Annotated in this window: 51 protein-coding genes, 2 tRNA genes and 2 rRNA genes (2 of these 55 cut by a window edge); 49 read left to right on the top strand and 6 right to left on the bottom strand. The window is 38.0% G+C overall.

Going from position 1 to position 47,158, the window contains the following annotated elements:
- From IGI80_RS00885 to IGI80_RS00745, 29 genes are all read left to right on the top strand, one after another.
- Nucleotides 1-162, top strand: a 23S ribosomal RNA gene (locus IGI80_RS00885); it begins 2,751 nt to the left of the window's first position.
- 96 nt (nucleotides 163-258) lie between these two features.
- Nucleotides 259-374 (top strand): 5S ribosomal RNA (gene rrf, locus IGI80_RS00880).
- Between the two features lie 6 nt (nucleotides 375-380).
- A tRNA-Asn gene (locus tag IGI80_RS00875) sits at nucleotides 381-454 on the top strand.
- A 192-nt stretch (nucleotides 455-646) separates the two neighbouring features.
- A complete protein-coding gene (bgsA, locus tag IGI80_RS00870) occupies nucleotides 647-1,651 on the top strand; it encodes a cell wall glycolipid biosynthesis glucosyltransferase BgsA (RefSeq protein WP_002359375.1) in 1,005 nt (334 codons plus the stop codon).
- Between the two features lie 46 nt (nucleotides 1,652-1,697).
- Nucleotides 1,698-2,921: a cell wall glycolipid biosynthesis glucosyltransferase BgsB gene (gene bgsB / locus IGI80_RS00865; RefSeq protein ID WP_010707991.1), complete on the top strand. Its 1,224-nt coding sequence runs from the start codon at nucleotides 1,698-1,700 to the stop codon at nucleotides 2,919-2,921.
- 72 nt (nucleotides 2,922-2,993) lie between these two features.
- Nucleotides 2,994-3,884 (top strand): NAD(P)-dependent oxidoreductase, encoded by an 891-nt coding sequence (locus IGI80_RS00860; RefSeq protein WP_002356274.1) that lies wholly within the window; start codon nucleotides 2,994-2,996, stop codon nucleotides 3,882-3,884.
- Between the two features lie 100 nt (nucleotides 3,885-3,984).
- Nucleotides 3,985-4,215, top strand: a complete 231-nt coding sequence (locus tag IGI80_RS00855; RefSeq protein ID WP_002379802.1) for a YkuJ family protein — start codon at nucleotides 3,985-3,987, stop codon at nucleotides 4,213-4,215.
- 389 nt (nucleotides 4,216-4,604) lie between these two features.
- A complete protein-coding gene (gene fabT, locus IGI80_RS00850) occupies nucleotides 4,605-5,045 on the top strand; it encodes a fatty acid biosynthesis transcriptional regulator FabT (protein ID WP_002362455.1) in 441 nt (146 codons plus the stop codon).
- A 15-nt stretch (nucleotides 5,046-5,060) separates the two neighbouring features.
- Entirely contained in the window at nucleotides 5,061-6,026 is a 966-nt protein-coding gene (locus IGI80_RS00845; protein ID WP_002359378.1) for a beta-ketoacyl-ACP synthase III, read from the top strand.
- Nucleotides 6,027-6,078: 52 nt separating this feature from the next.
- Entirely contained in the window at nucleotides 6,079-6,306 is a 228-nt protein-coding gene (locus tag IGI80_RS00840; RefSeq protein WP_002356278.1) for an acyl carrier protein, read from the top strand.
- Nucleotides 6,307-6,442: 136 nt separating this feature from the next.
- Nucleotides 6,443-7,399 carry an enoyl-[acyl-carrier-protein] reductase FabK gene (fabK, locus tag IGI80_RS00835; RefSeq protein ID WP_002356279.1) on the top strand — a complete coding sequence of 319 codons (957 nt, stop codon included), beginning with the start codon at nucleotides 6,443-6,445 and terminating at the stop codon, nucleotides 7,397-7,399.
- Nucleotides 7,400-7,431: 32 nt separating this feature from the next.
- Nucleotides 7,432-8,361 carry an ACP S-malonyltransferase gene (fabD, locus tag IGI80_RS00830; RefSeq protein ID WP_002359380.1) on the top strand — a complete coding sequence of 310 codons (930 nt, stop codon included), beginning with the start codon at nucleotides 7,432-7,434 and terminating at the stop codon, nucleotides 8,359-8,361.
- A gap of 3 nt (nucleotides 8,362-8,364) precedes the next feature.
- Complete coding sequence (gene fabG / locus IGI80_RS00825; protein ID WP_002356283.1) at nucleotides 8,365-9,102, top strand: 3-oxoacyl-[acyl-carrier-protein] reductase; 738 nt, start codon at nucleotides 8,365-8,367, stop codon at nucleotides 9,100-9,102.
- Between the two features lie 18 nt (nucleotides 9,103-9,120).
- The gene (gene fabF / locus IGI80_RS00820; RefSeq protein ID WP_325824041.1) at nucleotides 9,121-10,356 is read left to right on the top strand and encodes a beta-ketoacyl-ACP synthase II; all 1,236 of its coding nucleotides are present in this window, start codon (nucleotides 9,121-9,123) and stop codon (nucleotides 10,354-10,356) included.
- 1 nt (nucleotide 10,357) lies between these two features.
- The gene (accB, locus tag IGI80_RS00815) at nucleotides 10,358-10,846 is read left to right on the top strand and encodes an acetyl-CoA carboxylase biotin carboxyl carrier protein (RefSeq protein ID WP_010777912.1); all 489 of its coding nucleotides are present in this window, start codon (nucleotides 10,358-10,360) and stop codon (nucleotides 10,844-10,846) included.
- Nucleotides 10,847-10,849: 3 nt separating this feature from the next.
- The gene (gene fabZ / locus IGI80_RS00810; protein WP_002356286.1) at nucleotides 10,850-11,275 is read left to right on the top strand and encodes a 3-hydroxyacyl-ACP dehydratase FabZ; all 426 of its coding nucleotides are present in this window, start codon (nucleotides 10,850-10,852) and stop codon (nucleotides 11,273-11,275) included.
- Between the two features lie 7 nt (nucleotides 11,276-11,282).
- Nucleotides 11,283-12,653 carry an acetyl-CoA carboxylase biotin carboxylase subunit gene (locus tag IGI80_RS00805; RefSeq protein WP_002359385.1) on the top strand — a complete coding sequence of 457 codons (1,371 nt, stop codon included), beginning with the start codon at nucleotides 11,283-11,285 and terminating at the stop codon, nucleotides 12,651-12,653.
- Nucleotides 12,654-12,747: 94 nt separating this feature from the next.
- The gene (accD, locus tag IGI80_RS00800) at nucleotides 12,748-13,614 is read left to right on the top strand and encodes an acetyl-CoA carboxylase, carboxyltransferase subunit beta (RefSeq protein WP_002356293.1); all 867 of its coding nucleotides are present in this window, start codon (nucleotides 12,748-12,750) and stop codon (nucleotides 13,612-13,614) included.
- Nucleotide 13,615: 1 nt separating this feature from the next.
- Nucleotides 13,616-14,404 (top strand): acetyl-CoA carboxylase carboxyl transferase subunit alpha, encoded by a 789-nt coding sequence (locus tag IGI80_RS00795; protein WP_438722379.1) that lies wholly within the window; start codon nucleotides 13,616-13,618, stop codon nucleotides 14,402-14,404.
- Between the two features lie 221 nt (nucleotides 14,405-14,625).
- Nucleotides 14,626-15,153, top strand: coding sequence for a YqeG family HAD IIIA-type phosphatase (locus tag IGI80_RS00790; RefSeq protein WP_002356296.1), 528 nt, complete (start codon nucleotides 14,626-14,628; stop codon nucleotides 15,151-15,153).
- Entirely contained in the window at nucleotides 15,150-16,259 is a 1,110-nt protein-coding gene (gene yqeH, locus IGI80_RS00785; protein ID WP_002381381.1) for a ribosome biogenesis GTPase YqeH, read from the top strand. The genes IGI80_RS00790 and yqeH overlap by 4 nt, the downstream gene beginning before the upstream one ends.
- A gap of 23 nt (nucleotides 16,260-16,282) precedes the next feature.
- Entirely contained in the window at nucleotides 16,283-16,594 is a 312-nt protein-coding gene (gene yhbY / locus IGI80_RS00780) for a ribosome assembly RNA-binding protein YhbY (RefSeq protein WP_002356298.1), read from the top strand.
- 17 nt (nucleotides 16,595-16,611) lie between these two features.
- Nucleotides 16,612-17,271: a nicotinate-nucleotide adenylyltransferase gene (locus IGI80_RS00775; protein WP_002365150.1), complete on the top strand. Its 660-nt coding sequence runs from the start codon at nucleotides 16,612-16,614 to the stop codon at nucleotides 17,269-17,271.
- Nucleotides 17,249-17,839, top strand: a complete 591-nt coding sequence (gene yqeK, locus IGI80_RS00770; RefSeq protein ID WP_002356300.1) for a bis(5'-nucleosyl)-tetraphosphatase (symmetrical) YqeK — start codon at nucleotides 17,249-17,251, stop codon at nucleotides 17,837-17,839. Before IGI80_RS00775 ends, yqeK begins: the two co-directional genes overlap by 23 nt.
- A 46-nt stretch (nucleotides 17,840-17,885) precedes the next feature.
- Complete coding sequence (gene rsfS / locus IGI80_RS00765; protein WP_033072556.1) at nucleotides 17,886-18,224, top strand: ribosome silencing factor; 339 nt, start codon at nucleotides 17,886-17,888, stop codon at nucleotides 18,222-18,224.
- Between the two features lies 1 nt (nucleotide 18,225).
- Nucleotides 18,226-18,966: a class I SAM-dependent DNA methyltransferase gene (locus IGI80_RS00760; RefSeq protein ID WP_002356302.1), complete on the top strand. Its 741-nt coding sequence runs from the start codon at nucleotides 18,226-18,228 to the stop codon at nucleotides 18,964-18,966.
- 80 nt (nucleotides 18,967-19,046) lie between these two features.
- Nucleotides 19,047-20,234, top strand: a complete 1,188-nt coding sequence (locus IGI80_RS00755; protein WP_002356304.1) for a nucleotidyltransferase — start codon at nucleotides 19,047-19,049, stop codon at nucleotides 20,232-20,234.
- Between the two features lie 86 nt (nucleotides 20,235-20,320).
- Nucleotides 20,321-21,040, top strand: coding sequence for a YebC/PmpR family DNA-binding transcriptional regulator (locus IGI80_RS00750; protein ID WP_438722377.1), 720 nt, complete (start codon nucleotides 20,321-20,323; stop codon nucleotides 21,038-21,040).
- A 234-nt stretch (nucleotides 21,041-21,274) separates the two neighbouring features.
- Nucleotides 21,275-22,105 (top strand): DUF6287 domain-containing protein, encoded by an 831-nt coding sequence (locus tag IGI80_RS00745; protein ID WP_002362359.1) that lies wholly within the window; start codon nucleotides 21,275-21,277, stop codon nucleotides 22,103-22,105.
- 279 nt (nucleotides 22,106-22,384) lie between these two features.
- Here the strand turns inward: IGI80_RS00745 and IGI80_RS00740 are convergent, their stop codons facing one another.
- Together IGI80_RS00740 and IGI80_RS00735 are read right to left on the bottom strand one after the other, a co-directional pair.
- On the bottom strand, nucleotides 22,385-23,329 hold the full coding sequence (locus IGI80_RS00740; protein WP_438722376.1) for an endo-beta-N-acetylglucosaminidase: 945 nt from the start codon (nucleotides 23,327-23,329) through the stop codon (nucleotides 22,385-22,387).
- 157 nt (nucleotides 23,330-23,486) lie between these two features.
- A complete protein-coding gene (locus IGI80_RS00735; protein ID WP_002359392.1) occupies nucleotides 23,487-24,068 on the bottom strand; it encodes a YdcF family protein in 582 nt (193 codons plus the stop codon).
- Nucleotides 24,069-24,189: 121 nt separating this feature from the next.
- Here IGI80_RS00735 and IGI80_RS00730 point away from each other — a divergent pair, with 121 nt between their 5' ends.
- From IGI80_RS00730 to IGI80_RS00690, 9 genes are all read left to right on the top strand, one after another.
- Entirely contained in the window at nucleotides 24,190-25,053 is an 864-nt protein-coding gene (locus IGI80_RS00730) for an aminoglycoside 6-adenylyltransferase (RefSeq protein ID WP_002381386.1), read from the top strand.
- 146 nt (nucleotides 25,054-25,199) lie between these two features.
- Nucleotides 25,200-26,645, top strand: a complete 1,446-nt coding sequence (locus IGI80_RS00725) for a L,D-transpeptidase family protein (RefSeq protein ID WP_002370561.1) — start codon at nucleotides 25,200-25,202, stop codon at nucleotides 26,643-26,645.
- Between the two features lie 165 nt (nucleotides 26,646-26,810).
- Nucleotides 26,811-26,990, top strand: coding sequence for a 2-hydroxymuconate tautomerase (locus tag IGI80_RS00720; RefSeq protein WP_438722374.1), 180 nt, complete (start codon nucleotides 26,811-26,813; stop codon nucleotides 26,988-26,990).
- Nucleotides 26,991-27,386: 396 nt separating this feature from the next.
- Nucleotides 27,387-29,324 carry a threonine--tRNA ligase gene (gene thrS, locus IGI80_RS00715; RefSeq protein ID WP_002362353.1) on the top strand — a complete coding sequence of 646 codons (1,938 nt, stop codon included), beginning with the start codon at nucleotides 27,387-27,389 and terminating at the stop codon, nucleotides 29,322-29,324.
- A 164-nt stretch (nucleotides 29,325-29,488) separates the two neighbouring features.
- On the top strand, nucleotides 29,489-31,624 hold the full coding sequence (locus IGI80_RS00710) for a peptidoglycan D,D-transpeptidase FtsI family protein (RefSeq protein WP_438722372.1): 2,136 nt from the start codon (nucleotides 29,489-29,491) through the stop codon (nucleotides 31,622-31,624).
- 125 nt (nucleotides 31,625-31,749) lie between these two features.
- Nucleotides 31,750-31,899, top strand: coding sequence for a 50S ribosomal protein L33 (gene rpmG, locus IGI80_RS00705; protein ID WP_002356321.1), 150 nt, complete (start codon nucleotides 31,750-31,752; stop codon nucleotides 31,897-31,899).
- Between the two features lie 95 nt (nucleotides 31,900-31,994).
- Nucleotides 31,995-32,084: transfer RNA gene (locus IGI80_RS00700), tRNA-Ser, on the top strand.
- An 89-nt stretch (nucleotides 32,085-32,173) separates the two neighbouring features.
- Nucleotides 32,174-32,425, top strand: coding sequence for a hypothetical protein (locus IGI80_RS00695; RefSeq protein WP_002389274.1), 252 nt, complete (start codon nucleotides 32,174-32,176; stop codon nucleotides 32,423-32,425).
- A 255-nt stretch (nucleotides 32,426-32,680) separates the two neighbouring features.
- Nucleotides 32,681-33,745 (top strand): FUSC family protein, encoded by a 1,065-nt coding sequence (locus tag IGI80_RS00690; RefSeq protein WP_002387217.1) that lies wholly within the window; start codon nucleotides 32,681-32,683, stop codon nucleotides 33,743-33,745.
- Between the two features lie 259 nt (nucleotides 33,746-34,004).
- On the opposite strand, the gene IGI80_RS00685 is transcribed toward IGI80_RS00690, so the two are convergent.
- From IGI80_RS00685 to IGI80_RS00675, 3 genes are all read right to left on the bottom strand, one after another.
- Nucleotides 34,005-34,736 (bottom strand): DUF4950 domain-containing protein, encoded by a 732-nt coding sequence (locus tag IGI80_RS00685; protein WP_438723391.1) that lies wholly within the window; start codon nucleotides 34,734-34,736, stop codon nucleotides 34,005-34,007.
- Between the two features lie 353 nt (nucleotides 34,737-35,089).
- A complete protein-coding gene (locus tag IGI80_RS00680) occupies nucleotides 35,090-36,655 on the bottom strand; it encodes a membrane protein (RefSeq protein WP_016632964.1) in 1,566 nt (521 codons plus the stop codon).
- A 90-nt stretch (nucleotides 36,656-36,745) separates the two neighbouring features.
- Complete coding sequence (locus IGI80_RS00675) at nucleotides 36,746-37,321, bottom strand: DUF805 domain-containing protein (protein ID WP_002356327.1); 576 nt, start codon at nucleotides 37,319-37,321, stop codon at nucleotides 36,746-36,748.
- Nucleotides 37,322-37,486: 165 nt separating this feature from the next.
- Between IGI80_RS00675 and IGI80_RS00670 the strand changes: the two genes are divergently transcribed.
- The 8 genes from IGI80_RS00670 (at nucleotide 37,487) to IGI80_RS00635 (ending at nucleotide 43,554) form a co-directional block, all read left to right on the top strand.
- Nucleotides 37,487-38,257: an alpha/beta fold hydrolase gene (locus IGI80_RS00670; protein WP_002356329.1), complete on the top strand. Its 771-nt coding sequence runs from the start codon at nucleotides 37,487-37,489 to the stop codon at nucleotides 38,255-38,257.
- An 87-nt stretch (nucleotides 38,258-38,344) separates the two neighbouring features.
- Entirely contained in the window at nucleotides 38,345-38,887 is a 543-nt protein-coding gene (locus IGI80_RS00665) for a 5-formyltetrahydrofolate cyclo-ligase (RefSeq protein ID WP_010821080.1), read from the top strand.
- Between the two features lie 10 nt (nucleotides 38,888-38,897).
- On the top strand, nucleotides 38,898-39,608 hold the full coding sequence (locus IGI80_RS00660) for a rhomboid family intramembrane serine protease (protein WP_002362481.1): 711 nt from the start codon (nucleotides 38,898-38,900) through the stop codon (nucleotides 39,606-39,608).
- Between the two features lie 17 nt (nucleotides 39,609-39,625).
- Nucleotides 39,626-39,844, top strand: a complete 219-nt coding sequence (locus IGI80_RS00655) for a YqgQ family protein (protein ID WP_002356332.1) — start codon at nucleotides 39,626-39,628, stop codon at nucleotides 39,842-39,844.
- The gene (locus tag IGI80_RS00650) at nucleotides 39,845-40,816 is read left to right on the top strand and encodes an ROK family glucokinase (RefSeq protein ID WP_002356333.1); all 972 of its coding nucleotides are present in this window, start codon (nucleotides 39,845-39,847) and stop codon (nucleotides 40,814-40,816) included. It begins immediately after the preceding gene.
- 15 nt (nucleotides 40,817-40,831) lie between these two features.
- A complete protein-coding gene (locus tag IGI80_RS00645) occupies nucleotides 40,832-41,230 on the top strand; it encodes a rhodanese-like domain-containing protein (RefSeq protein WP_002356334.1) in 399 nt (132 codons plus the stop codon).
- 121 nt (nucleotides 41,231-41,351) lie between these two features.
- Nucleotides 41,352-41,702, top strand: a complete 351-nt coding sequence (locus IGI80_RS00640) for a DUF488 domain-containing protein (RefSeq protein WP_002359411.1) — start codon at nucleotides 41,352-41,354, stop codon at nucleotides 41,700-41,702.
- A 13-nt stretch (nucleotides 41,703-41,715) separates the two neighbouring features.
- Entirely contained in the window at nucleotides 41,716-43,554 is a 1,839-nt protein-coding gene (locus IGI80_RS00635; RefSeq protein WP_016634724.1) for an FAD/NAD(P)-binding protein, read from the top strand.
- Nucleotides 43,555-43,716: 162 nt separating this feature from the next.
- Here IGI80_RS00635 and IGI80_RS00630 read toward each other — a convergent pair whose 3' ends face one another.
- Nucleotides 43,717-43,884 (bottom strand): DUF3042 family protein, encoded by a 168-nt coding sequence (locus IGI80_RS00630; RefSeq protein WP_002356337.1) that lies wholly within the window; start codon nucleotides 43,882-43,884, stop codon nucleotides 43,717-43,719.
- Nucleotides 43,885-44,151: 267 nt separating this feature from the next.
- On the opposite strand from IGI80_RS00630, the gene galE reads away from it, so the two are divergent.
- The 3 genes from galE to dnaX form a co-directional block, all read left to right on the top strand.
- Nucleotides 44,152-45,144 (top strand): UDP-glucose 4-epimerase GalE, encoded by a 993-nt coding sequence (galE, locus tag IGI80_RS00625; RefSeq protein ID WP_010708905.1) that lies wholly within the window; start codon nucleotides 44,152-44,154, stop codon nucleotides 45,142-45,144.
- Nucleotides 45,125-46,375, top strand: coding sequence for a UDP-glucose--hexose-1-phosphate uridylyltransferase (locus IGI80_RS00620; RefSeq protein WP_025186365.1), 1,251 nt, complete (start codon nucleotides 45,125-45,127; stop codon nucleotides 46,373-46,375). Before galE ends, IGI80_RS00620 begins: the two co-directional genes overlap by 20 nt.
- Nucleotides 46,376-46,446: 71 nt before the next feature.
- On the top strand, nucleotides 46,447-47,158 hold the 5' portion of the coding sequence (gene dnaX, locus IGI80_RS00615; RefSeq protein ID WP_002384047.1) for a DNA polymerase III subunit gamma/tau. 1,049 nt of this gene lie beyond the right edge of the window; 712 of the gene's 1,761 nt are visible here — the first part of the coding sequence; the start codon lies at nucleotides 46,447-46,449; its stop codon lies beyond the right edge, outside the window.

Here is a 47,158-nt window from a genome sequence, read left to right as displayed (position 1 = left end):
TAAACGCTGAAAGCATCTAAGTGTGAAGCCCACCTCAAGATGAGATTTCCCATTTCTTTAAGAAAGTAAGACCCCTGAGAGATGATCAGGTAGATAGGTTGGAAGTGGAAGGCTAGTGATAGTTGGAGCGGACCAATACTAATCGGTCGAGGACTTAACCAAAGAATGGATAAGTAAAAGCAACTTGGTTATTTTGATTCAAACTTCAATCCAGTTTTGAGTGAATGAAGATTCAACTCAATAAGAAACAACACCCAGTGTGGTGGCGATAGCGAGAAGGATACACCTGTTCCCATGCCGAACACAGAAGTTAAGCTTCTTAGCGCCGATTGTAGTGAAGGGTTTCCCTTTGTGAGAGTAGGACGTCGCCACGCGATTATTCCGGCATAGCTCAGTTGGTAGTAGCGCATGACTGTTAATCATGATGTCGTAGGTTCGAGTCCTACTGCCGGAGTTGAGCAAAAGCAAAAACCAACTTGGTTTTTGCTTTTTTTGTTTTATTCACTATTTTTTGATAAGCTTGAAGAAGGGACTTTAAAAACATTTATAAGATTAAAAGGATCCTACCGAAGAATGAATACATCAAATTTTAGCTATGGTATAATGTGTTTATTATAGTTAGTAAAGCAGAAAAGGAGGAGCGGGTTTGAAAATATTGTTATATTTTGAAGGTGAGAAAATCTTAGCTAAATCAGGCATTGGTCGAGCATTAGATCACCAGAAACGAGCGCTCTCTGAAGTTGGAATAGAATATACATTAGATGCTGATTGCAGTGACTATGATATATTGCATATTAATACATATGGCGTAAATAGCCATCGTATGGTCAGAAAAGCACGCAAACTAGGAAAAAAAGTTATTTATCATGCCCATTCGACAGAAGAAGATTTTCGTAATTCCTTTATTGGGTCTAATCAACTGGCACCATTAGTAAAAAAATATCTTATCAGTTTGTATTCCAAAGCGGATCATTTAATTACACCAACACCGTATTCTAAAACATTGCTAGAAGGATATGGCATTAAAGTGCCTATTTCGGCGATCTCAAATGGTATTGATTTATCACGCTTTTATCCTTCAGAAGAAAAGGAACAAAAATTCCGAGAATATTTTAAAATAGATGAAGAGAAAAAAGTAATTATTTGTGTGGGATTATTTTTTGAACGCAAAGGAATCACTGATTTTATTGAAGTTGCGCGACAGTTACCAGAGTATCAATTTATTTGGTTTGGTGATACACCAATGTATTCTATCCCAAAAAATATCCGACAATTAGTTAAAGAAGATCATCCAGAAAATGTTATTTTCCCAGGTTATATTAAAGGAGATGTCATCGAAGGGGCCTATGCGGCAGCGAATCTCTTCTTTTTCCCTTCTCGTGAAGAAACGGAAGGAATTGTTGTTTTAGAAGCATTAGCTAGTCAGCAACAAGTTTTAGTGCGTGATATTCCAGTTTATCAAGGCTGGCTAGTAGCTAATGAAAATTGTTATATGGGTCATTCTATTGAAGAATTTAAAAAATATATTGAAGGCTTATTAGAAGGGAAAATACCTAGCACTAGAGAAGCAGGCTATCAAGTAGCAGAGCAAAGAAGTATCAAGCAAATTGGTTACGAGTTAAAAGAAGTCTACGAAACAGTCTTATCTTAACAAATATTGAAGGCAGTTATTGTTAGATGAAATGGAGGTAATGAGAGTGAAAATTGGTTTTTTTACTGATACGTATTTCCCGCAAGTGAGTGGGGTAGCGACTTCTATTAAGACCTTAAAAGATGAATTAGAAAAGCACGGCCATGAAGTGTATATTTTTACGACAACCGATCCTAACGCGACTGATTTTGAAGAAGATGTCATACGAATGCCTAGTGTGCCATTCGTATCTTTTAAAGATCGCCGAGTAGTGGTTCGCGGCATGTGGTACGCCTATTTAATTGCCAAAGAATTGGAATTAGATTTAATTCATACACATACTGAATTTGGTGCGGGTATTTTAGGGAAAATGGTTGGGAAAAAAATGAAAATCCCTGTCATCCATACGTATCATACAATGTATGAAGATTACTTACATTATATTGCTAAAGGAAAAGTTGTCCGTCCATCACATGTTAAATTCTTTTCAAGAGTGTTTACAAATCATACGACAGGTGTTGTTTGTCCCAGTGAACGTGTAATTGAAAAATTACGGGATTATGGAGTGACCGCACCAATGAGAATTATTCCAACAGGGATCGAAATTGATAAGTTTTTACGTCCCGATATTACTGAAGAAATGATCGCTGGAATGCGTCAACAACTAGGTATTGAAGAGCAACAGATTATGTTGTTATCGTTAAGTCGAATTTCTTATGAAAAAAATATTCAAGCAATTATTCAAGGGTTACCACAAATTATTGAAAAATTACCACAAACTCGTTTAGTAATAGTTGGAAATGGTCCCTATCTAGAGGATTTAAAAGAATTAGCAGAAGAACTAGAAGTTAGTGAATACGTTCAATTTACGGGTGAAGTGCCAAATGAAGAAGTCGCCATTTATTATAAAGCTGCTGACTATTTTGTCAGCGCCTCAACGTCAGAAACACAAGGCTTAACTTATACAGAAGCGATGGCTGCTGGCGTTCAATGTGTTGCAGAAGGGAACGCCTATTTAAATAATTTATTTGATCATGAAAGCTTAGGCAAAACTTTTAAGACAGACAGTGATTTTGCCTCAACATTGATTGACTATATACAAGCAAATATTAAAATGGACCAAACTATTTTAGATGAAAAATTATTTGAAATTTCTTCTACAAACTTTGGCAACAAAATGATTGAATTTTATCAAGACACATTGATTTACTTTGATCAACTTCAAATGGAAAAAGAAAATGCGGACTCAATTAAAAAAATTAAAGTAAAATTTACATCTTTAAGAAAATAAACTGCAAAACTTTCCTCCTTCGTTTATACTGAAGGAGGAAAGTTTTTTATTTTAAGAACGGAGGAAGCTACTATGTCTAAAATCGGCTTTATTGGAACGGGTGTCATGGGGAAATCAATTATTCGTAACATGATGAAAAACAATTTATCTGTCAATGTTTACAATCGAACAAAAAGTAAAACAGATGATTTAGTTGCTGAAGGAGCAGTTTGGTATGATACGCCAAAAGCAATTGCGGAAGCGAGTGATATCATTTTTACAATGGTTGGCTTTCCTTCAGATGTTGAAGGCGTGTATTTTAATGAAACAGGGATTTTTCAAGCAGATCTTACAGGTAAAATAGTAGTAGATTTAACCACAAGTACGCCGACCTTGGCTGAAAAGATTGCCAAAAAAGCAGCAGAAGTGGGTGCTCATGCGTTGGATGCGCCAGTTTCTGGTGGTGACTTAGGTGCTAAAAATGGTACTTTAACAATTATGGTTGGTGGCGATCAAGAAAGTTATGACACCGTCTTACCAATTTTCAAAACATTTGGTAAAACGTTTATGCTACACGGCTCAGCTGGAAAAGGGCAACACACTAAGATGGCGAATCAGTTAATGATTGCAGGCACAATGACCGGTTTGACTGAAATGCTCGTTTACGCAAATGCGACAGGATTAACTTTAGAAAAAGTTCTGGAAACAGTCGGTGGTGGCAGTGCTGCAAACTGGTCGTTAAGTAATTATGGACCACGTATTTTAAAAGAAGATTATACGCCAGGCTTTTTTGTTAAACATTTTATCAAAGATTTAAAGATTGCGTTAGATGAAGCAAAAAAACTTGACCTTCCATTGCCAGCGACGCAAAAAGCGACAGAATTATATGAAAGCCTTGCAGATAAAGGGTTTGAAAATGATGGCACACAGGCCTTAATTAAGCTTTGGTGGACAGATGGCAAGCAACCAACGAATAAAAATTAAAGAACAACAAAAAAATCAAAAAAAATGACGAAAAATCATGCAAGTTAGGCAATGTTTTGTTACAATGGTACAGAACTAGTTTGCAAAAGGAGGCCCACTGATGAAACATTCACAACTTGTGGCGATTATTAAGAGACTGGAAGCAATGATCGAAGCAGCAGATAATGAAGTACAAGTACGCCGCTTTGAACGTGAAGGCGTAGAGAAATGTATTGTAAGTTTTGATAAATCAACAGAAACATTTGAATTAACAGAATCTGATACGCACCAAAGCTATCAATTCGATAACATCGATATTGTAGCAATGGAAATTTACGACTTAATTCAATAATTAATCGTCCTACATTTTAATAAGGGAGTGGAGTAGAAGCACCAAAGCTTCTGGTTCACTCTCTTCTCGTATTATCCAGTCAAGTTGTAGCAATAGCTTAGTGGGAGTTTAAGAATTATATAACAAAAATCACTGGCACTTCTCAATCAGGGGAGTGCCAGTGATGCTTTTTAGTTGCACTTCTTTCCTTTTTCTGTGAAAATAGTTTGGGTATCAAAGTAATTGATCCTTTTTTTAAAAGCCTCGTCCCTTGAAAATGCGCCTTTTTTGAAATATTTGAAGAATATTTCATTAAAAATATAGAAAATTCTCTTGCATTCTTTGCTTATTTACGATATAGTTTGAACATCAAATGTTTTGATAATCAAAGTATATGGATGGTGCACAGAATGGAACCTAATTTAGAAACAGTCAACGATTATTTAGTCAGTGTCTTTAATGACATCTTAACGATTGAAGAATCTGAATTGAAAAAATCACAATTTAATGATTTATCCATTACGGAGATGCACACAATCGAAGCAATTGGTATGTACAAGAAAAAAACGTCTTCAGAAGTAGCCAAGGAACTGTCAATTACCGTCGGAACACTTACTGTAGCGATTAACAACTTAGTTAAAAAAGGCTATGTTGAACGTTTGCGTAGTGAAGATGATCGACGTGTAGTAAAGCTTGGCTTAACTAAAAAAGGAAAATTACTTTTTAGAGTCCATCAGCATTTTCATCGTGAAATGGTTAAAAACATTTTGAAAGGCATGGAGCAAGAAGAAGAACAAGCGCTGTTAAGAGCACTAAAAAATCTTCATGATTTCTTGCAAGAATACAAATAAAAAGTGAGGATCCCCATGAAGAATTATGCACGAATTAGTTGTACAAGCCGTTATGTTCCAGAGAATTGTGTCACGAATCACCAACTGAGTGAAATGATGGATACCTCTGATGAATGGATACATTCGCGAACAGGCATTAGTGAACGTCGCATCGTTACGCAAGAAAATACGTCTGATTTATGTCATCAAGTCGCAAAACAGTTATTGGAAAAATCTGGAAAGCAAGCAAGTGAGATTGACTTTATTTTAGTTGCAACAGTGACACCAGATTTCAATATGCCTTCTGTTGCTTGCCAAGTGCAAGGCGCAATTGGCGCTACTGAGGCTTTTGCTTTTGACATCAGTGCAGCGTGTTCTGGTTTTGTCTATGCCTTAAGCATGGCAGAAAAACTAGTCTTAAGTGGTCGTTATCAAACAGGTCTAGTAATTGGTGGCGAAACATTTTCCAAAATGTTGGATTGGACCGATCGCTCCACAGCGGTGCTTTTCGGTGATGGGGCTGCCGGCGTCTTGATTGAAGCGGCTGAGACACCGCATTTTCTAAATGAAAAATTACAAGCAGATGGACAACGGTGGGCGGCTTTAACGTCAGGCTACACGATCAACGAAAGTCCTTTTTATCAGGGGCATGAGCAGGCGAGTAAGACGCTACAGATGGAAGGACGTAGTATTTTTGATTTTGCGATTAAAGATGTTTCACAAAATATTTTATCACTCGTGACGGACGAAACCGTGGATTATCTTCTACTACATCAAGCAAATGTGCGCATTATCGATAAAATTGCACGTAAGACGAAGATTTCCCGCGAGAAGTTTTTAACGAATATGGATAAATATGGCAATACCTCAGCTGCTAGCATTCCTATTTTGTTGGATGAAGCAGTTGAAAATGGGACCTTAATTTTAGGTTCCCAACAACGCGTGGTGCTAACAGGATTTGGCGGCGGCTTAACATGGGGCTCACTGCTCCTAACGCTGTAAAAAACTGTTCACATATAAATGAAGAAAATGACTATTTTGGAGGAATATACACATGGTATTTGAAAAAATTCAAGCAATTATCGTAGAAGAATTAGGAAAAGATGCTGAAGAGGTACAATTAACTACAAACATTCAAGAAGAATTAGATGCGGATAGCTTAGATTTATTCCAAATCATTAACGAAATCGAAGATGAATTTGATGTGAAAATCGAAACAGAAGATGGCATCCAAACCGTTCAAGATTTAGTAACATATGTAGAAAAACAACAAGCAAACTAATACATGAAAATAGGGGGCTGGGACATTTAATTGCTAAATGACCCAGTCCCTAAAAAAACAAGTAAATAAGCCGGAAAAATCCTTTTTTACTTGAATGAAGTGTACTTATCTTAGAACTAAAGGACGTATAAAATCAATGAATCAACAGTTATGTGAGTTGCTTGGGATCAATTATCCCATTTTTCAAGGCGGTATGGCTTGGGTAGCCGATGCTTCATTAGCAAGTGCCGTGTCAAACGCTGGTGGATTAGGGATTATTGCTGGCGGTAATGCCCCAAAAGAAGTCGTAAAAAAAGAAATTAAAAAAGTTAAAGAATTAACGGAGCAACCCTTTGGTGTCAATATTATGTTACTTTCACCTTTTGCCGATGAAATTGTCGATTTGGTTTGTGAAGAACAGGTTCCTGTCGTAACGACAGGTGCAGGCAATCCAGCCAAATACATGGCTCGTTTTAAAGAACATAACATTAAAGTAATCCCAGTAGTTCCTTCAGTTGCTTTAGCAAAAAGAATGGAAAAAATTGGTGCCGATGCTGTCATTTTTGAAGGAATGGAAGCTGGTGGACATATTGGCAAGTTGACCACTATGAGTGGCTTACCGCAAATCGTTGACGCTGTGTCAATTCCTGTGATTGCAGCAGGTGGGATTGGTGATGGTCGTGGTATGGCTGCGGCCTTTATGTTAGGTGCTGAAGCAGTCCAGTTAGGCACACGTTTTTTAATTGCCAAAGAATGCAACGTTCATCCAGATTATAAACAGAAAGTTTTAAAGGCACGTGATTTAGATGCAGTAATTACCTGTCAACATTTTGGCCATCCAGTGCGTACTTTAAAAAATAAATTAACTGCTCAATATAATCAATTAGAAAAGCAAGAACTTCAAAAAGAAGTACCTGATTTAGAAATGTTTGAAAAGATTGGTCAAGGCGCTTTGCGCAAAGCTGTCGTTGACGGGGATATGGATTACGGTTCCGTCATGGCGGGACAAATTGCCGGGTTAATAAAAAAAGAAGAAACAGCCCAAGAAATCATTGATTCACTCATGTCTGAATGCAAAGCGATTGTACATAAGATGAATCAGCGTTGGGGCTAAGTGAATAATTTTAACAAAAAATGAGGTGTCGTATGAAAACAGCGATTTTATTTAGTGGACAAGGAGCCCAGTATCAAGGGATGGGTGAAGAATTATATCACCAAGAAGCGATTGTTCGGGAAACTTTCGATGAAGCAAGTCATATCTTAGGTTATGAGATGGCAGAACTTTGTTTTACTGAAAATGAACGTTTAAATGAAACAGAATATACGCAACCTGCTATTTTAACAGTCAGTGTCGCATTTTACCGTCTTTTGCAACAAAAAGGACTAACGCCTGATGTCGTAGCGGGTTTAAGCTTAGGGGAATATAGCGCTTTGGTTGCCAGTGGGGCTTTGCGCTTTTCAGAAGCAGTGGCCTTGGTCCAAAAGCGCGGTCAGTACATGACAGAAGCAGCACCACAAGGAACTGGCAAAATGGTTGCTGTCATGAATGCTGAGCGTGAAGTAATTGAAAAAGCCTGTCAAGAAGCCAGTGCTTTCGGAATTGTGGCTCCAGCAAATTATAATACACCACAACAAATCGTGATTGGTGGTGAGGTTGCTGCTGTTGATCAAGCGATGACACTTCTCAAAGAAGCTGGTGTGAAGCGAATAATTCCGTTAAATGTGAGTGGCCCTTTCCATACGGCACTGTTACAACCAGCATCAAAAAAATTGGCTCAGGATTTAGCAAAATTGAACTTTCAAACGATGCAAATTCCTGTCATTAGTAATACGACTGCCGAAATTATGCCCCAAGAGGCAATTCAAGCGTTATTGGAAAAGCAAGTCATGTCTGCGGTACGTTTTGAAGACAGTATCGAAACGATGAAGGCTATGAACGTGGGAACGATGATTGAAGTTGGTCCAGGGAAAACATTAACTGGTTTTGTTAAAAAAATTGACAAAACAATTGAAATGCACCGTGTGGAAGATGTTGCAACATTAACAGAAACGTTAACAGCACTTACTGGGAGGTAAAAAATGGAATTAACAGGGAAAAACGTATTTATTACTGGAAGCACTCGTGGGATTGGCAAAGCAGTTGCGTTGGCTTTTGCGAAAGAGGGCGCCAATATTGTTTTAAACGGTCGGAGTGAGATTACGCCAGAACAACGACAAGAAATTGAAGCCTTTGGGGTAAAATGTATTGGCCTTTCTGGAGATATTTCCGATTTTGATGCAGCAGGTGAGATGATTCAAGCAACCGTTGACCAATTAGGCTCGATTGATATTCTGGTGAATAACGCTGGGATTACGAATGATAAATTATTATTACGAATGACAAAAGAGGATTTTAATGCCTGTTTAGATATTAACTTGGTAGGAACTTTTAACATGACCCAACAAGCGGTTAAACGTATGATGAAACAACGAAGTGGTCGGATTATTAATATGGCTAGCGTTTCTGGTTTAATGGGAAATGTTGGTCAAGCAAACTACGCTGCGAGTAAAGCCGGTGTCGTTGGTTTTACTAAATCGGTGGCACGAGAAGTTGCGCCGCGCGGTATTACCTGCAATGCGATTGCACCAGGGTTTATCCAAACAGAAATGACGGATGTTTTATCGGAAAAAGTTAAAACACAAATGAATGCGCAAATTCCCTTACAAACGTTTGGGCAAGTCGAAGATGTCGCAGCTACAGCGATTTTCTTAGCTAAAAGTCCCTATATTACTGGGCAAGTCGTGAATGTTGATGGCGGCTTAGTCATGCACGGATAAACGAAAGGAGTCAAAAGGATGAATCGAGTAGTTATTACCGGTTACGGTGTCACCTCGCCGATTGGCAATGAACCTGAGACTTTTTTAGAAAGTTTGAAAACAGGGAAAAATGGTATCGGACCGATTAGTAAATTTGATGTTAGTGAAACAGGTGTCACCTTAGCAGCTGAAGTGAAAGACTTTCCAATGGAAAAATATTTTGTTAAAAAAGATGGAAAACGCATGGATAAGTTTTCGTTATTTGGCATTTATGCGGCCTTAGAAGCAATGGCTATGAGTGGCTTGGATACCAGTCAACTAGATGTGGATCGGTTTGGCGTTATGGTGGGTTCCGGGATTGGTGGTTTGGAAACAATTCAAAATCAAGTAATTCGGATGCACGACAAAGGACCTGAACGTGTGGCACCGTTATTTATTCCAATGGCGATTGGAAACATGGTGGTGGGAAATATTGCTTTACGTGTTGGTGCCAAAGGAATTTGTACTTCAACAGTGACGGCTTGTGCTAGTGCAACCCATTCAATTGGGGAAGCGTTCCGCAATATCAAACATGGCTACTCCGATGTCATTATTGCTGGTGGAGCAGAAGCGCCTATTACAGAAATCGGTATTTCAGGATTTGCTTCCTTGACCGCTTTAACAAAGGCGACTGACCCAGAAAAAGCCTCAATTCCCTTTGATAAAGAACGTAGTGGATTTGTGATGGGAGAAGGAGCGGGTGTCTTTATTTTAGAATCATTAGATCATGCTCTAGAACGAGGCGCAACTATTTTAGGTGAAGTGGTTGGCTATGGTGCTAATTGCGATGCCTATCATATGACATCACCAACACCAGATGGGAGCGGCGCAGCGAAAGCCATGGTACTAGCAATGGAAGAAGCTGGGATTTCTCCAGAAAAAATTGGCTATATTAACGCCCATGGAACAAGCACACAAGCCAATGACAGTGCAGAATCTAAAGCAATTGAATTGGCTTTAGGTGATGCCGCAAAAACGGCGTATGTAAGTAGTACAAAGAGTATGACGGGACATCTCTTAGGCGCCGCTGGTGGAATTGAAGGAATTGCTACCCTAAATGCTTTACAACATCAATTTATTCCGCCAACCATTAATGTGGAAAATCAAGATGAAGCAATTACGGTGAACGTTGTTTTAAACGAAAGCAAAGAGCATAAATTTGATTATGCTTTAAGTAACTCGCTAGGCTTTGGTGGCCACAATGCAGTTATTTGCTTAAAACGCTGGGAGGATTAACATGCAGTTAGAAGAAGTAAAAGCATTATTAACACAATTTGATCAATCAACTTTAACCGAATTTGATTTACGAGAAGGCTCGTTTGAATTATATATGAATAAAAATACAGTTTCTGGACGAAGTGCCGTAGAACCAGTGGCGCAACCACAAGAAACATCAGTAGCCGCTAATGGTGTGTCAGTGCCTGTTGAAACAGTTTCTGTCGTTGAAGAAACGCCAACTAATACACCGACAGCCAATGAAAAGACAGAAGAAATTACGTCACCCATTGTAGGAATCGTTTATTTACAACCAGCACCAGATAAAGAGAACTTTGTCAAAGTAGGAGACACTGTTAAAACGGGTGACGTTGTGTGTATCGTTGAAGCGATGAAATTAATGAATGAAATTACGGCGACAGTTGACGGTGTGATTACTGAAATATTAGTCAACAATGAAGATGTGGTTGAATTTGGTCAGCCGCTATTCCGAGTTGCTAAAGGAGAATAAAACATGAAATTAACAATTACAGAAATTCAAGAAATTTTACCACATCGCTATCCCTTTTTATTATTAGATAGTGTTGAAGAAGTCATTCCCGGGGAACGCGTTGTAGCGAAAAAGAATGTAACGGTTAATGAGCAAGTTTTTCAAGGTCATTTTCCTGGGAATCCTGTTTTGCCAGGAGTTTTAATTATTGAATCGTTGGCTCAAGCAGGCGCCGTGGCATTACTTTCAATGCCTGAATTCAAAGGGAAAACGGCATACTTTGGTGGATTAGATAAAGCAAAATTTAGACAAAAGGTAACACCAGGCGACACATTAATTTTAGAGGTTGAACTTTTAAAAGTCCGCGCTTCTGCTGGAATGGGTAAAGGTGTGGCAAAAGTTAATGGAAAAAAAGTTGCCGAGGCTGAATTAACCTTTATGATTGGATAGGTGAAAAATGTTTTCGAAAGTATTAATCGCAAACCGCGGAGAAATCGCTGTTCGTATTATTCGTGCCTGTCGCGAATTAGGCGTTCAAACAGTTGCTGTTTACTCTGAAGCGGATCAAGAAGCGTTACACACACAGTTAGCAGATGAAGCTATTTGTATTGGACCGGCGAAAGCAACTGATTCTTATTTAAATGTTCAAGCTGTTTTAAGTGCAGCGATTGTTACCAATGCTGAAGCGATTCATCCAGGGTTTGGTTTCTTATCTGAAAATAGTCAATTTGCTTCAATGTGCGAAGAATGCAACATTACTTTTATCGGTCCTAAAGCAGAAACGATTGATGCAATGGGCAATAAAATAAACGCACGTCAACTGATGCAAAAAGCCAAGGTACCTGTTATTCCTGGGAGTGATGGCGTCATTGATTCTGTCGAAGAAGCGTTGACGATTGCTGAAGAAATTGGTTACCCAGTGATGTTAAAGGCAGCTGCTGGTGGTGGCGGAAAAGGAATCCGAAAAGTTCTTTCAAAAGAAGAGTTACCGAAACACTTTACTTCAGCGCAGCAAGAAGCCAAAGCCGCATTTGGTAATGATGATATGTATTTAGAAAAAATTATTTATCCAGCACGTCATATCGAAGTGCAAATTTTAGGTGATCAATATGGGCATGTGATTCACTTAGGGGAACGTGATTGCTCACTACAAAGAAATAATCAAAAAGTGTTAGAAGAATCACCATCGATTGCTATTTCTGAAGAAAAGCGTCAGATGTTAGGCGAAACGGCCGTTCGAGCGGCACAAGCTGTGCATTATGAAAATGCCGGAACCATTGAATTTTTGATGGATCCAGCTGGCGACTTTTATTTCATGGAAATGAATACCCGCATCCAAGTCGAACATCCAGTTACGGAAATGGTAACAGGGATTGATTTAGTCAAAGCACAATTAGAAATTGCTTCGGGTGAACCTTTAGGCTATACCCAAGAGGATGTTATCATGACTGGGCATGCGATTGAGTGCCGAATTAACGCTGAAAATCCTGCCTTTAATTTTGCTCCTTCACCAGGTAAAATTCAAAATCTCTTGTTGCCTAGTGGTGGAATGGGCTTGCGTGTAGACAGCGCTATGTATTCAGGGTATTCAATTCCACCTTATTATGATTCAATGATTGCGAAAGTCATCGTACATGGTGAAAATCGATTTGATGCCTTGATGAAAATGCAAAGGGCTCTAAATGAAATTGTAACAGAAGGTATTATTACGAATGCCGAATTCCAATTGGATTTAATTACACATGACAATGTTTTGACAGGTGACTATGACACAAGCTTTTTACAAGAAACATTTCTACCAAATTGGGAGCCAGAAAGCAATCATTAAAGAAAGAACGCCGCAAGAGCTCTCTTGCTTGGAAAGATCATTGATCTTTTGAAAGGAGCTGAGCTCTTGCCGCTAAAATACGAGGAGTAAGCAAATGGCATTATTTAAAAAGAAAAATTACATTCGCATTAATCCAAATCGTGCTGATGCAAATGATGCATCAAAGAAGCCTTCTGTTCCAGATAATATGTGGGCAAAATGCCCTTCTTGTAAGCGAACACTGTATACAAAAGAAATGGGTGCAGAAAAAATCTGTCCGCATTGTGGCTATAGTTTTCGGATTGGTGCATGGGAACGATTAGCGATAACCGTTGATGAAAAAAGTTTCCACAATTGGGACAGTGAATTAGTCACAAAAGATCCACTAAATTTTCCTGGTTATCTTGAAAAAATTGAAAAAATGCAAGAAAAAACTGGACTAGATGAAGCTGTCTTAACGGGAGAAGCAACAATTGAAGGACAAGCTGTTGCAATTGGAATCATGGATGCTAATTTTATCATGGGCAGTATGGGAACGATTGTTGGTGAAAAAATCACACGCTTGTTTGAGCGGGCGACAGAAAAGCATTTACCAGTAGTGATTTTCACTGCATCTGGTGGTGCCCGTATGCAAGAAGGAATTTTTTCATTGATGCAAATGGCGAAAATTTCGGCCGCTTTGCAACGGCATAACAAAGCAGGCTTGCTGTATCTTACGGTATTGACTGATCCAACGACTGGCGGTGTTACAGCAAGTTTTGCGATGGATGGCGATATTATTTTGGCAGAGCCTCAGAGTTTAATCGGTTTTGCTGGCCGCCGTGTAATTGAACAAACGATTCGTCAAGAGTTGCCAGATGATTTTCAAAAGGCCGAGTTTCTTTTAGAACATGGTTTTGTAGATCAGATTGTGCCAAGAAATCTTTTGCGTCAACGATTGAGCGACTTGTTACGTTTACATTCTTTGGAAGGGTGGCGCTAACATGGAAAAGAAAACAGCCAATGATGTTGTTACCTTGGCAAGAGCCCAAGATCGTTTGACAACTTTAGAATATATAGAAGCAATTTTTGAGGACTTTTTAGAATTTCATGGGGATCGTTACTTTGCCGATGATTTAGCTGTAGTCGGTGGTGTTGCTACTTTGCAAGGGAAACCAGTTACAGTGGTAGGTATCCAAAAGGGTCGAAATCTACCAGAAAATATTGAACGTAATTTTGGTTCACCTAATCCTGAAGGGTATCGCAAAGCGTTACGTTTAATGAAACAAGCGGAAAAATTTAATCGTCCAGTCATTACCCTTGTGAACACTGCTGGTGCCTATTGTGGGATTGGTGCCGAAGAGCGGGGAGAAGGGGAAGCCATTGCGCAAAACCTGTTAGAGATGTCTGATTTGAAAGTGCCAATCATTTCAGTCATCATTGGTGAGGGCGGTAGTGGCGGTGCTTTAGCTTTAGCAGTCGCAGATGAAGTTTGGATGTTGGAACACACGATTTATGCGGTTCTTTCGCCAGAAGGTTTCGCCTCTATTTTGTGGAAAGATGGCAGTCGTGCGAAAGAAGCAGCAGAATTGATGAAAATCACAGCGACAGAGCTGAAGGAATTAGCTATTGTAGATAAAGTAATTCCGGAAGTTATGAACGGTCAGCCTCTGGAACAAGCAAAAATTAATCGCATGTTACAAAAAGCGTTCATTTCAAAATTAACTGAATTAGCTAAATTAGATACGGAAACATTACTAGAAAAAAGATACCAACGTTTTCGCAAATATTAGAAGTTACTACTCATCAACGAACTTTTCAGGGGTTGATGGGTGGCTTTTTTTATTTTTTCTTTTATTTTACTTGTTCTTTTACAAGGAACGACCGTCCTTTATAGAAATTTTCAGTAAAATGCAGTATAATACAATAGGTAGAGACTGAAGCATAATTGTTTAGTTATGTTTCAGTCTCTTAAAATCGAAGAAACTACATAGTGTCAGTGAGAGGAGTCACGATGTTTTCAAAATATAAACCGACATGGATGATTGATGCGATTTATAAAATTACCCCCGCACAATTAAAAAAACTGGGGATTAAGGCAGTACTAACTGACTTAGATAATACTTTAATTGCTTGGAATAATCCCGATGGAACAGAAGAATTAAAAACTTGGTTATTAGAAATGAAAAATGCAGGAATTACTGTCCTCGTTGTTTCAAACAACAAAGACAGCCGGATTAAACGCGTTGTTGAAAAGTTTGACTTAGATTATGTAGCACGTGCCTTGAAACCAACCGCACGTGGCTTCAAATTAGCAGAAAAAAAATTAGGCTTGAAGCCATCTGAAATGTTAATGGTCGGCGATCAGATTATGACAGATATTCGGGGAGCTAACGCAGCGGGTATACGCAATGTTTTAGTTCAACCGATTGTCGATACAGATGGCTGGAATACTAGAATCAATCGGTTCTTTGAACGGAAAATTATGAAATACTTATCAAAAAAACATCCAGAAATGACATGGAGAGGCGGATTAGAATGACAGAGGCAATTCATTGTATTGGCTGTGGTGCGATTATCCAAACGGAAAATCCTCATGAATTAGGCTATACACCAAAAACAGCTTTCGAAAAAGGAATGGAAACAGGGGAAGTTTATTGCCAACGTTGTTTTCGCTTAAGACATTATAATGACATTCAAGATGTCCAATTAACAGATGATGACTTTTTACGTTTATTGAATGGTTTAGGAACAGAAGATGCACTGATTGTGAACGTAGTGGATATTTTTGACTTTAATGGCTCTCTTATTCCAGGACTACATCGTTTTATCGGAGATAATCCTGTGTTGTTAGTTGGTAATAAAGTGGATATTTTGCCTAAATCATTAAAAAAACCTAAAATGGTTCAATGGATGAGAGAACGGGCCCATGAAGCAGGATTACGCCCTGTTGATGTTTTACTAACAAGTGGCAAGAAACCACAAGAAATGCAAGAGTTATTAGATACAATCGAAAAATATCGTGAAGGCCGAGACGTTTATGTCGTAGGTGTGACCAATGTTGGAAAATCAACATTAATCAATCAAATCATTCAACAAACAGTGGGTGTTCAAGATGTGATTACGACATCACAATTTCCTGGAACAACGCTAGATAAAATTGAAATTCCATTAGACGATGGCCACTTCTTAATCGATACGCCCGGAATTATTCACCGTCATCAAATGGCACATTATCTAGGTAAAAAAGACTTGAAAATTATTGCACCGCAAAAAGAAATCAAACCGAAAGTTTACCAATTAAATGCTGAACAAACCTTGTTTTTAGGTGGCTTGGCTCGCTTTGATTATGTCCAAGGTGCTAAAAGTTCCTTCATTGCCTACGTTTCCAATGACTTAAATTTACACCGAACAAAAACAGCAACCGCCGATGCTTTTTATGAAAAACATGTTGGTGGCTTATTGCAGCCCCCACGTGCCGATGAAGTCGCTGAGTTTCCTGAATTAGTGCGCTTTGAATTTTCCGTGAAAGAAAAAACGGATATTGTGTTTGCTGGTCTAGGTTGGATTACTGTCACAGAACCTGGTGTAGTCGCTGGTTGGGCGCCTAAAGGTGTCGATGTTTTACGTAGAAAAGCATTAATTTAAATTTTAGAGAGAAGGCAAACAATTTGAAACTTAGAGGAAAACAAAAACGTTATTTACGTAGTCAGGCACACCATTTACAACCTATTTTTCAAGTAGGCAAAGGTGGTTTGAATGACGCAATGATTACACAAATTGATGAAGCGTTGGAAAAACGTGAATTGATTAAAATTACGTTATTACAAAATACAGATGAAGTAGCAGAAGAGGTTGCAGAAGAACTAACAGCAGCCATTCATTGCGATGTGGTACAAATTATTGGTCGCGTGTTGGTCTTATTCAAGCCATCAAGTAAAGAAAAATATCAAAAAATTTCAGCAGCAGTCAAAGAGATTTAATATTGGAGGGATGAACAATGGGAGAAAAAAGACAAGCGCGTCAAGGAGCGGACGTTCTCTTGCAAGAGGAACCATTACGTTTTCAAACAAGAAAGCAAGTCGGCTTGTTAGGTGGTAATTTTAATCCCGTTCATTTAGCACATCTTGTCATGGCCGATCAAGTTCAAAATCAACTAGGTTTGGACAAAGTTTACTTAATGCCTACGTACTTACCACCACATGTAGACGAAAAGAAAACAATTAGCAGCGAACATCGGTTAGCAATGTTAGAACTAGCGGTGGCTGATAATCCCTGCTTAGATATTGAGCCAATTGAATTAATTCGCAAAGGCAAAAGTTACACGTATGATACAATGAAAGCCTTAAAAGAAGCCAATCCAGATACTGATTATTATTTTATAATTGGTGGAGATATGGTGGAATACTTGCCCAAATGGCATCGGATTGATGACTTACTCCATTTAGTTCAATTTGTCGGCATTCGGCGTCCTAATTATCCAACGGAATCTACCTATCCAATTATTTGGGTCGATGTTCCGCAGATGGCGATTAGTTCCACTTTGATTAGACAAAAAGTCAAAAGTGGTTGCTCAACACGCTATCTTCTTCCAGAGAATGTGATAAACTATATTCAAGAGAAGGGACTGTATCAAGATGAGCTGGATAACAAATTATGATGCTGCACAACGTGAATTATTAATGCAAAAAGTTCAAATGCAAATGAGTGAACGTCGCTTTCGCCATGTGTTAGGAGTCGAGGAAACAGCTGTGGCCTTGGCAGCGAAATATGGTGCCGATGAAGCCAAAGCCAGTATTGCTGCTTTGACGCATGATTACGCCAAAGAACGTCCAAACGATGAATTCGAGTTGATTATTCGCCGAGATGGTTTTGATTTGGCTTTATTAAACTATGGCAATGAAATTTGGCATGGCTTAGTTGGGGCGGATATTGTTCAACGGGAATTAGCCATTGATGACGAAGAAATCTTGCAGGCAATTCGTGTGCATACAACTGGGGCTGCTAAGATGAGCTTGCTAGATAAAATTATTTATGTCGCAGATTACATTGAACCAGGACGTGATTTTCCAGGTGTGAAAGAAGCCCGTGAAATTGCCCTTGTTGACTTAGATGCAGCGGTTGCTTATGAAACGAAACATACCTTGTTACATTTGATTGAACAAGAACATAAAATTTATCCAAAAACGTTAGAGACCTACAATCAATGGGTCGTTAATCAAAAATAAAAGAAGAAAGAATTACTAGGAGGGAACTATCATAGATAGCCAGAAAATTTTAGAAATTGCTGTCAAAGCAGCAGATTCAAAACGAGCAGAAGAAATTGTCGCATTAGACGTAAGAGAGATTTCATTATTAGCAGATTATTTTTTAATTTGCCAAGCCAATAGTGAACGTCAAATCAATGCGATTGTTGATGAAATTAACGAACAAGAAGCCAAAAATCAAGTAGAAGTCAAGCGTGTGGAAGGTAAAGAAGGCGGAAAATGGATTTTAATCGATTTAGGCGATGTTATTGTCCATGTATTCCAATCTTCAGAACGTGCCTTTTACAATTTAGAAAAATTATGGTCAGATGCCCCAATGGTTGATCTAAGCGCTTGGGTCGACTAAAATGGCCTATGAAACGTTTGCTTTCGTCTATGACGAAGTGATGGACGAAAGCCTATACCAAAAATGGTTGGATTTTTCCAATCGTCATCTCCCACAAGGAACCCAACAAATTCTTGAAATGGCTTGTGGTACAGGCGCTTTAGCAGTTGATTTTGCGAAAAGTGGTTACGATGTGACGGCCTTAGACTTATCAGAAGAAATGTTGATGATTGCTAGTGAACGGGCCTTTGAAGAAGAAGTGCCAGTTCAATTTGTTCAGGGAAATATGCTAGATTTATCTGAAGTGGGACAATACCAAGCCATCACTTGTTTTTCTGATTCACTGTGCTATATGGCTAATCGCCAAGAAGTACAACAAGTGTTCGATGAAGTTTATCAAGCGTTAGAAGAGGAAGGAACGTTCATTTTTGATGTTCATTCTACTTACAAAATTGATTCAGTTTTTCCAGAATATAGCTATCATTATCAAACAGAAGAATTTGCTTTTCTATGGGATAGTTACGCTGGTGAAAAAGAACACAGCATCGAACATTTCTTAACATTTTTTGTGAAAGAACAGGAAACAGATGAGCACTTTGTTCGGTATGATGAATTGCATCAAGAACGAACCTATTCGTTAGATAACTATTTACGAATGTTAGAAAGTGCTGGTTTCATGAATGTCAAAGTTTATGCAGACTTTACAGATGAAGCACCAACTGAAACAAGTGAACGCTGGTTCTTTGTTTGTCAAAGAGATTAATAAGATTTGGCTTATGAGCTTGGGACAGCGCTTAAAAACGTTTGTCTCTTTGCTGATAAGTCCATTTTTTTATAACGGAGGTGGCTAGAGTGAAAGCCTGTGGCATTATCGTGGAATATAATCCCTTTCATAATGGACATCGCTATCATGCCCAACAAGCTCGCCAACAAAGCGGAGCTGAAGTAGTGATTGCTATAATGAGTGGAAATTTTTTACAAAGAGGAGAACCAGCCTTACTAGATAAGTGGGCCAGAGCAGAAGAAGCTTTGCAAAATGGTGTGGATTTAGTCATTGAATTGCCGACAGCTTGGTCGGTACAGTCTGCGGATTACTTTGCCAAAGGCGGTATAAAGTTATTGCAGGCGTTGCAATGTGAGAGCTTATGTTTTGGAACAGATAGTACAAGCGCAATTGATTATGCGGCTTTCGGCCAGTTTGTCCAAGAAAATCAATCCTTAATTGATCAAACGTTCCACGCATTGACAGACAAACAATTGAGTTATCCACAAAAAATGACTGCTGTTTTTCGTCAAGTATATCCTGAAAGCAGGTTCGATTTTTCTTCGCCTAATCATATTTTGGGGATGAGTTATGCAAAGGAAAATGCCACGTATCCAACCCCGATGACGCTCTACCCAATTGCTAGAAAACAAGCGGGCTTTCATGATGCAACGATTTCTGGGAAAGTTGCTAGCGCCACGGCGATTAGGCAAAGTGTTTTTCAACAAGAAATAACGCAAGTGCTGCCAACGGTTCCTTCTATAACCGCACAACATTTACAAACACAGACAATGATTTCATGGGAAAATTATTGGCCCTTCCTAAAGTATAAAATTGTTCAATCCTCGTTAGAAGAGTTACAAGCCATTTACCAAATGACGGAAGGACTTGAATATCGACTAAAAGATCAAATCCAAGCAGCAGGTTCTTTTCACGAATTAATGGAACGTATGAAAACGAAGCGTTATACTTGGACAAGATTGCAACGATTAGCAACCTATATATTGTTAAATATGACCAAAGAAGAAGTTGAAACTGTTTGGCAAGACAGCTATCTCCATGTGCTAGGATTTACGCCAAAGGGACAAGCTTATCTAAAAGAAACCAAAGCACAGATTCAATTGCCGGTAATTTCCAAAGTATCTAAAGAAAACCGCGCAATGCTTTCGTTAGATATTCGCGCCAATCAACTATACCAGATGGGAGATTCTTCTTTAAAAGAACAAAATTTTGGTCGGTTTCCCTTACGATTTTCGCCAGATACCTAAAAAATACTTAACAAAAATCAGTTTCCCCAGTATAATAAACAAGGGATAAGATACTAACAACAAATCAGAGAAAGCGAAGTGAGAATATGGGCCGTAAATGGGCAAATATTAAAGAGAAAAAAGCTGCCAAAGACGCAAACAATAGCCGTGTTTATGCAAAATTCGGGATTGAAATTTACGTAGCAGCGAAGTCAGGAGACCCTGATCCTCATGCAAACCAAAAATTACTGTTTGTAATCGAACGCGCCAAAACATACAATGTACCAAAACATATTATTGATCGCGCTATTGAAAAAGCAAAAGGTTCAGCAGATGAACAATATTCTGAATTACGCTATGAAGGATTTGGGCCAAATGGTTCAATGGTCATTGTTGATGCTTTAACAAACAACGTGAACCGAACAGCAGCAGATGTGCGGGCCGCATTTGGTAAAAACGGCGGAAACATGGGTGTCAGCGGTGCTGTTTCCTACATGTTTGATAATACAGGTATCATTGGCTTTGCTGGTGACGATGCGGATGAAATTTTAGAATACTTAATGGAAAAAGACATTGATGTTCGCGATGTTGTTGAAGAAGACGGTCAAATTATCGTTTACACAGAACCAGAAGATTTCCACCATGCACAAGAAGCGTTAAAAGAAAAAGGCATTGAAGAATTCACGGTTACTGAGTTAGAAATGGTTCCACAAAACGAAGTAACATTAGAAGGCGACGATTTAGCGAACTTTGAAAAAATGTTAGACGTTTTAGAAGATTTAGAAGATGTTCAAAAAGTTCATCATAATGTAGATTTACCTGAATAATCCATTTGTTCGTTTGTTTTAAGATTTAGAAAGTGAGCCATCGGTCATTTTGACTGATGGCTCACTTTTTTTCATATAATACATAGAAAAAAGAAAGTTGATTGATAGGTCCATGTGACACAAAGCATTCAATGACAGGTTCAACTTTTGTCTGTTCCATAAATATTTGTCTAAACAGTTGAATTAATAGTACAATAGTCTAGTAAGATAGATCATTGAACGGGGTGAATAGGCGTGAAAAAGGGAATGTTCGCGTTTTTTGTCGGGCTAGCGGTTTTATCATTAACTGCTTGTCGGGAACCAAAAGAAAAGAAAGTAACCGCTTCAACGGAGGCATCCTCTAAAGTTGAAGAGACGAATGAAAAAATGAGTGAAACAATTGATAAGACAAACGAACAAGCGAGCCACAGTGTCGAGTCTAACGAATCAGTGAAAAATGAAGAGTCCACAGCTGATGAAGACAACAGTCAGCTAACTGTAGCTGATTTAGATACTACAGCGATTAATGCTGGCGATTTTACTACTTTAGTTGGAACATGGAAAAATGGTAAAGGAGAGAGTTTGATCATTCATCCTGATGGTAGTACAAATACCGGAGGAATGATTACGAAGGATTCACCTACTGATGAGTCGCGACCAATTACAAGCTTAAGTATTAGGTGGGGGCCTACTGGTGCTGCGCTATTATTATATAGAATTGGTGTTGAAAATCCTAACGGCGACCAATCGGATAAGACGAAACCGCGATTGTTAATTACTCAAGATAGTGGAAATTATCCTGCGGAAGAGTATTACTATCGTTCTTCTGAAGAGGAAAATCAAGACCAAAATGAAGAGGCAAAAATCATCGATACACAAGAAAAAGCAGAGACATATATTAGAAAGACACTGACTGATGCAGAAAATAATGATACGAACCTTGGATTTTTGGGTATGAATGGAAATGACTTCTTTTTTAGAGCCCAATCGAAACAGATGGTTGCAAATGGAGGGACAGGGACTGTCGGTTTTTACAGAGTATCACCACAAGGAGCAGTCAGAATAACGGATGCACGAGGCAACTAAAGATAGTCTAGTGGCAATCTATTTAATTCCTATAAAAGTAGCAAAATAAGAATGAAATGATCACAAAATCTTCACATTTAGTTTGTAAGATATAAGCATATCAACAAACAACCTTAACAACACAAAACACTTTTTCATTTTTAACTCCTTTCCCGTCCTTACCCAAAGGGCGGGTCTTTTTTTGTGTAAAACTATTCGCTCAAGATACCAAAAAGCCAGCTTGTAGTAAGCTGGCTTTTAACTCTTTACATGTTGGCGCTTGTAGACACGAGATAATAATTAAGGTGTTGGAACAGTTGGTGAATAGTTCGTTTTTCGACCATAAAGTTCTTGTGTCGCCGCCGAGATATACGCAGATGAATCTTTTCCTGGGAGGTTATACATTAGATAAATACCATATTGCTCCGCTTTTGTACGTTTAGCATATTGCGCAGCTAGATTTTGATTGACACCAACTTCAACGGCAGAAGCACCTAAACGAGAAGCAGGCATCCCCGCAATTTGTGGCGGATTCCAGGTACTATAATAAGGGTTCCAAGCATAATCAATTAAAGAACTCATTTGAGGATTAGCTGAAGAGTTCGCAGCCGCTGGTCCAATATTATAAAAAGTAATTAATTTATCATTGCCTAAGCGATTTCTTAAGGCTTGAAGTAACCAAATGAACGAAGAATTATTTGGTTGAGGCGTCCCATTTTTTCCGTATTCAGCATACTCATCATCAAAATCAATACCATCTAAATGATACGTATTAACGACTTGTTCTAATTGAGCTGCAAAGGCATCCGCACTTTCGTAAGTTGGGAAATTAGCAAAGCCAGCACCTTCATGGTTGCCTAAAATAGACAATAGGACTTTAGTGCCGCGTGCTTGAACTGGACGAATTTGTGTTTCAGCTTCGTTTAAAGTTTGTTGGACCCGTTCATTTAGATATAAGTAAGGTTTTTTATTGACCGTGTCATAATTAATATTGGCTGCAAAAATAATCCCCATATCAAAAGCAGGTTGATTGGTTCCAGCTAAAGTATATTTTCCCACATTGTTAAAATCGTGGTTGTTTACTTCTATATACATGACTGTTTTAGGTGTAACAGTTGATGCTGCTTGTACTTCAAATGCAGGTAGTGCAAACAGTAACCCACCGACTAAAAGTATCAAACTTAAAAAAGTTGAAATAATCCCTGTTTTCTTGTTAAAAAAATGAGTGCTCAATTGATGCCCCATAACTTTCTCCTCCTATAAAATAAATATTATTTGTAAGCGCTAACAAAGATATGTTATCATTTTTATAATTTAAACACAAGAAGAAGAGAACAAAAGTGAGCAAATCCACAGAATATAAAAGCGTCCTTCGCAAAATGGTCTTGCGAAGGACGCTCTTTTACCAATCAAAGAGTAAGGCATAGCCTAAAGAAAGCAGCTCTCGACCAAAATTTTTGATATCTTTTGGAAAAGAAGAAGCCGCAGTGATGCCTGAAACATTTGAGATGCCTGCTCGCTTGGCTAAAAGTTGCGAGCGGTACATGTGAAAGTCACTAGTAACAATCACTAACCGTTTAAAAGAAAGGAGTTTTTGTGAATTGACAATATTTTCTTTGGTGCGTGTGGCACGATTTTCTAAGAGAATCTGTTTTTCTGGAACACCTTTATTTAGCAAGTATTGTTTCATAACCGCGGCTTCCGTAGCCGGCTCATCTGCTCCTTGCCCTCCGCTAACAATAACGGGTGTCTCGGGGTGTTGTTTAATATAGGGGATAGCCACATCTAACCGAGCTTGCAAAACACGGCTGGGCAGTGCGGTTTCTTTAGACGTCCCTAAAACACGGGCCCCTAAAATTAAAATAGCATCTGGTTTATCGGTGGGTTGCGTATTTTTGCCAGTAAAAATAAGTAGACCTAAAATCAAAAGAATACAAAAGCCAAAACTGACAATGGATAAACTTGTTATTTTTAACCAATGCATGAAACATCCCTCCTTGTAATGTTAGTGTATACGAAGTACCATAGAAAAAGCGATAGAAAACAAAAGACTTATAAAAAAATCTATGTTTTAATAGAAACTTTTGAAGAGAGGGAGCGAGTGAATGCGTACAGAAGAAGAAATGTTTCAACTTATTATGGATGTAGCAAAACAAGAAGAACACATTCGAGCTGTGGGAATGGTGGGGTCTCGCACGAATGTGAAAGCGCCAAAAGATAGTTTTCAAGATTTCGACATTGTTTATATTGTAGAACCATGTGCTGAGTTTTTTGAAACAGCAACGTGGATAGCAAAATTTGGACAACCATTAATTATGCAACGTCCCAAGGAAATGACCTTATTTCCCACAGAACCGAAGACGCGGGAAACATTTTTAATGTTATTTGAAGATGGCCAACGTATCGATTTAACGTTGTGTCCTCTCGCAGAAAAAGATAATTGGCATGAAGGCGATTCTTTAGCAATTATCTTGTTAGACAAAGATGAAAATTTGCCGCCTTTACCTGTAGCATCTGATAAAAATTATACAGTAACAGTTCCGGATCAGCAGCAATTTAACGATTGTTGCAATGAATTTTGGTGGGTTAGTACGTATGTAGTTAAGGGGCTTTGTCGGAATGAACTATTTTACGCTGTCACACATCTCTATGAATATTGTCAGCAGGAACTGTTGCGCTTGCTTTCTTGGCAAGCGGCTTGGCAGGAACCGGAGCCAATTTCTGTTGGGAAACAATTTAAGTATCTGAAAAATTATGTCACTCCTGACACGATGGATCAATTAGCATCGTTGCTGGATTTTTCTAGTAAAGAAGCTTGTTGGAACAGCTTAATAAAGACACAAGCCTTTTTTGACGTCGTCGCTCAGGATTTTGCTAAAATGGCCCAGTTTACGTATCATTTACAAGAAGCAAAAAAAGTCACAGAGTATACAAATTCTTTAAGATTAAAGGATTTACAAGGAAAATAAGCTGAAAACAACATAAAAATAGTGTATAATTGAAAAAATTAATCTGCGAGAGAAAGGGAACCTTTTTTGATTGTAGATCACCGCAGTTGTTTGTTGCCTAGTCTCTAAGAAATAAACCTAAAATTATTGATATAAAGGATGAACAAATGAAAAAAGAAGAAATGCAAATGCGTAATACACGTCGTCAAAAATCAGGAAAAAATAATAAAAAGAAAGTAATTATTACTTCTTTGGTTGGACTAGCTCTGGTTGCTGGGGGCAGTTATGTTTATTTTCAAAGTCACTTTTTACCAACCACAAAAGTAAATGGAGTTTCTGTAGGCTGGTTAAATGTAAATGCTGCAGAAGAAAAATTAGCGCAAGTTAATCAAACCGAAGAAGTTGTGGTTCAAACGGGGACAAAAGAAGAAAAAATTCAACTTCCTAAAAAATACCAATTGGATCAAAAATTTTTAAAAGACCATTTACACAGTAGCAAGGTGAAGCTACCGTTAAACGAGGCATTCAAAAAAGAACTAGAAGCTAAATTAGCGACTTTAAGTTTTCCAGAGGGGAAACCAAGCAAAAATGCGAGTATCCGTCGAGGCAATGGCACTTTTGAAATTGTTCCTGAAGAACAAGGCACAGTAGTGGACACACAGCGCTTAAATCAGCAGATTATTGCGGATGTTGAAGCGGGAAAAGGCAACTATCAATACAATGCCAAAGATTTTTATAAAGCCCCTGAAATTACAAAAGAGGATCAAACGTTAAAGGCAACATTGACAACGCTCAATAACAAGTTAAATAAAACAATTACAGTTGATATTAATGGTGAAAAAGTAGCCTTTGATAAAACACAAATTCAAAACGTGCTGAATGATGATGGCACAATCAACAAAGAAAAACTAACTACTTGGGTGACACAATTAGAAACAACATATGGTTCTGCTAATCAACCAGTTTTATTTACAGATGTTCACGGCACGACACGTCGTTTTAAAAACAACGGAAGTTATGGCTGGTCGATTGATGGGGCCAAAACGCAAGAACTACTAGTAAACGCGCTGAATAGCCAAGAACAAACGAATGCAATCACTGCTCCGTTGGTTGGCGATACCAAAGAAAATAGTAAAATTGCCAATAATTACATTGAAATTGATTTAAAAGATCAAAAAATGTATTGTTTCATTGATGGCAAAAAAATAGTCACCACAGATGTCATTACTGGCAGATATAACAAAGGAACCGCAACAGTACCAGGATTCCATACAATTTTATATCGGACAACCGATGTGAATTTAGAAGGTCAAATGCTTGATGGTTCTCGATACAGTGTGCCAGTAAAATATTGGATGCCGTTATTAAGTCAAGGGGGCGTTGTCACACAAATCGGGATTCATGACTCCGACCATAAATTGGATAAGTATGGCGATAAAGAAGCCTTTAAAACCGATGCTGGTAGTAATGGCTGTATCAATACGCCAGGAACAGAAGTTTCAAAAATCTTTGATGTATCCTATGACGGAATGCCGGTAATTATCTACGGACATATCTATGATGATGCACCAGGTGAATTTGATAAACCTGTAGATTACGGCGAAGAAGTATAAAAAGAGATATTAGGCAAGACCGCACTTTGGTCCAGCTGTGTATCTGAAAAGTAAAAATTGGAGACGTCAACCGTAACGACTGACGTCTCCAATTTTTTATTGACAAGCGTCATATCCCGCTCTATGATACAAACAGAACAAGCAATTTAAATTGGGGGAACGAAGATGCCATTTGTACATGTAGAATTAATTGAAGGCCGCACAGAAGAACAGTTAACTAATATGGTCAAAGATATTACAGAAGCTGTGTCAAAAAACGCTGGTGCACCAAAAAAGAATATCCATGTGATTGTCAATGAATTGAAAAAAGACCGCTATGCACAAGGAGGCGAATGGAAAAAATAAGTTTTCAGAGAATTTCTGTTGAATCACTTGCTTTTTCTGAAAATAAGTGGTTAAATAAGTGCATAAATGATTGATGAGAAAGACAACTGAACTTGCCCGCGATCTATTAGAGAGGAAAATCTTGGCTGAAAATTTTCCAGATTGGCACAAGGGATGACCACTTTCGAAACCTTTGTTGAAACAAAGGCGGTCGCACCGTTAACACGCTAGAGGAACATAGATTATTTGTGTTCAAAATTAGGTGGAACCACGATATTTTCGTCCTAGTATTCGTTAGAATACTAGGACTTTTTGTTTTTTAACAAGGGGAACAGGTGGCTGTTTCGTTTCATTGTGAAAAACAGGAACACAATGAAACGCTTCAAATCAAAAAAATTAAAAGGAGAGAATTTTATTATGTCTATTCACATTACTTTTCCAGATGGCGCTGTCAAACCGTTTGATTCTGGGGTTACAACATTTGATGTTGCTAAAAGTATTAGCAACAGTTTAGCCAAAAAAGCTTTAGCTGGTAAATTCAATGGTGTTTTAATCGATTTAGATCGTCCTATCGCAGAAGATGGTTCGCTTGAAATCGTGACACCTGATCATGAAGATGCTTTAGGAATTTTACGTCATTCATCAGCTCATTTAATGGCTAATGCCTTACGTCGTCTTTTCCCTAACATTAAATTTGGCGTAGGTCCTGCGATTGATTCTGGGTTCTACTATGATACAGATAATGGGGAATCCCCTGTGACAGCGGAAGATTTACCTGCAATTGAAGCCGAAATGATGAAAATTGTGAAGGAAAATAACCCAATCGTTCGTAAAGAAATCTCACGTGCAGAAGCGTTAGAATTATTTGCTGATGATCCTTACAAAGTTGAATTAATTACAGATTTGCCAGAAGATGAAATCATCACTGTCTATGATCAAGGCGATTTTGTTGATTTATGTCGTGGTGTTCACGTCCCTTCAACAGGACGGATTCAAGTCTTTAAATTACTTTCAGTAGCTGGTGCTTATTGGCGCGGAAACTCTGACAATCACATGATGCAACGGATTTATGGCACTGCCTTTTTCGATAAAAAAGATTTAAAAGAATTTATCAAAATGCGCGAGGAAGCCAAAGAACGTGACCACCGTAAATTAGGAAAAGAATTAGATTTATTTATGGTTTCACAAGAAGTTGGTTCAGGGTTACCTTTCTGGTTACCAAAAGGCGCAACCATTCGTCGTACAATTGAACGTTATATTGTGGACAAAGAAATTAGCTTAGGTTACCAACATGTGTATACACCAATTATGGCAGATGTGGAATTATACAAAACATCTGGTCACTGGGATCATTACCATGAAGATATGTTCCCACCAATGGATATGGGCGATGGCGAAATGCTAGTATTACGTCCAATGAACTGTCCACACCATATGATGGTTTATAAAAATGACATTCATAGTTACCGCGAATTGCCAATTCGAATCGCTGAATTAGGGATGATGCACCGCTATGAAAAATCTGGCGCATTATCAGGGTTACAACGTGTTCGTGAAATGACTTTAAACGATGGCCATACTTTTGTTCGTCCTGACCAAATTAAAGACGAATTTAAACGTACTTTGGAGTTAATGGTGGCAGTCTATGCTGACTTTAACATTACGGATTATCGTTTCCGCTTAAGCTATCGTGATCCAAATAATACAGACAAATATTTTGATGATGATGCGATGTGGGAAAAAGCGCAAGCGATGTTAAAAGCTGCCATGGATGAATTAGAATTAGATTACTTTGAAGCAGAAGGCGAAGCTGCCTTTTACGGTCCGAAGTTAGATGTTCAAGTAAAAACAGCTTTAGGAATGGAAGAAACATTATCAACCATCCAATTAGACTTCTTATTACCAGAACGTTTTGACTTAACTTATGTTGGCGAAGATGGTGAAAATACACATCGCCCAGTTGTTATCCACCGTGGTATTGTCTCAACAATGGAACGATTTGTGGCTTACTTAACAGAAGTTTACAAAGGCGCTTTCCCTACTTGGTTAGCACCAATTCAAGCAACTATTATCCCAGTTTCTGTAGAAGCGCATTCTGAGTATGCTTATGAAATCAAAGAACGTTTACAAGCACAAGGCTTACGTGTCGAAGTCGATGATCGTAACGAAAAAATGGGCTACAAAATTCGGGCCTCTCAAACACAAAAAGTACCTTATCAATTAGTGGTCGGGGACAAAGAAATGGAAGACGCAACGGTTAACGTCCGTCGTTATGGAAGCAAAGAAACGTCTGTCGAAGATTTATCAATTTTCATTGACAGCATGGCTGCTGAAGTTCACAATTACAGCCGTTAAAAAAAGAGAAAAAGTCAAAAGGACTTCTGAATTCAGAAGTCCTTTTGACTTTTTTCAACAACAAAATAATTAAATATTTCCTTAGAGCTAGGAATAATCCTGATTTTTTGACTATTTTTTGTTACAATGAGAATGCGAAACTTTTTAGTGAAGGGACTAGAGGTATGAAGAAAAACTCATTTATAGATAAAATAAAAAAAACAGATGCCGCAGCAAAGAGTCAACGAGGTAGAAAGCCACATATTCCTTTTCGATTGAACTTATTATTTTTTGTGATATTCACTTTATTTGTTTCATTAATTGTTCGTTTAGGGTATTTACAGATTGTAGAAGGAGAAGAGTTTAACAAAAAAATCACTGCCAATTCTTCACTACAAATCACGACACCATCCCCTCGAGGACAAATTTATGATTCACAAGGAAAAGTCTTGGTTTCTAACAAAGCCAATTTAGCAATCACTTACACACGAGGAAAAAATATTGAAGGAAAAGATATTTTACCGATTGCGAATAAAGTCAACGAACTTATTAACGTTCCAGTTGATCCAAACTTAACGGATCGTGACAAAAAAGATTATTGGCTAGCGAATCCTGAAAATTTAAAAGCAGCCCAAGCCCGTTTAACCGATCAAGATAAAGAAGATGAAAAAGGCAACAAAATTACGGACGAAGGCACATTATATGCCAAAGCAGTTGAAAAAGTCACCCCTGAAGAAATTGCGTTTGATGACCGAACCTTACAAGCAGTGACGATTTTTAAACGAATGAATGCAGCGTCACAAATGAACACGGTCTTCATCAAGAATGAAGGGGTAACAGAAGGTGAAATTGCGACAATTGGTGAACACACAGCGGAAATATCTGGTGTTTCAACAGGGACTGATTGGACGCGTGATTATTCTCAAAGTGGCGCATTACGTAGCCTGTTGGGCACCGTTTCAACTGAAAAACAAGGATTGCCAGCCGAAGAAGTCGATGAATATTTGAAAAAAGGCTATGCACGAAATGACCGTGTTGGAACTAGCTATTTAGAAAAACAATATGAAGACGTTCTACAAGGTAAAAAAGCAAAATCAGAAGTCGTTTTAGACAATAACGGAAAGATTGTTTCACAAACCCCAATTTCCAAAGGGGAAAAAGGCTCCAACTTAAAATTAACGATTGATTCAAATTTCCAAAACAAAGTTGATGAAATTTTACAACGAAACTATTCACAAATAGTCAAAACCATTGGACCATACTCAGAAAATGCATATGTCGTTGCTATGAACCCTCAAACAGGAGCTATTTTAGCGATGTCCGGATTTCATCATGATTTAGCAACTGGAGAAGTCACACCTAATCCTTTAGCACCTATTTTGAATTCTGAAGTTCCTGGATCAGTTGTGAAAGCAGGTACTTTAACAGCTGGTTATGAAACAGGCGTCATTAAAGGCAATGACGTTTTAACAGATGAAGCTATTTTACTAGCAGGTAGTAATCCAAAAGCTTCTTGGTGGAATGCTTCTGGCGGAACAACCATGCAATTAACTGCGGAGCAAGCGTTAGAATATTCTTCGAATGCTTATATGATGAAATTAGTCTTTAAAATGATGGGTGTGAATTATTATCCCAATATGATTTTCCCTTATGAAGTAGGAGATGACACTGTCTTTAAAGAATTAAGAAAAGCTTTTGCAGAATATGGTATGGGAACGAAAACTGGAATTGATATACCAGGAGAAACAACAGGAATTCAAAACAAGGACTTTAAGGATTCGTCTTCTGCGCCACAAGGTGGTAATCTTCTTGACCTATCTTTTGGGCAATATGATACCTATAGCGCGTTACAATTAGCACAGTACGTTTCCACTGTCGCAAATAATGGTATCCGCGTGCAACCCCATGTGGTAGAAGGAATCTATGGCAATGATGAAAATGGAGCTTTAGGAAAAATTTTAAAAGAAATCGAACCAAAAGTTTTGAATAAGGTGAATATTTCTGAAGACCAGATAGGAATTCTTCAACAAGGTTTCTATAATGTGGTAAATGGAACTAGTCAATTTACTACGGCACCGGGTTTAAAATCAGACAAGTTTTCGATTGCTGCTAAAACAGGGACCGCCGAAACGCAAGCAAAGGATGCTAACGGAATTGTTCACACAACGGTTAATAGTAACTTGGTGGCTTATGCGCCGTACGAAAATCCTGAAATTGCAATTAGTGTTGTTTTACCACACTTAAATGATGAAGCTTCCAAACCAAACCAAACGATTGCCAAAGAAGTTTTAGAAGCGTATATGGAGATGTACAAAAAATAAAATTTGTAAAGTAGTTCTACTTTACAAATTTGCCCAAAAGGGTAGTCAAATGACAAAAAAAATGGTATGATATTTAAGTCTAAGAAATCTCTTGGAAAGATCAATTATTAGTAGGAGGGGAAAACATGCGCGTAAACATCACTTTAGAGTGTACTTCTTGTAAAGAACGTAACTACTTAACAAATAAAAATAAACGTAACAATCCTGATCGTTTAGAAAAACAAAAATATTGCCCACGTGAAAGAAAAGTTACTTTACACCGTGAAACTAAATAATTTATTTAGATAGAGCCTAGAATCCTTGTTGTGTAAGGGTCTAGGCTTTTTATCTTTTGATTCATTACATGTTCATTTGTAGATGGAATGTAGAGGGAGGATTACCCAAGTTTGGCTGAAGGGGACGGTCTCGAAAACCGTTAGGCGAGTAACATCGTGCAAGGGTTCGAATCCCTTATCCTCCGTACTGAGAAGCAGTTGAGTTATTAGTTGCAAATAAAACGACAGAGACGTACACTTAAAGTAGAAAAATACTTAAGAAGAGGTGTCTATTATGTCAAACTATGAAGAAAAAGAAGCGCAAGCATTAGTAAAAATTGCCGACGTTTTGAACAAATTGGATGCAAGTTTAGAAGAGTTGGCCTCGCTAGATGAGGATACAAAAAAACATAGTATGAAGAAATGGATTGTTGAAAAAAAAGCCATTCATGAGATTAAAAAAATTGCACACGAAGCTGGTAAGTATGACAAGTATGATGAAAAAGAATTAGAAAAAGAAATGGATCTGTTGGAAAAGTTTATGTAAAAAAGCGCTAGCTTTTGTTCAACAGTTATTTAAGTTTGAGTCTAGAATTAATCGTTTTGATTTTTTCTAGGCTTATTTTTTATGAAGTAAGCAAATCGTATCGGGAGAGGTATTGAATTAAGAAATAAAGCATGTATTGATTCAGAAAAAAAGTTGTAGTAAAATGTTCGTCACAACTACTTTTCTTATGATTTTATAGAAGGAAAAGTTGGAATAATGAATTGAGAAGAGTCGATTTTTAGGAGATGATTTTAGGTGACTTTTTATCAATTATTGCAGTTAGATCCATTTATTTTAAAACAAAAAATTCATCAAGCGGACACTAAAAAACAGCGGAGATATTTTTGGCGTGCCTTGTTAATAAGGGATATCTTATTAGTTTCGTTTGCGATTTTGTGGGTGTCGACGATTACTTTTTTCTTTGGAAAAGCTGTAGCGCCTTTTTCAATTGTATTATTTTGTTTGCTGTTGAGTATCCGTTTCGTCTCATATGGCTACAGGGAAAAACAGGCCTTGCTTAGTTTAGGAATCGTGTTAACAATTCTAGGTGTTAGTCCACTAATTTCACTGATTTCTGTATCATTTTTACAATGGGGTCTTCATTTTATCTGCTTGCTGGCATTGTTTTTCTTAACTGGTAAAAACCCTAAAATGGGTAATCCGGGCTTGTATACGTTCTCCTACTTATATTTAGTTGGCACGGTTCACTATCAATCGTTTCAGCAATTAGAACAAACTTTCTTTGTATTAGTGTTTGCTTATCTACTTTTAGCTTTTGTTTATCATGTGAAACATAAAAAATTGGATCAAGAGATTACTTTTATACAGATGGTTACAGAAAATGGTTTTTTTAATCAAAGAAATATTTGGTTTGGTTATTACGCTTTAGGCATTAGCTTATTACTTTTTATAGGAACGCACCTTCAGATTGACCGCTTTATGTGGGCAACATTTGCTAGTTCGTCATTATTTTCTGGGTATGAGACGTTTAAATTGTCTGAACGAGCAAAAGAACGAATAATAGGGGTCGTTATTGGTTCTCTAGTATCGGCTATCTTGTTATTTTATATACCAACGAACCTACTTGGTATTTTAGGAGGACTTTGTTTAGGCTTATGCACATCTTATAAAAGTAAAACGATTTTTAATTGTGTTGGTGCTATCATGGCAGCCTCTATGATATTTGGGCTAGAAACAAGTCTTTACTTAAGAATTTTGTTAAATATGTTGGGACTAGCTTACGGTTTGCTTTATCATTTTGTCTTTGTAAAAACTATGTCCTATTGCAATCGTAAAGAGTGGCTGAAATTGTCTGAATAAAAGGAGCCTAACATTCTTTCTTGAAAGAATGTTAGGCTCCTTAGACATTTTTGTTTATATTCCATATTATCAAATTATATGCATGCTGTTAATCAATGCCCAACTGCTATATCAAATGTCGCAATTTTTGCTGAGCCAGTAGGTACAAGGTCTAGTTCCACTTCGTCAAACCTATTGCCATCAACTGGTATCCCAAAGTAAATGGTAGATGGTCCAGTTCTACTTTTATAGACTATTATCTATTAGTATACCTAAATTTCTATTTAATTCGTAATGACTGACCAGGATAAAAAACAGAAGTTTCAATGCCTGGATTTAATGCTAATAATTCTTCCAAGGTTAAACCATTTCTTTCGGCTAACTGTCGCCCACCTTCACCACTTCGTACCGTATCGTATATAGGTTGGTCTGATTTAGAATTTTGTATTTGTTCACTAGAATCAGAGTTTTGTGGTGGTTGCTGCTCAGATTGTTCAAAAACTTGTTGAGTTTGATTATTTCTTTCAATTAATTGTTCCAACGTAATATTACCTAGATAAGTGTATATTTGTCCATTAACAGTTAAAGTACCATCATTATTTTTCGTTACTGTTCGGGGCGTATTATTCAAAAGAAACGTCATTATTTGATTACCATTCTCATCCACAGAAAAACTTACATTTTGAAGAGGAACATTCGATTGAGTTATGCTAGTGAGTGTTCCGTCAGCATTTATAAAAAATAAGTTATCACTTTGAGGAATACCCCAACCGCCTATAAAATCAGCTAAGCTAACTTGTGGTAGCGGTTCTTTAGTAGTAGATGAAGAGGTAGATTGGTTTGTTTCAGATGAGACGTTTTGATAATTAGAGCTGGTTTCTTCCGTTTTATCTTTTTGAGTGGAAGAATCAATACTTTTCTTTGTGTAAGGTTTCAAAACTAGTTTTGTTTGGTTATCAGAATTGTTTGTCGTAGTAGGAGTGAAAAGTAGATTTTGCTTTTCTTTTTTTATCTTGTAAGCTACTTCTTTTCCTTCATTTTCCCAACGAATTTGATTGTTTTTTAGATGGTATTTGACTTTGTATTCTATTTTATTTGCAATTTGTTTACCTAATTCTTCGCCTGCTTTTTCCAAATCATTTTTTGCAGTTGATGTGTGTTCATCTGTATTGATTTTGAAAGTAGCGGTATCTTCGCTGAATGATACAATCATTACTACTTCATCAACGTTGGAGTTTACGGCCCACTCGTTTGCCATTAGCTCTTTTGTGGTCACTTTATTTCTGCAAGAAGTAAGGGTCAGTAAGGATAAAAAAACAATCAACCCCAGTAAACTTTTTTTCATTTTTAACTCAATCCTCTTTTCTATTTTACTATTTTTTTGTATCTTCGAATCTCTCTCAATCCCAGCCAACCACTCGCTGATAACAAGTACCAAAACGGCATAAACTGGATTAGATAGCGAGAGCGGCCGCCTTCAAAGAGCAATAAATACAGAATAGCTCCAATGAAAGCTAATTTTAAAATCGCGTAGTTATTTTTTGAATCTTTTAGAGGGATACTGAACAATAGACCTAGTAATGTGAGTAAATAGAAAAAATGCATATAAATTCGTAGATAGTTACTTTTTTGATTTTGCGGATAATACAGTGACCGCAAGTGTTCTTGCCAACGATTTTTAGAAGGTGTTTCTGGGATTAAATCACCGCCATCCCAACCCCAGTCAAAATCACCATTGGCAGTATTATGACGATTTTTTTGAGCCAGAAAACGGAGATAACCAAAGAATCCTTTATTTTTTAAACGGTCTTGAATCATTTTTATGGTATAAGCTTTTTTGGCTTCTTGTGTAGGCAACTGATTTACTGCTTGTGTATCTGCATCATTGTAACCGCCAGTTCCAGTCAAACCCATCATTACAAAAAGTGTCCAAGGTTTGGCTTGTTCTTTATCGATTTCCGTAATCGTTTGTTTTTCCACAAAAAATTGAAAACTATAATATGCGCTGGCGAAACCAGTCAGTAAAAAGAGAGCAACCACGGTTAATTTTACGATAGACTGTTTGTTCCGATTTACTAAAAGAAGTTGCAGCACTTTGATACAACTAAATGCAATAAAAAAGATAATAGACGAAGGTTTCATTAAAAAACACCAAGCTAGGCCAATCCCAATAAACAGTAATAAACAATATTTTACGAAGGGAGGGGAAACTTGGTCAAAAAGGCTATATGCAAAAAAGACTAGGTTGATGAACAATAAGACGGCCGTATCTGTATAAGGCGTGAGTAACCATGGAGACAATCCGAAAGAAAGAAAAAATAAACTATAAGCAACGAAGGCCGTTAATGGATTGAAGACACGTTTAGAGGCATGATAAAAGAGAAATAAACTGCTATTAATAAACAAGCAATTAACCACTTGCCAACTAAACCAAGTGTTGCTCCAGCTCCCTGTTACATCAATGAAACGCAAAAATTTATTCAGGTAATACATCATGAAAAAGAAAAATTCGTTATTGGGGTTTAAAGAAAGTACGATTTTTGAATAATCCCTATTTTCAGTGGTAATACTATGAAAGTTGTCAAAAACATCCCAGCCAATCGGCACAGTAATCTGCGTCAGGAGTAAAAGTTGTAGTAAAAATAAACTGACCAAACTACCAATAATAACCACACGATCATGGGTTTTTATTAAGTGCCAGAGCGCTTGAATCTTAGTGTAAAGAAATTTTTTGTTTTTATAAATAATCAACAATAGAATAATTAATAGAGGAAGTAAAACAAGCAAGTGCTTAGGCTTTTCCCAAAGAATTTTTACCAGCGAATAGGGAGAGTTAATTGCGCCGTAAAAGACAAATAAAATAAAAAAAGTAAAAATATAATTTTCTAGATTCAGAATCCGTTTAAAAGTAGCCATATTTTCTCCTTCCATTTTTTTAGCTAGACTAGTTCTTATTTTATCATAAAGATTTTAAAATAAGAAAAAAGCCCTTCTTTTAAAAGAAAGGCTTAAAACTTTTCCTTACTTCACTTCTTTGTAACGGAAGAAGAAGCGTAAGACGCTATTTTGGCTAGTTGTTGTTAGTTTATCTGTCGGTAAGACTGTTAGTAAGAAGAAAAACAGACTAATCACAAGAGTGAAAAATAAGAAGACGGGACTGCCACCTGTTATCACAGTATCTGTTTGAACATCATATTTCAGTGTTGACATAACAGAGAAAACTTGTGTATAGCTACAGGCAATAGAAAGTAGATATAAAACAAGCACGCCCCAACCTGTCATCCCAGCATCACGATAACGACGTACACACATTGCCCACGTTGGTAATAATAAAGCTAACCATAAAACAAGTGCAAAAAGCATTAACGGTAATAAGTTTCCAAAATCATAGGTTTCAAAATATTCAGCTGCTAAAATTGCTGACACGGCTTTGCCGACAATGGCAATATAAAAAATAAGTGCTAAAATGCTTAATACCAATGTCATCCACCAATAACCAGCACGTGTGGTCCGACCTTTAAAATCAACATATCCACGAAAATAATCTTTAAAAGCTTGTCCAAATGTTACTTTACCTTTTTCCTCAATTTTAACCATAAAAACACCCCTTTGTATTTAATAAAATGATTATAACGGAAAGTAATAAAATAGGAAAATGCGAATTCGCATATTTTGTGATTTTTTTGATAAATCATATAAAGAGCAGGTTTTATCAAAAAACGGTAAAATAAGAGAAGATATTTTATAATGGAGGAATCATGAATGAAAATCAGTATTAGACATCGCTACATAGCAAAAATTCCAGCATTAGAAGTGACAACAGAAGAGCAAAAAAACGAAGCATTACCTTTAATTGTTTACTATCATGGTTGGCAATCAGCTAAAGAATTATCTTTAACACAAGCAAGAAAATTAGCACACGAGGGGTTTCGGGTCATTTTACCAGATGCCATGAACCATGGAGAAAGAAAAACAGGACCTATTTCCACGATTCCATCGATTACATTTTGGAGTAGCATTCAATATAATTTGATTGAATTTCCAGTAATTATCCATCATTTTCATAAATTAGGGTTGATTAAAGAAAATTGGATTGGCGTAGGTGGTGTATCCATGGGCGGTATTACTACCAGCGCTCTTATGACCCAACACCCTGAGATTCAAGCTGCTGCTTGCTTAATGGGAACACCCTATCCGGCGCGCTATATTCAGCGAGTGATTCAACGGGCGAAAGAATTTGCTATTTTTGTGCCTAAAGACTTGCCACTGTTGCTAAGTTGGGTGCATCAATACGATTTATCACAAACGCCAGAAAGACTACAAGAACGACCGATGCTGTTTTGGCATGGAACGGAAGATGAAAAAATTCCTTATGAAGACATGGCTGATTTTGAACAATTAGTGTCTGGGAAAACGTATGCGAGAAATACGCAATTTATAACGGAAATCGGTGAGCGGCATTTAGTGAAAGGAGAAACAATGGATTTGGTTGTTGACTTTTTTAAAGAAGCGTCAAAAACGTTAGAAAAATAACGGGATTTTTCAAAGAGAAAAGGGGAATCAGCTTGTTTTTTAAGAACACTTTCTATAAACTTAACAGAAAAGGGGTTGAAGGTGTACATGGAGAAAAACAAGTTGAGAAAAGTGGGCTTAACTGCCCTGGAATGGCTAAAACAACATCCAGAAATTAAACAACATAAAGAATCAAGTCTCTATGAACAGTTGTTTGCTAGTCAGAAATGGCAACAAGCACAAACAATCGGAATGATTCGGTCGTTACCGCTAGAATTATCAACACAGCCAATTTTCGAACGGGCCATGCAAGAGAGCAAGCAAGTGGCGGTGCCGCGAACATTTAAAGGAGGCAAAATGCACTTTTATCAAGTCTTTCCAGAGACGGTTTATGACACCAGTGCATTTGGCGTGGAAGAACCTCCGTTAACAGCGGCAGAAATAACAGCTACAGCGATTGATTTATTGATTGTGCCAGGGATTGTTTTCAATCGTGCTGGCTATCGAATAGGCTTCGGCGGTGGTTTTTATGATCGTTATTTGGAACATTTTTCGGGCCATTCATGTAGTTTAGTTTTTAGTGAACAACTCCATGAGCAATGGCAACCAGAAGCGTTTGATCAGCCAATCGAACAATTATTTATACAATAGGAGGAATGGAATGAATTATCAAACAGAAATGAAATTGAAACGGCTAAAAAATCAGCCGTTCATTACGTATGCCCTTTTAGGTATTTCAATCATTGTTTTCCTTGGATTGGAATTAACTGGAGGATCAGAAAATATTTTAAACTTAGTTAATTGGGGAGCAATGGTTCGTCCACTGGTAGCTCAAAATCATGAATACTGGCGGTTTATCACGCCAATGTTTCTTCACATTGGGTTTATGCATATTATTTTGAATATGGTTACTCTTTATTATATCGGCGCACAGGTTGAGGCAATTTATGGGCATTGGCGCTATTTGGGAATTTATTTATTGAGTGGGATTGCTGGAAATATCGCCAGTTTTGCCTTTGGGACACCCAACAGTGTCTCAGCGGGTGCTAGTACAGCGCTTTTTGGTTTGTTCGGCGCATTTGTTATTTTAGGACGCCATTTTAGAGACAATCCAGCGATTATGTATATGGTGCAACGCTATTCAATGTTTATTGTGATTAATTTGTTATTTAACTTGTTTAGTAGCTCTGTAGATATGATGGGTCATGTTGGCGGTCTAATCGGTGGACTATTAGTCGCGACGGCTTTTGCTGTTCCAAATCGTGAAGAAGCATTTAATAAGCACGAGCGAATTATGGCCACGTTAATTTTTATTTTTCTTGTCGTAATTTGTCTGTTATTGGGTTTTAAAAAATACGGTTTACCTGTATAATAAGGAAGTGTTTTCGTATGGAAACGTTATATGATGTACAACAACTTTTTAAACAGTTTGGGATGTATATTTATGTCGGTGCACGGATTTATGATATTGAGTTAATGATGATTGAATTAAAAAAATTGTATGAAGGTCAATTGGTAGACCGAGATACGTATTTACAGGCCCGGCATATTTTGCAAAGAGAGCATCGAATAGAAGAATCTAGAGGGAAGCAGAAAGGAATCGACTAAATGGATAAGAAGATTATTGGGATTGATTTAGGTGGAACGACCATCAAATTTGCTATTTTAACAACCGATGGCGTTGTTCAACAAAAATGGAGTATTGAAACGAATATTTTAGAAGATGGCAAGCATATTGTGCCATCAATTATTGAAAGTATTCGTCACCGTATAGATCTTTATAATATGAAAAAAGAAGATTTTGTGGGAATTGGTATGGGAACACCAGGAAGTGTCGACATTGAAAAAGGAACTGTTGTAGGTGCCTATAATTTAAACTGGACGACTGTACAGCCTGTCAAAGAACAAATCGAATCTGCTTTAGGAATTCCGTTTGCCTTAGATAATGATGCCAATGTTGCCGCTTTAGGTGAGCGTTGGAAGGGCGCGGGGGAAAACAATCCCGACGTGATTTTTATTACTTTAGGAACAGGTGTCGGCGGAGGCATTGTTGCAGCGGGAGAATTGCTCCACGGTGTTGCTGGCTGCGCTGGTGAAGTTGGGCATGTGACGGTTGATCCTAACGGCTTTGACTGTACCTGTGGGAAACGTGGCTGTTTAGAAACTGTTTCTAGTGCCACTGGTGTCGTTCGTGTTGCACGTCATTTATCAGAAGAGTTTGCAGGTGACTCTGAACTGAAACAAGCGATTGATGATGGACAAGATGTTTCGAGTAAAGATGTTTTTGAATTTGCTGAAAAAGGCGATCATTTTGCTTTAATGGTTGTGGATCGTGTTTGTTTCTATTTAGGCTTAGCCACAGGAAACTTAGGTAACACGTTAAATCCAGATAGCGTGGTTATCGGTGGAGGTGTTTCTGCAGCAGGAGAATTTTTACGTAGTCGTGTCGAAAAATATTTCCAAGAATTTACCTTCCCGCAAGTTCGAAATAGTACAAAAATCAAATTAGCAGAGCTAGGTAATGAGGCCGGCGTCATTGGTGCCGCTTCACTAGCATTACAATTTTCAAAAGAGAAATAGAGAGGGCTTTTTAGAATGAGTATTTTATGGGTAATCAATGGCATTTTGCTAGTTATTGTACTAGCGATGGTATTCAATGAATTATATTTGAAAATTATGGTGAAACGTTCAGCAAAAATGCTGACGGAAGAAGAATTTAAAGAAACAATGCGTAAAGCACAAGTGATTGATGTTCGTGAGAAAGATACATTTGATGCTGGGCATATTTTAGGGGCGCGCAGCATGCCATACAGCATGTTAAAAACAACAATTGGTTCTCTTCGTAAGGATCAACCTGTTTATCTTTATGATCAGAAGAAAGCTTTAAGTATCCGAGCAGCTAATTTATTACGCAAAAATGGCTATACTGATATTTATATTTTAAAAGGCGGCTATGATGGCTGGACTGGGAAAGTGAAAAAGAGAAATAGTTAATAACAAAAAGAGTTGGTCTTCATTGAGACCAACTCTTTTTGTATAGGAAAGCTTAATAGAGATGTTGCTTTTTGTCAGTCCTCACTTTTTGAGCTACAATAAAGAGAAGAGGTGAAGGCAGATGATTCAAATCAAGCGAGCATATGAAGCACCGACAGAGCAAGATGGCTACCGTGTTTTAGTTGACCGTATTTGGCCACGAGGAAAATCCAAGGAATCTGAAAAGTTAGATGAATGGCTCAAAGAAGTGGCCCCAAGTACAGAGCTACGGAAATGGTTTAATCATGAAGCAAATAAATATCCCGAGTTTAAACAAAAATACCAAGAAGAATTGAAACATGAGCCAACTGCCACAGCGTTTAAGCAGTTACAGACGATTGTAAAAAATCAGCCAGTAGTCACGCTGGTCTATGGGGCGAAAGATACAGTGCATAATCAAGCGGTTGTCTTAAAAGAATTATTAGAAAAATAGAGTAGGTGATTGGATGAAAATTGCAATTGTAGGTGCTGGACCCAGAGGCTTATCAGCTGCAGAACGAGTCATTGAATGGGCTCGTAAAACGGAAATAAATGTTCAGCTCACGTTGTTTGATCCATACGGTCCAGGTGGGAAAATTTGGCGAGCAGAGCAACCTAATTATTTATTAATGAACACCGTGATTAGTCAAGTCACTTTATTTACAGATGAATCTTTTAGTGGCGAAGGACCAATTGTCAAGGGCCCCACTCTCTATGAATGGACCCAAACAGAAGCTGCGCAGTACATTCAACAGCAACAACCCTATAATTATCTTGAGTTGTTGAAAGAATGTCATCGCCTTGGACCGAATGATCACTGCTCGAGGGCTTTTTATGGCATGTACCAAAAATGGTTTTATACGTATTTAGCCACGAGGTGTAACGAACAAACATCGCTGACGTTTTTTAAAGAGCCAGTAACTGCTGTGCGGGCAGGAGAGGATAACTATTATGTGTATACTCAATCCATTGAGTTTACGGCAGACAAAGTAATTTTAGCTTTGGGTCACCAAGAAAATGAATTAACGACTGTTGAACAAGAGCTTGCGGACTACGCCAAGGAGCATCGTTTGTTTTATTCTTCTCCTAAAAATGCGGCGGATGCTTTATTGGCACTTGCCAATATACCTGCAAAACAACCCGTTGTGTTAAAAGGCTTAGGTTTGGCATTTTTTGACTATTTATCTGCCTTGACGATTGGCCGCGGGGGTGTTTTTTCTCGTCAAAATGGCCGCTTACGTTATGAACCTTCTGGAAGAGAGCCTATTATTATTGCTGGTTCTGGTCGCGGTTTTCCTTCTCATCCTCGAGGGATTAATCAAAAAGGCTACGGGGAAACCTATCAGCCTGTTTTTTTAACCGAAACGTATTTAGCTGAATGTCGTAAAAAAGGACAGGTTACAGGCGCAGAGTTTTTTGGGTATTTAAAAAAAGAAGTGGAATATGTGTATTACACTTGCTTAATCGAAGAAAAATATCCGCATCTTTCTAAAGAGGCCTTTCAACAGCTGTTTATTCAAACCAAGGGAGCGCCGGAAAGCCTAGCCCACTTTGAAAAACAAGATTGGTTTGATTGGCAAGCGTTAGAACATCCTGAAACAAAGAAAACCACTCATGAAAGTTTTCGTTCGTTTTTACTAGAGTATTTAAAATGGGATATTCAAGAAGCAGAGAAAGGCAATCTTAGCGGTCCTTTGACCACTGCTTTAGACAGTTTAAAAGATTTAAGAGATCAGATTCGCTTTGTCTTGGATGAAGGGTTATTAACGAATGACGAGAGTCAGAAGTGGTTGTGGCACTGGTTTACCCCGTTGAATACCTTTTTGTCGGTGGGACCTTCTGTTGAAAGAACAGAAGAGCTACAGGCGTTAGTTGAACTGGGATTAGTCACGATTCTGGGGCCAGAAATGCGTGTCGAAATGAAAGCGGGTCAATTTATTACTTATGCTAATTTGTTTCCGGAAAATCGGTATAATAGTCACTTTTTAATTGAAGCGCGCATTCCCAAAGTCAATAATGAAAAAAGTTTGAATCCTTTAACGAGGCAGTTGTTAGCCGATAAGCTAGCTACGCTCCATCAACTGGCATTATCCGATGGTCAAATAGTCAAAACAGGTGCACTCTTGATTGTGCCTGCCACGAATCAAGTCATCACAAAAGATGGACAGGTGGCGACAGGCCTTTTTAGTTGTGGTATTCCAACAGAAGGTATTCATTGGTTAACAGCCGCTGCAGCTCGTCCTGGTGTGGATCCTTGGAATATGCGCGATATGGATCGGATTGCTGCTACTATTTTTAATAGTTAAGAAAAATAGTCAGCTCCTTTGGTAAAAAAGAAAGCATAACAAGTGGTCATCCATCAAAGCGATGGATGACCACTTGTTATGCTTAAGAGAATCAACCGAGCCAGAAGCGCTTCTGTTGATTTCTTGGCGTTAGATTTTTTATCTCAACGTCACAGCTATTTTTTAACGTGCAATACGTTTACGCATCGCTTTTTTACGGTTTTCTTCAATCATATCTTCTTTTTCTTCAATTGGATCAATGACTGTTTTTTTAATAGTTGTAGCCACACCGGCTAAAGCAGCAACTGTGATAGCAGTACCGACTAACATACCTGATACAAATTTTTTCATCGTTCATTCCTTCTTTCAAATTGTATTTGTTTCTATTATGACGGAAAAAAGCAAAAAAATCCAATAGTTACAATGATTTTTCATAAACTCTACGACTAATTTAGAGATTTGTTAAAATTTACCAAGTCTTTTCTGTATTTTTATAGGAAAAATGAATAAGGAGAAATGGCCAAATTAAATCCTGTTTACAAAATGAAATAATTCAGAAGTAGACCTTATTTAATGGTACAATAGAAAAAGAAATTAGGGAGTAAAAGGAGCGTATTTATGTCTATTTTAGTATTAGGTGGCGCAGGCTACATTGGCTCACATGCCGTCGATCAATTAATTTCAAAAGGATATGCCGTTATTGTTGTTGATAATTTATTAACGGGTCATCGTTCAGCAGTTCATGAACAAGCGACTTTCTATGAAGGCGATATTCGTGATAAAGCTTTTTTACGTAGCGTCTTTGAAAAAGAATCAATTGAAGGTGTGTTGCACTTTGCGGCCAATTCTTTAGTAGGAGAATCCGTGGAGAAACCGTTAATGTATTTCAATAACAATGTTCACGGCACTCAAATTGCCTTGGAAGTCATGCAAGAATTCGGAGTGAAACATATTGTTTTTTCTTCCACAGCGGCCACTTATGGCGAACCAAAAGCAATGCCTATTACAGAAGAAACCCCAACGAATCCTAAAAATCCGTATGGGGAAAGTAAATTAATGATGGAAAAAATCATGAAATGGTGCGACAACGCTTATGGAATGAAATATGTTGCTTTGCGTTATTTTAATGTTGCGGGAGCAAAAAAAGATGCCTCAATTGGTGAGGATCACACGCCAGAAACGCATATTGTGCCAATTATTTTACAAGTGGCATTGGGCCAACGAGCAGAGCTAAGCATTTTTGGGGATGATTATGATACACCAGATGGCACGTGCATTCGAGATTATGTTTACATTGAAGACTTGATTGCAGCACATATTTTGGCTTTAGAATACTTGAAAAATGGCGGCGAAAGTGACGTCTTTAACCTGGGTAGCAACAACGGCTATTCTGTTAAAGAAATGTTAGATGCTGCACGCGAAGTGACAGGTCAAGAAATTCCTGCGACAATCGCGCCACGCCGAGCAGGGGATCCTAGTACGTTAATTGCTTCTAGTGAAAAAGCCAAACGAGTTTTAGGCTGGCAACCAGAAGTAACTGAGGTCAAGGATATTATCGCCACCGCTTGGCAATGGCATCAAGCTCATCCACATGGATATCAAGAAAAGTAATAGGAGGAATGAATCGATGACCACGAGTCAAATGATTGCCGATTTTACCACACTTGCTATTCAAGCAGGTGGTTGGATGGAATTGGATCGCTTATATCTTCAGAACCGTTTATTATCAATGATTGGTGAACAAGAATTAGGCGAAGTAGACATACGGCCTGTGGCAACACCCGCCGCTGATTTGGCGGAACAATTGTGTCAAGTTGCGAGTGCCAACCAACTTGTAAAAACAGAGCAACAAAAAGAACAGTTCATGGTGCAATTGATGGATTTGTTGACACCGCCACCTTCTGTGGTTAATGCTTTTTTTGCACAACATTATGCCAAAGAGCCACAAGAGGCTACCGAGTATTTTTACCAACTTTGTCAAAAAAACGGTACGGTCATTGAACAGGAAGAACCTGTTGTTTTTTCAACAGTCTATGGTGATTTTTTAGCAAATAAGGTCCACAGTGAGGCGCCAAAAGCAACGCTCTCTGCACAAAGCTATCCCCGCTGTGAATGGTGCATGGCAACAGAAGGCTACCAGGGAAGTCAGCAATTTCCTGCGACTACGAACCATCGAGTGATTCGAATGAACTTAGATGGCGAAAGCTGGGGGTTTTCCTTTGTAAAACAGGCACAATATCAGCAACAAGGTGTGATTGCGTTTGAAAAACATCAGTCAGCGAAACGTTCAATTAAGACTTTTCAGCAATTGTTGAAAATTGTTGAGGTCTTTCCTCATTATTTTGCTGGGATTGATGCTGACTTTGAACAAAATGAGCATGTCTATTATCAAACGGGTTTGCAACAATTTCCATTAGCCGAAGCGAGCATTTCAGAATATGTTGAGTTAGCTAACTATCCTTTAATCAACGCAGGAATGGTGAATTGGCCAGTTGCGACATTTCGCCTAGAGGGACCGAATGCGTCAGAAGTTGCCCAAGCCGCAAATGATATTTTTGAGCAATGGCAAATGCTAAAACTGCCAACGGATGAGATACAAATCGTTGCCCGACGAAAAGAACTTTTATATGTCATGGACTTAATTTTTAGTCGACCTCAAGCAAAGCCTTCGTTAACGTTAGCAGAAGTCCAAGGTTTAACGACTTGGAACAACCAGAAAACGCAGGCACTTGAAACTGTCGCTTCAGCGTATCAACAGCGATTAAAAGAAGCCAGTGCGTTTGCAGAAACAAGTGAAGGAAAAGCGGCTTTTTTAGCAATGGTTGCGCCAGTGACTCATTAAAAGAAAAAAGATGCCGAATGACTAAAAATCACGTATAATAGATAAGAATGAAAAATAAGGGAGGGTAAAAAATGGCTTATCAAGCACTTTATCGGGTCTGGCGTTCACAACGTTTCGATGACGTAGTAGGACAAAAAGCAATTACTCAGACACTGAAAAATGCGATAGTGCAAAAGAAAACATCTCATGCCTATTTATTTACTGGCCCTCGTGGTACAGGTAAAACCAGTGCCGCAAAAATTTTCGCTAAAGCGATTAACTGTAAACATAGTCAAGATGGTGAACCTTGTAATGTTTGTGAAACCTGTGTAGCCATTACGGAAGGTCGTTTAAATGATGTCATTGAAATTGATGCGGCGAGTAATAATGGTGTGGAAGAAATCCGTGATATTCGTGATAAAGCAAAGTATGCACCGACACAAGCCGAGTACAAAGTTTATATTATTGATGAAGTTCATATGCTATCAACAGGCGCGTTCAATGCACTTTTAAAAACCTTGGAAGAACCGCCACAAAATGTTATTTTTATCTTAGCAACGACTGAACCACACAAGATTCCGTTAACGATTATCTCACGGACGCAACGCTTTGATTTTAAGCGAATTAGTACGCAAGATATCGTCGATCATATGGCCCATATCATGCAGGAAATGGCTCTCGATTATGAGGAACAAGCCCTTTATGTGATTGGGCGTGCTGCGGAAGGTGGGATGCGAGATGCCTTGAGTATCTTGGATCAAACGATTTCCTTTAGTGATGAAAAAGTAACACTGGAAGATGCAA

The organism is Enterococcus sp. DIV1420a (assembly GCF_051712165.1).
Taxonomy (GTDB): Bacteria; Bacillota; Bacilli; order Lactobacillales; family Enterococcaceae; genus Enterococcus; species Enterococcus faecalis.
This window is presented reverse-complemented; position numbering and strand designations above follow the sequence as displayed.

Bases quoted from the DNA above. Each gene is read 5' to 3' on its own strand.
- IGI80_RS00805 (WP_002359385.1), top strand. From the start codon at position 11,283: ATGTTTTCGAAAGTATTAATCGCAAACCGCGGAGAAATCGCTGTTCGT.
- IGI80_RS00655 (WP_002356332.1), top strand. From the start codon at position 39,626: ATGGAAACGTTATATGATGTACAACAACTTTTTAAACAGTTTGGGATG.
- IGI80_RS00840 (WP_002356278.1), top strand. From the start codon at position 6,079: ATGGTATTTGAAAAAATTCAAGCAATTATCGTAGAAGAATTAGGAAAA.
- IGI80_RS00735 (WP_002359392.1), bottom strand. From the start codon at position 24,068: ATGCATTGGTTAAAAATAACAAGTTTATCCATTGTCAGTTTTGGCTTT.
- yqeH (WP_002381381.1), top strand. From the start codon at position 15,150: ATGACAGAGGCAATTCATTGTATTGGCTGTGGTGCGATTATCCAAACG.
- IGI80_RS00630 (WP_002356337.1), bottom strand. From the start codon at position 43,884: ATGAAAAAATTTGTATCAGGTATGTTAGTCGGTACTGCTATCACAGTT.
- IGI80_RS00845 (WP_002359378.1), top strand. From the start codon at position 5,061: ATGAAGAATTATGCACGAATTAGTTGTACAAGCCGTTATGTTCCAGAG.
- IGI80_RS00640 (WP_002359411.1), top strand. From the start codon at position 41,352: ATGATTCAAATCAAGCGAGCATATGAAGCACCGACAGAGCAAGATGGC.
- IGI80_RS00740 (WP_438722376.1), bottom strand. From the start codon at position 23,329: ATGGGGCATCAATTGAGCACTCATTTTTTTAACAAGAAAACAGGGATT.
- fabD (WP_002359380.1), top strand. From the start codon at position 7,432: ATGAAAACAGCGATTTTATTTAGTGGACAAGGAGCCCAGTATCAAGGG.
- IGI80_RS00720 (WP_438722374.1), top strand. From the start codon at position 26,811: ATGCCATTTGTACATGTAGAATTAATTGAAGGCCGCACAGAAGAACAG.
- fabT (WP_002362455.1), top strand. From the start codon at position 4,605: ATGGAACCTAATTTAGAAACAGTCAACGATTATTTAGTCAGTGTCTTT.
- IGI80_RS00650 (WP_002356333.1), top strand. From the start codon at position 39,845: ATGGATAAGAAGATTATTGGGATTGATTTAGGTGGAACGACCATCAAA.
- IGI80_RS00620 (WP_025186365.1), top strand. From the start codon at position 45,125: ATGGATATCAAGAAAAGTAATAGGAGGAATGAATCGATGACCACGAGT.
- IGI80_RS00790 (WP_002356296.1), top strand. From the start codon at position 14,626: ATGTTTTCAAAATATAAACCGACATGGATGATTGATGCGATTTATAAA.
- fabK (WP_002356279.1), top strand. From the start codon at position 6,443: ATGAATCAACAGTTATGTGAGTTGCTTGGGATCAATTATCCCATTTTT.
- IGI80_RS00775 (WP_002365150.1), top strand. From the start codon at position 16,612: ATGGGAGAAAAAAGACAAGCGCGTCAAGGAGCGGACGTTCTCTTGCAA.
- accB (WP_010777912.1), top strand. From the start codon at position 10,358: ATGCAGTTAGAAGAAGTAAAAGCATTATTAACACAATTTGATCAATCA.
- IGI80_RS00730 (WP_002381386.1), top strand. From the start codon at position 24,190: ATGCGTACAGAAGAAGAAATGTTTCAACTTATTATGGATGTAGCAAAA.
- IGI80_RS00665 (WP_010821080.1), top strand. From the start codon at position 38,345: ATGGAGAAAAACAAGTTGAGAAAAGTGGGCTTAACTGCCCTGGAATGG.
- fabZ (WP_002356286.1), top strand. From the start codon at position 10,850: ATGAAATTAACAATTACAGAAATTCAAGAAATTTTACCACATCGCTAT.
- IGI80_RS00760 (WP_002356302.1), top strand. From the start codon at position 18,226: ATGGCCTATGAAACGTTTGCTTTCGTCTATGACGAAGTGATGGACGAA.
- IGI80_RS00795 (WP_438722379.1), top strand. From the start codon at position 13,616: ATGGAAAAGAAAACAGCCAATGATGTTGTTACCTTGGCAAGAGCCCAA.
- IGI80_RS00635 (WP_016634724.1), top strand. From the start codon at position 41,716: ATGAAAATTGCAATTGTAGGTGCTGGACCCAGAGGCTTATCAGCTGCA.
- IGI80_RS00680 (WP_016632964.1), bottom strand. From the start codon at position 36,655: ATGGAAGGAGAAAATATGGCTACTTTTAAACGGATTCTGAATCTAGAA.
- IGI80_RS00670 (WP_002356329.1), top strand. From the start codon at position 37,487: ATGAAAATCAGTATTAGACATCGCTACATAGCAAAAATTCCAGCATTA.
- IGI80_RS00855 (WP_002379802.1), top strand. From the start codon at position 3,985: ATGAAACATTCACAACTTGTGGCGATTATTAAGAGACTGGAAGCAATG.
- IGI80_RS00675 (WP_002356327.1), bottom strand. From the start codon at position 37,321: ATGGTTAAAATTGAGGAAAAAGGTAAAGTAACATTTGGACAAGCTTTT.
- thrS (WP_002362353.1), top strand. From the start codon at position 27,387: ATGTCTATTCACATTACTTTTCCAGATGGCGCTGTCAAACCGTTTGAT.
- fabF (WP_325824041.1), top strand. From the start codon at position 9,121: ATGAATCGAGTAGTTATTACCGGTTACGGTGTCACCTCGCCGATTGGC.
- fabG (WP_002356283.1), top strand. From the start codon at position 8,365: ATGGAATTAACAGGGAAAAACGTATTTATTACTGGAAGCACTCGTGGG.
- IGI80_RS00860 (WP_002356274.1), top strand. From the start codon at position 2,994: ATGTCTAAAATCGGCTTTATTGGAACGGGTGTCATGGGGAAATCAATT.
- IGI80_RS00725 (WP_002370561.1), top strand. From the start codon at position 25,200: ATGAAAAAAGAAGAAATGCAAATGCGTAATACACGTCGTCAAAAATCA.
- IGI80_RS00660 (WP_002362481.1), top strand. From the start codon at position 38,898: ATGAATTATCAAACAGAAATGAAATTGAAACGGCTAAAAAATCAGCCG.
- IGI80_RS00750 (WP_438722377.1), top strand. From the start codon at position 20,321: ATGGGCCGTAAATGGGCAAATATTAAAGAGAAAAAAGCTGCCAAAGAC.
- IGI80_RS00710 (WP_438722372.1), top strand. From the start codon at position 29,489: ATGAAGAAAAACTCATTTATAGATAAAATAAAAAAAACAGATGCCGCA.
- IGI80_RS00645 (WP_002356334.1), top strand. From the start codon at position 40,832: ATGAGTATTTTATGGGTAATCAATGGCATTTTGCTAGTTATTGTACTA.
- accD (WP_002356293.1), top strand. From the start codon at position 12,748: ATGGCATTATTTAAAAAGAAAAATTACATTCGCATTAATCCAAATCGT.
- rpmG (WP_002356321.1), top strand. From the start codon at position 31,750: ATGCGCGTAAACATCACTTTAGAGTGTACTTCTTGTAAAGAACGTAAC.
- IGI80_RS00695 (WP_002389274.1), top strand. From the start codon at position 32,174: ATGTCAAACTATGAAGAAAAAGAAGCGCAAGCATTAGTAAAAATTGCC.
- yqeK (WP_002356300.1), top strand. From the start codon at position 17,249: ATGAGCTGGATAACAAATTATGATGCTGCACAACGTGAATTATTAATG.
- galE (WP_010708905.1), top strand. From the start codon at position 44,152: ATGTCTATTTTAGTATTAGGTGGCGCAGGCTACATTGGCTCACATGCC.